The sequence below is a fragment of the Alkalihalobacillus trypoxylicola genome (assembly GCF_001590785.1).
Lineage (GTDB): Bacteria > Bacillota > Bacilli > Bacillales > Bacillaceae_D > Alkalihalobacillus > Alkalihalobacillus trypoxylicola.
The window spans coordinates 1-41,697 of record NZ_LTAO01000017.1; the positions used below are offsets into that span (position 1 = coordinate 1).

The window sequence follows — 41,697 nt, forward strand, 5'->3', positions numbered from 1 at the left end:
TTTGTATGACTACGCCCAATACAGGTTCGACTTAAAAACAGCCTAACAAAGTCAGCAACTCATTGTGAATTCTTTTACACATAAATATAGACTTGACTCTTCTTTTCGACAGATTTCCCGGCTGATATCACTTTTCGGGTGGATAGCACCCTTCCTTTTAACACTTTTGCTTACACTCAACCTTTTTCCTTCAAATAGAATCCTTCCCTCTTTGAGGCTTCCAGCTCTTTTACTTCTACTGCAGTTAATCAGTTCTTTCCTTTTCGACCCTTTTCCCTGTTGCGGTCACTTTTTGAGTGATTATTTTTTCTCTCTTTTAACCCTTCTATTGGATTCGCACACTTTTTGGGTGAATAGACTTTCCCTATTCGACCGTTTTCTTTGGTGAGAGCTCTTTTCAGGTAAATAGGCAGCTCCCTTTTGACCATTTTTTTGATACGTCTCCCTTTTCCGGTGAATAGAGCTTCCCCTTTCGACCGTTTTCACTAATTCAGTTGCTTTTCCTTCCAATAAAGTTCTCCCTTTTGTCCGTACTATTGCTCCTGATTCGAGTGAATAGACGGCTTCCTCTTCTGACTATTTCTCTAATCCTGAGCTTTCCCGACCTATAGCTCGCTCCTTTTTATGCTCTCCTCCATCACTCCCTTCTCGTTTTCACAAAAAAATAACCACTCGAAATATCGAGTCGTTATTTTTATTATGAGGCATCCATATGCTCTTCACATTTTTCCATCATTTCTTGTAAGTAATCAGCTGTCATTAATTTAGTCCAAGGAACTTCTATTCCTTTACCTGGAGCGCTTGCTCTGCCTATATACTCATTATTATCAGTAGCTGTAATATAAATATCCCAGCTCCATCTTTCTGTTGAGTTGCTATATGCTGTTTGTGTTTTGTAATCAATTTCCGCTAAGTAATAGTTTTTATTTGAGACTTCTTTTCTCATCCTATCCACATCCTTTTTGTTTATTATTGAAGATAATCATTCACTTTATATATTATGGTCCTTTATTTAAATCATGACTAATACTTAATTATTATAATAGTCTGAAAATATATTTTCGGGTAGTTTTTCGGTAGATTACCTTACAATTATTTTAATTAGTCTACACTTGAATCCATTTCATCATGCATATCTTATAATGAAAACCAAGTGGTTATGTGTTTGATTTTCACTTTAAGGTAGATGCTTTCCTAAGGGCTTGTCTTCAGCTAACTCCGACTACACAGAGCTTCGTCAGAGTGGATCTTCAGACTGCGCTCATCCTTTGGGAGTCACTACCTACCGTTACAATTAAAGAGTTAATTCACAAAGGTTCTTCTTTTAATGAAAACCGAACAATTTGTTTTTTTGATTTCCACTTTAGGTAGATGCTTTCCCAAGGGCTTGTCTTCAGCTAACTCTGACTATGCAAAGCATCGTCAGAGTGGATTTTCAAACGGCGCTGATCCTTTAGGAGTCACAACAACCGTTACAATCAACAATTAAATTTAATAAACGTTTGGGTTCATTCAATTATAGAGCCATTAGGAAATTCACTCATTTCCTTAATATATCTTGTAAATAATGGCTTAATTTTGTTTACCCCTTCAATAAAAATATAAACATCTTCCAATACACTACAAACCAATATAAAATACTATAGGTGTTTATTAGTAATCCAGCAGTGATTCGTCTATACTTATGGATGAAACTATTTTTAGGAGGAATGACCATGAGCGTACATATTGGAGCTAAGCAAGGTGAAATAGCTGAAACTATTTTGTTACCTGGAGATCCTTTACGAGCAAAATATATTGCTGAAAACTATTTAGAAAATCCTGTTTGTTATAATGAAGTAAGAGGAATGCTAGGATTTACTGGTACCTATAAAGGTCAAAGAATATCTGTGCAAGGTACAGGTATGGGTGTCCCGTCTATTTCAATTTATGTGACAGAGCTAATGAGAGAATACAATGTTCAAAACTTAATTCGTGTTGGAACATGCGGAGCGATACAAGAGGATGTTAAAGTCCGTGACGTTATACTAGCTATGAGCGCATCGACTGATTCTCAAATGAACCGAAACACATTTGGAGTCGTCGATTATGCACCAACTGCTAATTTTGATTTGCTAAAGAATGCGTTTGAAGAAGGAGTAGCAAAGGGACTTAGCTTAAAGGTTGGGAATGTATTTACAGCAGATATTTTCTATAATGATAATGCGGAGCATAAAAAATGGGCCGAGCACGGAATCTTAGCAGTTGAAATGGAATCCTCTGCTCTTTATACTCTAGCTGCGAAATATAAGCGCAAGGCTTTATCAATTTTAACGGTAAGTGACCATATTCTTACAGGTGAGGAAACGAGTTCAGAGGAAAGACAAAATACCTTCAACGATATGATGGAGGTTGCATTGGATTCTGTAACCAAATAATCATCATTAAGCTTTAAGAAGATGTCGATGAAGATATTTTTCTTAGAGCTTTTCTTTTGTAAAATCACCAATAATATAAATTTATGCTAATATTCCTATTATAAAAGTAAATGAATAAATTTCATCATTCATTTCTTATAATGAAAACCTAGCGATTAGGTTTTTGATTTCCACTTTAGGTAGATGCTTTCCCAAGGGCTTGTTCTCAGCTAACTCTGACTATTCAGAGCTTCGTCAGAGTGGATCTTCAAACTGCGCTGATCCTTCGGGAGTCACTACCTATTCGTTACAATCAACGAGTTAATGAACAAACATTCAAGACATATTTTTTAATAAAAGTTCGATTCATTCACTTAAACCCACTTCGTCATTTCTATCTTTTAAAGAAAACCGATCGATTAGGTTTTTGATTTCCACTTTAGGTAGATGCTTTCCCAAGGGCTTGTCTTCAGCTAACTCTGACTACGCAGAGCTTCGTCAGAGTGGATCTTCAAACGGAGTCACTACCTACCGTTACAATCATCGAGTGAATCCACAAACATTCAAAACATATTTTATAATTAATGTTCAGTTTCGTTCACTTAAAGAGCCATTATGAAACTCACTCAAATAATCAAAAAGTACTAAAAAATAAAAATATTTAAATAATATATTGACAAACATTTATCTTGATAGTAAATTAGTTATAGTTAATTATTACCTTTTTTTAAAGAAGAAAGGAGATGTTCTATGATTATCCATTAAAAAGACCTACACTTCAACTTGGTTACTTTGAGTCGTTACATTTAATATTTTTAGAGGAGTGATTACAATGGGAATTTTAGAAACTTATATCATTTCACCTAAGACATTATATTTAGTCAATCATTTTACTGATGGATATGGAACCATTGTTTACGAATTTGACAACGTTTACAAAGTGAAGCAAACACCACTACAAATTATCGAATTTAATATGATTAGACTTGGTGGCTCTAACCTTTTAGGTAGAAATTTAGCGATTCGAAAATCCGTTGATTACCATCAAAAAGTACCGATTATCGTCGATCAAAGAGGTTTATATTTTATTCCTACCCGCTCCGTTCAATCACCAGAATGCATGATGGTAAACTTTAACCAAATCTTAACTTTTCATCAAAATCAAGAAAATCTTTCTCAAACGATTATTACCTTTAAAAATGGAGAAAAACTGACCATTAATCTTTCCAAAAGAGCTTTTTCACAGCAATACTTAAGAACATTACACCTTATTTCATTATACGGAAGAGATTGCATTTAATTTACAGTAAAAAGACCGTATTCAGGGCTTATTACATATTTTAATTAAACGCTTGATTACCTTTAATTCAGGCGTGGAAGTTTTAGAATATACTCTTATGTTTACCCTTTACCCCTTCAAACCTCTACGCCTCTTTCTACAGCTTAACCGTTTAATCTTAGCGCTTTATAAAATATTTAACTACTTTCAATGCAAGCATATAACTGATTATTCCACACAAAGCACCAAGACTATCAATCATCACATCTGTTACGGCGGCGACTCTACCAGGAATAAAATATTGGTGGAACTCATCGGTTATTGCATAAATGGTCGCCATTAAGAATGCAACTAATCCATTGTATGATAATTTTTTCATCTTATTTAAAGCAAAGAAATACAAAATGGCTAAAACAAAATAACTAAAAAAATGGGCTCCTTTTCTAATGATAAAATGCAAGGTCTCTAAAGGTACTTCTACTTTCGGTACTATATACTGAATAGCGTCAATGATTGTTTTCGTAATGCCCCCACTCAATGCTCCCGAATCATTTCCAGGCTGATGAGATAAGAAGAATATAAGTCCCATCCAAAGTAGAGCAGGTATCCATACAAACCATTTTTTCATGTTTTTCTCCTAAAATTTCATTCAAGAATTGTTTCAGTAGCAAGTATAAAAGAAAGCTCAAACTGACTCATATCATCAATTTGAGCTTTGAAAATAATCAGTTTTGTTCAAAACGCCAGGAATCTCGACACATTTCAATGATTCCTTTTTGCGCTTTCCAATTTAATTTTTTTTCTGCTTTCGTAACATCTGCATAACACTCTGCAATATCTCCTGCTCTTCTATCTACTATCTCGTAAGGAATCGTTAAATCATTGGCTACTTCAAAAGCCTTTACGAGCTCTAATACACTCGTGCCTGCTCCTGTGCCTAAATTAAACGTATGAACTCCTTCTTTTAAGTGATTAAGAGCGGCCACATGACCTTCTGCTAAATCGACGACATGAATGTAATCTCTAACACCAGTACCATCAGCTGTCTGATAGTCATTACCGAATACATACAACTTTTCTCTTATACCTTTGGCTACCTGTGTAATATAAGGCATTAAATTATTCGGTATACCATTTGGTAGTTCACCAATTAATCCACTTTTATGAGCGCCTACAGGATTAAAGTACCTTAAAATAGATACAGCAAATTGTGGATTCGCAGCTGCAATATCTGTTAGGATTCGCTCAATCATCGCCTTTGTTTCACCGTACGGGTTCGTTGTTGGTAATAATTCCATGCTTTCTTCAAAAGGAACCGCATTATCGCCATACACCGTTGCTGAAGAGCTGAATACAAAGCGATTCACTTGATATTTTAAGCAAAGATTCGTCACATTCATCGTACTCACTAAATTGGTAAAATAATAATTTAAAGGCTTTTTTACCGATTCTCCTACCGCTTTCAATCCAGCAAAATGAATGACTCCATCAAAGCTATGAGCATTAAATAATTTTTCTAAATCCTCTTCTATCGTTATATCTACTTTATAAAAGGTAATCTTTTTTCCAGAAATTCTCTCTATTTTTTCAATGACATCCTCTTTACTATTAGATAGATTGTCAGCCACAACCACTGAATGTCCGTCCTCTAATAGAGAAATGACCGTATGAGAACCTATATAACCAGTACCACCTGTAACTAGAATATTCATATAGACTAACCCTTCTCTCTGAAATATTAATATAATTCTTATTTTACCTTATTAAGAGAATAGATTTAAAGCTCTTTGTATGAGTTACTATACTTTTACATGATATCAATGAAACAACAAAAGGAACGAAGCAACCTGCTCGTCCCTTTTGTTCTATTGTAATTAATAAGCTCTTCTTCTTTGTTTCATAGCAAGAACGATAAGTCCCGCTATTAACAACAATCCACCAATTAATAAAGCTTGATAGCTATTCGTAGCTGTATTAGGTAATGAGTTTGTTTGATCTTTCTGATCAGCTGAAGTATTCACAGGAGCTACAGTTGATTCTTCAACATCTGAATCACTTTCTTTTTCGTCGTCTGAGCCTTGGCCCTCACTCGGAGCTGTACCTGTGTTTCCACCCGGAGTTGTTCCCGTATTCCCATTACTTCCAGCATTTCCACCAGGTGTATTTCCTGTTCCTCCACCCGGTGTTCCTGAACCTCCACCTGGTGTATTTCCTGAACCTCCACCTGGTGTATTTCCTGAACCTCCACCTGGTGTATTTCCTGTTCCTCCGCCTGGTGTTCCTGAACCTTCACCTGGAGTTGGTAATTGCTCATCAACATCTACAATTTCATCAGAGATTCCATCTTCATCTGCTGCTTCCATAACGGTAAAGATACTAAAATGATAAGTAACAGCGGTTACTCGACCATTTTGGTAAGTTCCACCTATATTTTCCCACTTTTTCGTTTCTTCATTAAAATAAAACACTTTTAAATTTTTAGGATTCTTAGCTAAACCTGCATTTACGTTAAACGTTAATGTGACACCCTCATCAAATGCACTAATATTTCTAGAACCTTGCTTAACTGTAAAGTCATAAGTACTACTCAAACTATTTGGCGTGCGTTCTAATTCCTTTACTTCAATCGTTACAGGCTCATCATAGTTATCGAAGCTTGATGCTGGAATAGACGTTGTTACACCACCGTTATCAAGCACTAAAGATTGTTTCGTTTCAATTAACATTCTGGTTTGTTCAGTTGTTAATTCCATTTTTTCTTTATTACTTTGCTTTGTTAAATCTAAAGTAATATCGCCTTTATCACTAACGACAAAGCCTTTATCTGCTGGGAATGTTTTTTTCAATTCTTCTACTACTTCAGGATCCAATTCTTCATCTTCAAAGTCATCATCTGGATCCCAATCATTCCAGTCATCATCATCATTATAATAACGAACTTCTACTCCTCGATTGCGTAAAAATTGTACCGTTTCCTGGTCGATATCTTCAACTCCGTAAAGAGAAACTTCTTGTAAGTTCGGAAGCTCTTTAAGGACAGAAATATCAGTAATTGGGTTATCACTTAAGTATAGATATTGAAGATTTGTTAATGATTTTAAAGCAGAAATATCGGTAATCTGATTATCATCTAAATCAAGATATTCTAAATTAGTCAAGCTTGCTAAGCTAGAGATGTCCGTTATATTGTTTGAATAAATAACTAAATCATTTAATAGATTTAAGTTCTTCAATCCTGATATATCTTTAATTTGGTTGTTTCCTAATTGAAGATTCTTTAATCCTGTTAGATTTGCTAGAGCGTCAACAGTAGTAATTTGATTATCTCTTAAATGTAATGATTCTAATTGATTCAACTCTTTTAGTGGCTCAATATCAGAAATTTCATTATGATTTAAGTGAAGATTTCTTAATTGTGTCAATTCAGATAAAGCATTTAAGCTAGAAACTTGATTTCTCGTTAAATCGAGCCATACAAGCTGTTTCAAATCCTTTAATGCTGAAATATTTTCGATTTGATTATAGCTTAACGATAATTCTACCAAATTGGTTAGTCCTTTTAGTGGGTCTACATTTGATATCTGATTTTCTCGAAGATTAATATATTCTAGCAGTTCCAGTTCTGCTAGAACTGAGATATCTTCAATTTTATTATAGTCTAAGTCTAAATTCGTAAGATTTTTTAAACCTTTTAATAGACTAATATCATCAAATTCATTATCATAGGCATACAAATATTCTAGATTTGGAGCATATTGAAGACCTTCTAACGTTTTTAGCTCAGAGCGTTCAATGCTAATATATTCTAAGCTCTTCATATCAGCTTCTGTGACATTTCTATTGAAAACACCAAGCTGTTTAGCCGCTGCATCATGAAATTTTTCATTTTCAAAGTTTACTTTAGGTGCTTTCGCATCTTCTCCTGAGGTTTTTAATTTAAAGTAATATTCTTTATTTAAATCATGAACATACTCTGTATAGAAATCAACCCAATAGGTCATATTTGCTTGAAGACCATTTAACGTAAACTCATTTTTATCATTCTTGAACATACCAGAATCTACTTGATGATAATCTTCATTATCATTTGAATAGGCATATAACTTAAACCCTGTAATTTTAGAAACAGAATTCCATATTAAAGTAAAGGAAGTTTCGGTCACCTTGGAAACCTCATATTCAAATGGCTCTGCTGCCTCGTTCATTTCTTTTAATCTGAACTGGATTTGAATTGGATTATTCAAATAATCCTTTCCTTCTTCTATAGTAATTGTAGTAACAGCTGCAATACTAGGATCATTATGGTTGTATAAGGTTACCTCAAATTTACCTAAAGGCAACTTTAGCTCTCCACTAGCATCTATCCATTCATCACTATTGAAACCTTTATTACTTTGATCTAAGCCGCGAATTCGAATTTTTTCATCATACGATAATTCATCATTTAATACAGTTATAATCGAAACAGGAATTAACTCTTCATCCGACCAACTAGGACTGGCCGAAATATGGTCCGATACATATTCATAAAAATCATATTCCGCGTTATAATATTTCGTTTCAATGGTAATTGAATATCTTTCATTTGGAATTAAATCAGTAAATGTGTAGCTTGTTGAGTTACTAGGAACAGTAAAATGCTCTCCGTCTAAATATAACTCGATATCTTCTGTAGGTTCATGACTCACCGTCCAAGAAACGGTAATAGAGTCACTTGTAGTAGTTACTTCATCAAACCCTACAGAATATGGAGAATAATCACTACTACTAATTTCTTTATCCGTATTTTCTTCTTCTGATTCTATGTTACTCTCTAGATTTTCTTCTACTGTTTCTTCTTGTTGAGCACTACTTTCCACTTGCTCTTCAGAAAAAACTTCTTCAACCTCTTTATCTAATTCTTCAAGATTAGAAATCTCTTGTTCTTCTTCAGCTGTCTCTGCTGAAATGCTTTCATTCTCTAACTCTAGCTCTTCAAGCTCAGTTGCACTAGCTACTGATTGAAACGGTGCTGCAATTAATGAAAAAATAAGTACGAAAATAAGCAATTGATGACTGACTGGCTTCTTTTTTGACACTTTCATTAAACCCCCTAAAAAAATATAAAAATAAATAAATCTATCATTTCATATAATACTTTTATACTATACATTATGTACCTATTTATGTAAATATCTTCTGATTAGTTAGTTAAATAGAACTAAATAAAAACAGCCTCAAACTTTAGTATTCAACTAAAATTTGAGGCTGTTAACATTCGTATTGATTAATCCCGACTGAACAAATCTCGTGTATAAACTTTTTCAGAGACATCTATTAACTCTTCAGATTGACGATTAGCTACGATAACATCACATAGGTTTTTAAATTGCTCAAAGTCATTCAGTACTTTAGAGCCAAAAAATTCATCGTCCTCTAACGCTGGCTCGTAAACAACGACCTCTACCCCTTTTGCCTTTATACGCTTCATAACTCCTTGAATAGAGGATTGTCTAAAGTTATCCGAATCCATCTTCATCGTTAATCTAAAAATCCCAACTGTTTTTGGATTTTTAGCTAAAATACTATCAGCCACATGATCCTTTCTCGTACGATTCGAATCAACAATCGCTGCCATAATATTATTAGGAACATCACTATAATTGGCTAGAAGTTGCTTAGTATCCTTCGGCAAACAATAACCACCATAACCAAAGGAAGGATTGTTATAATGACTACCAATTCTCGGGTCTAAACTAACCCCTTCAATAATATGCTTCGTATCTAAGTCTCGCAGCTCCGCATATGTATCGAGTTCATTAAAGAAAGCTACTCTCATGGCTAAATAGGTATTAGCGAATAATTTAATCGCTTCTGCTTCTGTAGAATTGGTAAATAAAATATCGATGTTCTCTTTAAGTGCACCCTTAGCTAACAAATCAGCAAAAATTTTCGCCCTTTCAGATTGTTCTCCAACCACAATCCTTGATGGATATAAATTATCATGGAGGGCTTTTCCTTCACGGAGAAACTCTGGCGAAAAGATAATATTTTGTGTGTCAAACTTCTCACGCATCTGTTCAGTGTATCCAACAGGTACAGTGGACTTAATAACCATAACTGCCTCAGAATTTATGGATAAAACTGATTCTATAACAGCTTCAACCGTTTCCGTATTAAAATAGTTTTTGACTGGATCATAGTTTGTCGGAGTTGAAATAATCACATAATCTGCATTTTTAAATGCCTTATAATGATCCGTTGTTGCAGTAAGCTTTAAATTCTTAGTTGCTAAAAATTCTTCAATTTCGGGATCAATGATAGGAGATTTTTTGTCGTTAATCATGTCTACCTTTTCTTGGATAATATCAAGAGCTATGACATCATTGTGTTGGGCTAATAAGACAGCGTTTGATAGACCGACATAGCCAGTTCCAGCAATGGTAATTTTCATCATTATATTCTCCTTAAATAAAATAAGTTAAGGTAATCGTTGTAGCTAATCATATTCATACCCACAATATTTATTCCATATTAAGCTATTGAAGAAAATTTAGTATTTTATTTATTCTTTTTATTTAATTTGATAATACTCGACATACCACTTGGCAAATTTATATAAACCGTCTTCTATTGAAGTTTGTGGTTTAAAGCCAATAGCATTATGTAGCTTATCTGTTGATGCATAAGTAGCCGGTACATCGCCTGGTTTTATTGGTTCAAATTGCTTATCAAACTCAATTTTTTTACCAAGGGATTTACTGAATGAACTCTCAAGTGTTGTAATAAAATGCATCAGTTTTTCCGGATTATTATTACCAATATTAAAGACCGAATGAGGTACTTTACTAGTCGGTGGTACGGTAATAAGCCTTTCAATGCCTTCCACAATATCATCAATATACGTAAAATCACGGTATAAATCGTTGTCGAAGTCTCCATTGTTATAGATTTGAATCGGTTCATTTTTAAAATATTTATTAGCAAAACCAAAGTATGCCATATCAGGTCTACCCATCGGACCATAAACCGTAAAGAACCGTAGCCCAGTTGCTGGAATACCATATAGATGGCTATAAGTATGAGCCATTAATTCATTTGACTTTTTTGTCGAAGCATATAAAGAAACTGGATGGTCTACAAAATCCGTTTCTTCAAATGGAACTTTTTTGTTTGTCCCATAAACAGAGCTTGATGATGCATATACTAAATGATCAACAGGATAATGACGACAAGCCTCAAGAACGTTTGCAAATCCTACGATATTACTTTGAATATACGCATCAGGATTTTCAAGAGAATAACGTACCCCTGCCTGTGCCGCTAAATTAACCACAACATTAGGTTTATACTGTTCAAAAAGAGAAAAGAGTGCCTCTTTATTTGAAAGGTCTTCTTTTATGAATGTAAATTTTTCAAATGGCTTTAGATTCTCTAGTCTAGCATCTTTCAATTTGACATCATAATAGTCGTTGAAATTGTCTAAGCCAATAACGGTACAGCCATTATCAAGAAGCTTTTTTGATAAATAGAAACCGACAAAACCAGCAGCACCAGTTATTAAATATGTTTTATCTTTATCGAGAGGTTTGTAAGTCATTTTTTAAACTCTCCTTTTTTACTCGTTGAGTTGCTTTCCTACCAATAGAGTGATATTCGACTGCCGCTTCCTCCATATTCAGGACAGAATAAATGTTTCGCCCATCAAAAACAAGTGGTGTTCTCATTAAATTCTTATAATCACTTGGACTTAAAGCTTTCACTTCTCCCCACTCAGTAAAGATAAAACAGACGTTGGCATTATCAAGTGCTTTTTGTGGTGAGTCAACATATGTAATAGAGCCAGTACCATGCTGTCCCTCAGGATAAACTTTTTCAAAATTATCTCTACCTACAGGATCAAATGCGTAAATATTAGCCCCTTGTTCTAGCAATAGTGGCACGTTCTCTAAAGAAGCCGCTTCTCTTAAATCATCAGTACCAGGCTTAAAGGTTAAGCCTAAAACCGCTACTTTTAAACCACTCAGTGTAATTAGACGATTTCTAGCTTTTTTAAATAAAACAGTTTTCTGATCCGTATTGACATCAATCGCTGCTTTGACTGTTTTTAAATCATATCCTTGTTGTTTTGCAATGTAATCTAAGGCTTTAGTATCCTTAGGGAAACATGAGCCTCCATAGCCTATACCAGCATTTAAAAATTTATTTCCAATACGATCATCAAAGCTCATGCCTTTAGCAACATCTTGTATATCAGCACCTACCAACTCACATAAATTTGCAATATCATTCATATAAGAGATCTTCAGTGCTAAAAAGTCATTAGAAGCATATTTAATCATCTCCGCAGAGCGACGATTAACCGGAACAATTGGTAGATTAAAAGGCTTATAAATTTCCATTAAAATATTCTCTGCCCATTTACTCTCAGTCCCAATAATAATTCTATCAGCGTATAACGTATCATGAACAGCAGAACCTTGTGCCAAAAATTCTGGGTTAGAAGCCACTTCCACTCGCACATCTTTTAATAGAAAATCCTGAATAAATTGTTCTACCTTATCATTGGTGCCAACCGGGACAGTGGATTTAACAACCACTAAACAATCCTTTTCAACAGATTCAGCTATTTGTCTTGCAACGGTTGCAATATAGGATAGGTTTGCAGAGCCATCCGCTAATTCAGGAGTTCCAACTCCAATAAAAATAGCATCAGCATCTTGATAAGCAGCTACATAATCAGTGGTATACTCCAAACGATCTGCAGCATAATTCTTCCGCATTAACTCTTCTAGACCTTCTTCATAAATAGGAGATTTCCCTGATTTCATCAATTCTACTTTTCTCTCATCAATATCGACACAGGTCACTTGATGACCTTTTTCAGCAAAACAAACGCCGGCTACTAAGCCAACGTAGCCTGTGCCTGCTACAGCTATTTTATTCATGTTATCTCCTACCTTTATCTATATTATTTAAATTTTATTCCTAATTTAATACCAGTTATTTACCTTCTAATATCTATAACCAAACACTACTATGAACTTCTGCTATAAAGTTCTAAGTGGTCTTCTTTATTCTCCTTTTTAAAAATATAGATAATAATTCTTTTACATTATTTTTATCAATTATATATTGCAAACCTACATATACTAGTATTCCAATAATTATAGAAAGCACTAATTGTATAAACTCATTAATTTCAGAAAATAAAATTTGTGATATTACTACTACAAATGCCATAGTTACGGTAGAGAATATGACCTTTTTAAACTGAAACACATATTTTAAAAATTTAAAATTTAGACCTTTACTAACAAAGAATTGCAAAGTAACGGTTTTTAAGATTATTTGTAAAGAGTACAATGTTAATATTATCTGTAAGCCTTTATTTCCAAACACATACAAAGTGAATATATATACGAAGGCAGATACTATATCAATATACAATACTAACATAGGTTTATTTAATGAATATAACAAGGAAGTGGCTATATTAGCTGTAAGGACTAAGAATATCATTACAATTGACAATACTTGAATAACCTCGATACTACCAATCCATTGATCCCCAAAAAATGTAGGAATTATCAAATGCGCAGTGAGTGAAATACCAACAAATACAGGAAATGATACCATTGCTATTAAATATGAAACTTTATTATAAACTCTTTTCAGTTTTACCAAATCACTTTTCATTTTAGAAAAGACAGGCAATAAGATTTGTCCAAATGCATTAGTAATAAGGGCACGTAAATGTAAAATTAAATTCTTCCCGAAGAAGTAGACTCCCAATATTTCAGGTGCAAGCATTCCTCCTATAATAACTTCATCTATCCGATGGGTTATTTCAGTTAATATTTTTTTTAAAGAAATAGAAAACCCAAAATTTAAAAAGGGTATAATATCTTTCATGTTAAAATGAATCAAAATCTTCATTTCTGTTTTTCTCAGTGCGACGGTTATAAGTAAGATTGCATAAATGAGTGTAGCTCCAATAGTACCATATACATATCCAAATATACCAAATCCTGAAATTATTAAGGTAAGAGTTAATACCATATCTAACAATATTTTAATCATTAGGATAATAGAATACTCTTTAAATAATAAGTTTTTCTGTAAAATCACTCTGAAAATGCTTGTCGAACCATTAATTATAATCGTAATTATGATTAACTTAACTATGATTTCTAAATTCTGAAGTTCATAATAATTTGATATATAGGGTGCAGTTACAAATAAAATGCTTGAAATTATAATTGAAATTAATGCACTAAAGAAAAATAATGATGATAATTGTTGTGTATTTACTTTATCTTTTTGTATAACCGCTTCTCCAATTCCTAAATTATTTATCATTACAGATAATGAAATAAACAAACTGATTATCGCAATATAAGCAAAATCTTGAGGAAGCAATAAAGTAGCTAATATAATCTGATATATAGGATAACTAACCGAATTAAATATAGTATTTAAACTTGTCCACTTTACTCCCTTGATTGTTTTGTTTTTTATATTACTCTCCATAAAATTTTCATCACTTCTTATCTTTTATAAATTGTTTAAAACTTTAGTAATTTAAAATTTACAAAACAAAAGGCAATTGAATTTTTACTTCAATTACCTTTAAACGAATGTTCTCATTTTATAATAATTGTTTGTCTCAATTACTATTGCTTCACTCGTTAAATATTTTAACATAACAATAATAATTGAGTTACACTTCTACTATATGTAAATAGTAGTATAATTGAGTTATTTATTGAATTATTGATTTAATACATCAAAAACATTATGATTTTGCACCTTACTTAATTGCTCACTAATATTCTTTGATTCTTTTTGATATTGGTATAACATTGTTTCAACTGCTGATTCTACTTTTTTAGTATCTAAGTTATTTCTTACGTCAAATATATAGTTTTCTTGGTTAAATATCTCTAACAATTCATGATATTTTGTTGCCCAGCCTAACGCAATACATGGTATTGAATTCTTATAAGCATGGACAATTGAATGAAATCTAGATCCTATAATAAAGTCAAATTTCTTTACAAGTTCATCGAATTCAAAACTACTCATATCGTCAGTTATCATTATTACATTTTCATTTTCATAGAATTTTTCCTTTATCATTTCACATGCCTTAATATCTTCAAATGAGTGGCGAATCAGATATACTTTTTTTCCTGACTTTAATAAACTCTTAATCACCGAACTATATAATGATATTATTTGTTTAACATTACCATGTTTAAGATTTTTCATATTCGGAACAATCGCAACCCCACCAATATTTTGAAAATCTGGTATTTCAGGCATTTCCTTAAATACATTTGATAAGTTAATTCCTTTATTCATTAGAACTAAATCATATGATTTTTTAACATTTTTAAGTTTATAGTCAATAGCAAGAAAATTATAACCTTCATTTTCCCTTGCATAGATTACTTTAGGATATTTTATAGCATCTTTCATAAGAAATTTAATTATAGGTTTCCCTAATCCTTTATAAGAAAAAGGACCAAAGGATTGTGGCATCAAATAAACATCTATTCCGTATTTCTTTGCAAGCTTAATTCTTAAAAGGTAACCTAAGGAACTACCCGTACCAAACTGAGATGATAAAGCATAACCGCTCACATCAATAATTGCTTCCGTATTTAGCAATACTTTTTTTATTTTCGGTAACACTGATGAATATTTTTTGTCGACTTTCTTTGCCTTTGCTTCCCATAAAATCCTTAATGGTCCTCCCAAAATTTCGAGCACTATACTTGTATTAATTGGTAATATGTCAAATTTATAATTTTCTTTTTCCTTTTTTTCCCTATCGTAATCTCTACTAGAGAGAAGTATAATTTTTCTCCCTGGGAACCTTTCTTTAATTTCATCTACAGCAACAAATGTCATAGATTCTGCGCCTTTATTAAACAATTCTCCACCTGTAATTAAAATATATTTATCCAATTTATATTCCTTTCATTATTAAATAATAATAAGTTTGATTATTATATTATATACTTTTTTTGTTATTATAATAAAAAATTTTCGCAAAATGGATTAAACTTTCTCTGTGGAATGGGTAAATCTTTACAGCATAGAACCACTTTTTTAAAGCTTGTTTATAACCACTCTTCATAGCATAATAAGGAATTAATTTTAACTTTCTTATAGAATTAACTCTAGGTTTTAATTTTAAGTATTCTAAATTAAGCTCATTTATTTTTTCTAACCCCTGAATCTTATTATCAACATTGGCCGAAATTCTTTCTCCCTCATGGATATAGTAATTAACTAAGGGAATGTCAACATAGTCTACTTTATAGTATTTAGATATTCGCAGCCACAATTCGAAATCTTGTGAAGCCTTTAGTTCATTATTAAAACCTCCACAAAATTCCAAAGATTCCTTTTTCAACATTACAAAAGAAGTTGATCCGATAAAATTCCATAATATTAATTTATCGTAAACCATACCAGACACTCTGTTAGCCCTTAAAACTTTTCTTTCTTTCTCATTTCCCCTTAAAATTATAGTAAATGAGTCACAGTAAACTAGACCGACTTGCTTATCTACAAACTTCTCCAACTGTAACTCGATTTTATTAAATATCCATTCATCATCATCATCTAAGAAAGCAACATATTCACCTTTAGAAGCCTCAATTCCAGTATTTCTAGCTTTACATGCTCCTTGATTAGACTTATGTTGTATATACTTGACTCGACTATCATTCAGATTTCTTATATTCATTTCTACTTCTTTTCTATTAGGGTCATCGTTAGGAGAATCATCTATAATAATTATTTCCAAATTCTCATAGCTTTGATTTAATACACTTTGTACCGCCCTTAGTAATACTCCATATGGTCTTTTATATGTTGTAATTATTACGCTCACTAAATTACTCACAAAGCACCTCTCTATATAATTCCATTATTTTAAATTCACTTTTTTAATCCCTAATGTATTTTTAACCAACTTCCTAATACTAGATCATAAGAGTTAGGAGTAAACTCTTCATAACCAGATCCTGGATAAAAAGTAATCTCACCAAAATACAATTCACCTTTGAATTCATAAAAATCAACTCTAACAAATGGAATATACTCTGAAATTTTATGGGCTAAGTCTTTCATTTCATGATATTTTTGTGGTACTGTTGTTAAGCTTCCACTGTTTGTTCTATGTTTCCTCCCAAATGGCATAAGGTTCCAGTTCTGGTCGTATATATCAATATTAACACCCTTTTTAGTCTCTCTATTTAAGCAAACAAAAGTGCACTTCACCTTCCCATTAAAGCACATAAGTTTAAAATCATTTAAACCTAATCCTGTTTCATCTACCATATATTTTTCACAAATAATTCTTGGTTTAATGTTTTTATATGGCCACTCACGATGCACCCAAAAATACTCACGTTTTAACCATTTATTGATATCACGTCTTAATTTAGAATGATTTATTTTAGATTTATCCTTACAAATATATACATCACCTGATGTATGATTTGGTTTTAAAACAAATTGGTCTGGCAATTCATCAAAATTAATTTCATCATAACAATTATAAACTCCTAATAAAGGGATTAAGTATTTCTCTCCAATTGTTTCAGCTATATAATTCCTCACCTCAAATTTATCAACTAGTAATGAATATTCTCTTTTTCTATTGTACAATTTTAACCATTGTAACTTTTCGTTAAATGATTGAGGGTTTGATAAGTTAAGTTTTTGTCTTAAACGCAGTTTATAATTTATCTTTATATAAGTCTCATCCGACAATAACCTAAATATTTTTGCTTTTTTTATAAGTAAATGTAATAAGAGTTGTGGTTGTTTTAGAACTTTCTTAAGTTTACTAGTCATTAACCTGTCCTTTCTTTTTATAGATAATATCTTTAAATACAATTTATCTATCTAATAAGTAGAGGTATGGAATCACAGTTATCTTTACATTAAATCAATTATTAAATATCCATTGATATGGGAATGACCCATGACTACCTATATAAATATATATATAGTACCAATGTAATATTACATAACATAGAAGTAACCAACTTAAAAATGTCTCACCTCTATTATTTAACACTCTAATGTAATATGGTATTAATACAATGAGTACTACTTCAAAATTCCAAGATAATCTGTTTATATAGTCTGCACCTACAAATGCTGTGAACTTAAACAGTAAACTTATTATAAAGATTGAAGAATAAAAAATTAAGAATCTATCTCTTATTTTTAAAAATTTAAATAAGTAAAATCCTATTATAAGAAAAGGTAGACTCCTTATCAAAAAACCTAACCCTGTATCTAAAGTTTTATCATTTTCAAGGTATTTAACATAATAATCAAGTTCGGGATTCAAACTTAAAACTGGTAATAGAATTTTATCCATACTAAATATTGCTGCTAAAATTAAAAAGTATAGAAAGAATTTATAAACACCTCTATTTTTTTTGCCTATTAATTCATAAATAAAATAAACAGGAAAAAATAGCAATGCAGAATTATGAAATCCTGATGCAAAAATAATGAGTATAGTAAATTTAATTAATTGTCTTTCTTTTATAAATTTCATACTATATAAAACAATTGACATTGTCACTACTTGTCGAACCGTATTAAATGACATTTGATAATATAATAGCATAAACATAAACATCCCTATTCCTGGACTTAATATATTTCTATAATTCTTAAGTGCCAAGAATATAAAAGAAAACATTATAATACCCGTTATAAAAAAAACAAGCTCAACTTCGCCACCAAGAAAAGCTACTATTTTATTTAACCCCTCATATCCCCATTCTAATCTTATGCTATTTCCATTCCGTACTTGCTCAAAACTATTTAAATAACTATAATAATCAGTTCCGATTCCATATCTAACCGCAAAAAGAAATGATGGGAGTGTAATCATAATGATGAAACACAAAACCTTCATTATCTTCGATTTTACTTTCAAAGATAATTCGGCAAATACTGCAACTATTATTGCTAAAAACAAATAAAAGAACATCATTCCACTTCCAAAATTATTTATTTTAACTAAATATTAATTTAATAAAATTTTTAACATTTATACAAGTCTCATCAACTATATTATATTTAATTCGAATTGATATGATTTAGAAATTCATTCCAAAAGTTATTTCGCTTCTTATCTAAAATATTTTTTTGATATCTTCTTGATTCTATATGATTTTTTACAGCTATTTCTTTTGCGAAATTTCGATTTGTTATAATATTCAATAAACTATCAGCTAATCCTTCAAAGTCACCAACTCTGTGGATACAACTATTATCAATGAGTTCAGGTATACCTCCTGCAGCTGAGCCAACCACAGGACACCCCCTACTCATTGCTTCAATTACTGCTCTTGGTAATCCTTCTTGAAAACTTGGCTGTATATATACATCAATTTTATCAAGCCAATTAAAAACCGGTTCCCCGCTTGGTAAGACACCTGTAAAAGTCAACTTGTCGTCAACCCCTAAGCTTCTAGCCATATCATTCCATTTCTCCTTATTACCATCACCCAGAATATGAAACTGAAAGTCTATACCCTTCTTATTTAATATTCCAATTGCTTTTAAAGCAATATCCCAGCCTTTTATTCGATTATTTAAGTTCCCTATCATACCTATATTATACTTTTCTTTTGGTAAATTTAAACTTTCGAGCCTTTTTTCCAGACTAGCTTCCATCACATCTTTTATTTCTACATTAGATACATTTTCTATCTTACCAGAGCATGGATATCTTTCTTGAAGAAAGTCGTTTGTGACATAAATTGCATAAGGGGCATTATAAATTGCTCGTTTCATTTTATTAAAAGCTATTGGAGCATAAATTTTAGCCTGCAATTTACCATAATTCCATAATGCATCCCATACACAAGCAACCACTTCCACAGCAAAAGGTTTCCCCATTTCTTGTGCAATACCAATGGATAAATTTCCAATTTCGCTTGGTAGTCTTGCTATTAAGGCATCTGATTCAATTAAAGCTTTTTTAATTTTTTCAATCGCTTCAGATTTATTTTTAAACTGTGCAATAGGACCACTTAAAGATGGGATTGGTAAAAAAGATGTTTGATGTAGATCAAAATTATTGTACTTGTTTATAGCCTCCACCTTTTTACTGTCTAATCTTGCTGCCACGATTATTTCATCAAAATGATTTAGATATCTTTTCCATACTTCATTATTAAAACTACCTGCAGTATATAAGTTCCCGTCTAAACTCTCTTTAAAGACATGGTCATGCGCAAATACAACTTTCATTTTATTCTCCCCAGACTAAATAACTACTATTATTATAATCTTCTAATTCAATTTTATATTAACCCTAATTATTATAATGATTGTAAAGTTTCAAATGTTTTTCTATATTATTAATTAGTGAATATTTTTCTTTAACTCTCAGTAAATTCTCTTCTTTTTCATAATCCATAATATGCGGATGTGCTAATAAATTTAATATCCTTTCAGAAAAACCTTCTACTGTGTTATAGACATTTTTTTTATTCCCAACAACCTCCACAGCTCCCCCCGCATTTGTAGTTAAAACAATTGTCTTTCTACTCATTGCTTCTACTAGAGTTCTACCAAAAGATTCAGTATTGTAATCGGAAGTCAATATAAACACATCTAGTTCATAATAATATTTATTCATAGCTTCAATATCAATATTAACCAAACCTTGAAATCGTTCTCCCAATATACTTTTTAAGTTATCGAACATATTTTGTGTATCATGTTTCGCCTTATCGTCTAAACAACCTACTGCCATTTTAACATGCAATTTATTTCCTAATTCATCATTTAATTTTTTACATATCTCTACCGCTAGTGGCCAGTTTTTCCAATCACAATAACGCCCTGCAAAACCAATTACAATTGATTTATCAGGCTTTAAGTTTTCTAGTTGATTATCATATGATTCAAAGATTTCCCCTGCAGTATTTTCTATAACTTTATACTCCACAAATTGATTTCTTTGTTCCATTGCCTCTTTCCAATAATTCATATTAAATTTAGTTGTTGTCACTAAAACATCAAGTTCTTTCATAAAGAAGTGGAAAACTCGCTTAAAGAAGCTATTATATTTCGTATATAATCCTCTTTCTGTGTGTATTAACTTTATGTTTTTTGGTATTAATTTAAATTTACTCAATAAAGCAACAATAAAAAAGCTCACCTGTGCTTGAGTATGTATCATTTTAGGACTTTTATAAATTATTAACCTTCTTACTCTAATAATATAGCTTAAGAATACAAAAGGATTTCTAACTAGATGTTTAATTCTCTTTTTAGAATTAACATGATAATATTCAACACCTTTTACAGGATTCGATACATCACCTGGTTGAATTACCCCGACTTTATAGTAATCTTTTATTCCTTTGATAATTATTTTAGTAGATTCTTGTTCTCCCCCTACTGTTTCCAAACTATTATCGCTCATTAATAATATATCAATGGTTTCTTTATCTTCTTTATTTTTTTCCGACGCTATTATTGACTCTCTTAAGTCTCGAATTTGATATTTCTCTTCACTTTCACTTAGATTTTTTTCATAAACTAAATTTCCGAAAACTTTATTAATAAATTCTATTTTTAGACTTAATAATCTTAGTACAGGATTAAAAAAACTTGTTAGCCGTAATTTTTTATTATTCACTTCTGCAATCATACTCACTAGTTCACTTGTCCTAACATATTCTCTATTTTGTGGAAAGAAAGTACCTCGCTCTTTATTATCTAAGATTAGACGTAAAAACTCACACAAATTATCAATATATAGCATACTTCTCTGATTATCTATGCTGGGGAAAATCGGAGTTACCCTAGCTAATTTTGCCAATTTAGCATAATTCCCTTTTGAACCTTTTCCATAAATCATTGGAGGTCTAATAATTACGATACGAAACCTTTCATCGTTTAAACCTTCTATCCCTTCTTCAGCCTGCAATTTACTGTTACCATAAAAGTTAGTAGGCTTCGGAATTGTATCTTTAGTAATTGGATTTTTGACTCTTGAAGCATTTCCATAAACAATTATACTACTCATAAAAATAAATTGTGTAACACCATCAGCTTTTGCTTTTTTAGCCAACTCTATAGTTAAATCACGATTCACTCGATAATACTCTTCTTCCATTTTAGGGTTTGTAGATACATGAGCAATTCCAGCTAGATGCAAGACTACATCATAATTAGCGAAATCTACTTCTTTCCAAGATTCATCTCTGACACTTATTGTATCTACCCTATATTCATTTGGGCTCTTATCTAACCATCTTATAACATTTTGACCAATGTAACTGCTCTTACCTGTAATTAGTATCCTTTTCATTTCGCTTGCTTCTCCTTAGTCAGTTCTGGTGCTCTTCCCGTTCCGCCTTCTACTACACCATCGCTTTTAACAACACTTAATAGAGTACCTAAGAAACATTTCACGTCCATTTTAAAACCGATTTGTTTAATATACTCTCCATCAAGCTTAGCTTTAATATCTATCGGCAGCTCATCACGACCATTAATTTGAGCCCATCCTGTTAAGCCCGGTAAAATGTCATTTGCTTGATACTTGTCTCTTTCTTTCATTAAATCATATTGATTCCATAAAGCTGGGCGAGGCCCAATAATACTCATATCACCTTTAAAAATATTCCAAATTTGAGGAAGCTCATCTAAGGATGTTTTTCTTAAAAATTTTCCGACTCTCGTAATAAATTGGTCTGGGTCCTTCAATAAATGTGTCGGTGTATCTTTTGGTGTATCCATTTTCATCGTTCTGAATTTGTATATGTAAAAATGTGATTTGTAAATACCTATCCTTTTTTGTTTGAAAAAAATCGGTCCCTTTGAATCTAGCTTAATTGATACAAATAACAAAAGGAAAATCGGTGATAGAATAACTAGCCCTAAAAACGATAAAATAATATCGCCCATTCTTTTAATCTTTATATACATGAGATACCACTCCAATTCTATCTTTATTTTCAATAAGTGAATAAGAGATAATCACAATTTATTACCACTTATTCACTTATCAAATAAAAAATCCACTCAATTCTCGAATGGATTTTTTATTAATGGTTTATTTTGCTTTACTTAATAAATTTAACTCTTTAACTCTGAAGTTTGAAATATCAAGTAGTCGCTCCCGCAAAACATCTCTATCTTGTTCTAAAAATTCATCAAGTAAATCATATGTGACATTGATATTTACTGGCGGTGTTTTTCCTCGATATATCATCGGATACACCTGTTCATTATGAACTTCGTCTTTGCTAAGCAATTCCTCAAACAACTTCTCACCAGGACGCATCCCTGTAAATATAATAGGTATCTCCTCTTCTGTGTAACCAGATAGTTTAATTAAATTCTTTGCTAAATCAACAATTTTAACAGGTTCTCCCATATCTAAAACAAACACTTCTCCACCTTGCGCAAGTGATCCAGCCTGTAATACAAGCCGTGACGCTTCAGGAATCGTCATAAAATAACGAACCATCTCAGGATCAGTTACGGTAACAGGTCCCCCATTTTTAATTTGCTGTTTAAATAAGGGAATAACACTACCTCGACTTCCTAGCACATTACCGAATCGTACTGCAACAAAACGAGTATCACTAATCATGTCCATATGTTGGACTATCATTTCCGCCATTCGTTTCGTTGAACCCATTACACTTGTAGGATTGACCGCTTTATCAGTTGAAATCATTACAAAAGTATTTACTCTAGCAAAATCAGCTGCTTCCGCAACATTTTTAGTTCCAATCACGTTATTTTTTACAGCTTCCTCAGGATTTCGTTCCATTAATGGCACGTGCTTATGTGCCGCTGCATGAAAGACAACATGTGGTTTTCTTTGTTCCATAATAGCAATGATTTTTTCTCGGTCCTGCACGTCAGCAATTTCTGTATCAATATTTAAATCAGGAATACTTCTTCTCATTTCCATTTCAATTGAATAAATACTATTCTCACCATGTCCTAACAGAACGAGTTGTTTAGGAGAGAAACGTGCAAGCTGACGACAAATCTCTGAACCAATTGAACCACCGGCACCGGTTACTAATATCGTTTTATCAGTAATATAATCAGCAATTCCATCAATATCTAATTTTACGGGATCTCTACCAAGTAAATCCTCTACTTCGACATCTTTAAATTGATTCACTGATACTGTACCTAACATTAAATCTTCGATTCTTGGGAGGATTTGTGTTTTAACGTCAGTCTTTGAACACTCCTGAAATATATGCTGTAAATCATGACGATTTAACGAAGGAATTGCAATGACAATATGTTCAATTCTATACTCTTGGACTAACCTTGTAATATCTTGTACATTTCCTAAAACAGGCACATCTAATATCTCTAAATGCATCTTATTATTATCATCATCAATAAACCCTACCGGATTAAGCTCTGGCTTATCACTTTGCTTTAGCTGTCTAACAATCATCGTACCCGCATTACCGGCTCCGATAATTAATGTACGTTTCCCCTTATATTTCGGTCGCATATATGTATCTCGATAAAGCCTCCAAGCAAATCGCGAGCCACCAATTAGGATAATATGCATCATCCATGTAATGACTAAGGTTCGTAAAGATACACTTCCAAATAAGATTGCTTGAGATAAAGCCGTTACAGCAATAGAGCAGCTGACTGCATAAAAAATATTGGTTAACTCATTGACACTGGCATATTGCCAAGCTTTTTTATAAAGCTTAAAAACACCAGCAAAAACATGATGACTCAATAATAAAATAATTGAACTTAATATTAATATCATTGATAAAAGATTTCCAGAAGGACTTAACAAAAAGAAGCTAATAAAAATTGAGGTCATCACAATTAATGAATCGACACCTATTAATAGCCATAATCGCTTCTTATAAGACATAACACTCGTCCCCCTTTCTTCAAACAATTCTCATTTTAAACTTTTAAGTCTTCTGATTGACTTATATAAGACTTCATGACATTCATTAAGTCTTCTCTTAATTCAGGTCGTTGTAACGCAAAATCTAAGGTGGTTAAGACAAAGCCTAGCTTTTCACCGACATCATAACGCTTTCCATCAAAATCATAAGCATATACACCTTGTTGCTCATTTAAGCGCTGTATCGCATCTGTTAATTGTATTTCACCACCAGCTCCACTTTCTTGATTTTCTAATAAATCAAAGATTTCTGGGGTTAATACGTATCTTCCCATGATCGCTAAATTAGAAGGAGCGGTTCCCTGTTTTGGTTTCTCAACAAAACTTTCTACTTCATAGGTTTTCCCAAATTTTTCAGAAGGAGCGACAATCCCATAACGGTGCGTCTCTTCATCTGGTACGGTTTGAACGCCAATGACTGAGGCACCCTTTTCTTCATAAACATTGATTAACTGTTTTGTGCAGGGAACCTCAGACTGAACAATATCATCACCCAGTAGAACAGCAAAAGGTTCATCACCAATAAATTTCCTTGCGCACCAAACCGCATGCCCTAACCCTTTAGGTTCCTTTTGACGTATATAATGAATATCTACCTTAGATGTAGCCACTACTTTATCTAATAGTTCAAGCTTTTGTTTTTCTAATAGATTTTGTTCCAATTCAAATGCGTGGTCAAAATGATCCTCAATTGCCCTTTTTCCTTTTCCTGTTACGATAATTATATCCTCAATCCCTGCCTCTACTGCTTCTTCTATAATATATTGTATCGTTGGTTTATCTACAATTGGTAACATTTCCTTTGGCATCGCCTTTGTAGCAGGTAAAAATCTTGTCCCTAATCCCGCTGCAGGTATGATTGCTTTTTTGACTGGTTTTGTCATCTCAAAACCTCCTAAATTTTCAAAATTTATATTCCTTAAAAAAAGAAATTCAAACCTGAATTTCCTTTTTCAAAAAATATATGTAGGGCATTCAACCCATCCTCACACTATACCAACGATAACATTGTATCTAAGGTGATAAACCCACAGCATAGTCGAGTGCCTCCATTGATAAAGGTAAGGAGACATCCCCTTATGATACTTTAAAATATACCTAGCAATTTCTTTCTTTTAAAAGGTATCGCTTCTTCTATTATAACGGCTTCGTTATTGATTACTTGTTCGGAATTTCCCTTTAAGATATTAGTTTGTTCATAGCCAAATTCTTCTTCTATAATAGAATAGGCAGATTTCATTCTAAATGAACGCGAGTTGACATTATGTGCATCAGAGGAAACAAAATGTGTTAATTGATGCTCTATTAACTGTTTAGAGAATTTCTGAATCTTTTTACCAAAATGACCGGTAATGCTTGATGATGTTACCTGAGTTAAAATACCACTCTTCACAAATTCATATAAAATATTAGGTGATTCTATTAGTTTACTATTCCTTTCAGGATGAACAATGACAGGCTGATATCCCTCTACCTGAAGCTGATAAAATAATGTTGTAGCATAGCTAGGTACATGGTTAGATGGAAATTCTATAAATAGATAGGTTCCTAGATTAGCTAGGCTTAAAGCCGTTCCATCCTGTAGCTCTTCTATTAAATCTCCATGAATTCGAAGTTCATGACCTGGTAAAATTTCCAAAGGGATGTTATGTCTTATTAATTCCTCATTTAAATCTGTTACTTTCTGATGAACAAGTGGCGCCTCATTTTTTTGAAAAGAAGGGTGACTATAATGAGGAGTCGCTACAATCGTGTTAATTCCTTCTGACACAGCAACTCTAGCCATTTCAATACTATCCTTTATAGAAGAAGGACCGTCATCTACACCCGACAAAATATGACAATGCAAATCAATCATACTTATTATTTCTTCCTTTCCTAATAGTATTTTTTATGAAATTCCACTTACAATACATTAGTAAAAAAGTCCCGATAAAAATAAACGCACTTTTTATATTACCATATTTTAACTAGATTATAAATCATAAATTGTAAGTTTACATATCATTTGTTGGTGTTTTTCTGAAATAATCAATCGCATTCAAAAAAGTCCTATATATTTCTATGTAATAACCGAATTCTTTATTTTTAAGATTTGATTTCTACATTACTACATATTTCTGATAATTCCTACAGAATATGATCAATTTCATGCTTTTTACTAAAAATTACATCTAAGGTCTTAACTAGAATTCTTTATAAGAAAATTTAATACTTTAAAAAGAAATAAGGGTGACTTTGGAATCAGGACAAATAGAACTCAAACAAAAGAACGAAAAATCATACATTTTTCGTCCTTTTTATCATAATTATTGAGAGGATGCTGTAGTAGAATGTTCAAGCTCTAAGTGTTCACGAAGCTCTTGACTAACTCGAACTACCTCTTCATCCGGAACCTGCAAATAGTATATTCCATTAATTGTAGCGTTATTACCCTTAATTTCCATCTGTTCAACCGTGTGACGTGCTTCTTTATAATTAGATTGAATACTCCAAATCGAATTCAAATCTAAATCAGTTCTTACTGAGCCACCTACTGCTTCCAAAATGCTGCCTACCTTTGTTATTGAGCTAAACTGAGCACCTTCCTGGATTACGGCATCGACGACCTGACGCTGACGATCATTTCGGCCGAAATCTCCTCGAGGATCTTCATATCTCATTCTTGCAAAAGCTAATGCTTCTTCACCGTTCATAAAGTTTTCACCTTCCGGAAAAGTAAACCCACCTTGCTCAAAAGTGAATGCGTTATCTACCGTCACTCCCCCTAATGCATCTACTAAACCTTTAAACCCTTCCATATTAATACTCGCATAGTGGTCAATCGGAATATTCAAGAAATTTTCAACCGTATCAATCGTCATTTGAATACCACCAAATGCGTAGGCATGGTTGATTTTATCCTGTTCTCCTCTTCCAATCAGCTCAGTTCTTGTATCACGCGGAATACTAAGCATTTTCACAGATTCTTCCTTTGGATTTACAGTCAAAACAATAATCGTATCGGATCTTCCACTATGAGTATCACCAGTTGAATCGACACCCGTTAACAAAATTGATAATGGCTCTTGGTCATCCATATTGACCTCTTTATCACGTTTATCAGAAATTGGTCGTTCTAATGGCTCATGTATCTGTTCCACTGTTTTCGTGACCGAGTTATATAAGTAAAAACCATAACCAACGACACCGATAAAGAGAACTCCTAGTATTGAGCCGAAAATGATGATAAATTTTCTCATATTATTGCTCCTTTAGTTTCTTCAAATTACATATTTTTCGCTTATTTAATTTCCTTTTACTATTATATAGGAAAAATACTCTAAACAGCAATCTGATTTTTTTCTTTTCTAGTTTACAAATTATGATATAATTCTAGGAGATTACTCATGCTTTATGGTCTGGAAGGAGATTCAATATAAAAATGGAAGAAACGATTAGCTTACAGGATATTTTTAACACATTAAAACGTAGACTAAAATTACTTTTCATTATCCCACTAATTGCCCTTGTTTTAAGCGGTGTCATCAGTTATTTTTTACTCACACCTACTTATGAAAGCACCGCTCAAATATTAATTTCACAAGAAAATAGTGAACAAGTTATTTCACAGCAGGATGTTCGGACCAACCTAGAATTAATTAATACATATAATGAAGTAATGAGAAGCGCAGCTATTCTCGACCTTGTAATTGACGAATTAAATTTAGACACTACCGTCAATTCTTTAAAAAATTCGCTTTCCATTTCTAGTGAAAATAATTCACAGGTTATGAACTTAACGGTTGAGCATGTTGACCCAGCTATAGCTGTTAATATTGCCAATACAACAGCGACGATATTCGAAGAGCAAATTGTCAACCTAATGAATATTGACAATGTGAATATCCTCGCTCCTGCAACATTAGGGGAAAATCCTTCTCCTGTTAGTCCAAACCCAACCTTAAATATGGCGATTGCTTTAGTTATCGGTTTAATGCTAGCAGTTGGCCTTGCCTTTTTGTTAGAATATTTAGACCCGACCATTAAATCAGAGGAAGAGCTTGAAAAGCTATTAGAATTACCATTATTAGGTGTAGTTCCGAATATGGATGAAGAAATGAAACTAGATAACAGGAAACCCTCTTAATAGATAAGGAGTGTATAAGTTGGCACGTCGAGAATTGAAATCACCTACCAAAAAGAGAGCGTTAATTGCAAATGAACGACCAAAATCTCCAATTACGGAGCAATATCGTACGATTCGTACAAATATTGAATTTTCTTCTGTTGATCAGGAATTAAAAACCTTACTCGTTACATCATCTGGTCCGGGAGAAGGTAAATCTACTACTGCCGCTAATTTAGCGATTGTCCTTGCTCAAAACGGAAATGATGTACTATTGGTCGATACTGATTTACGTAAGCCTACTGTTCATCATACGTTTGGTATTCTTAACACAAGGGGATTAACTAATCTCCTAATGAAAACAGAGGTAATAGAGGACGTTATTCAAACTAGTAAAGTCGAAAGATTATCCATTTTACCAAGTGGACCGATTCCTCCTAATCCCGCTGAATTATTAAATTCAAAGACAATGGAGCTAACCTTAGAAAGCTTTAAAAGCAAATATGATATTATTGTGCTAGACACCCCCCCTGTTATGGCCGTTACGGACGCGCAGGTGCTTGGAAACAAGGTAGACGGTTCTATCCTAGTTGTATCAAACGGGAAAACCGATCGTAATCAAGCTGTCAAAACAAAAGAATTATTATCACAAACAAGCTCTAAGCTACTCGGTGTTGTATTTAACAACAAAGAAGTAAAAAAAGGAAATTATTATTATTATTACGGGGAGTAAGGAAAAAAGAAGCATTTGCTTTTAAGAGCATCTGCTTTTTTTGTTCTTCTTATTTAATAACCTAAAGTTTATACAGCCATTAGGTTGGAACTAAGATAAACAATCCTCCTGCCCGCAAATAAGATTGAATCCATCATTAAATAAACGTTTAATTAATAGGTATAGCACCAGCTTTTCTAATAGCTGTTCTTTCAGTAGCCTAAAGACTTAATGATTTTAATAAGTTAAACATTATCCCATGCTAGTAATGATATTAACTTTCAAATTTCACTATAATGAAAAAAACGACCTAAAAAAAGGTCGTTTTGCTTTTAATGGAGACGCTTTGCTCCTAAGTATCTTGGTTTCCAATAGCTATTATCCATGCTAGTAATCGTTACTCCTGTAGATGAACCACTATGAATGAATTGATTATTACCGATATAAATACCGTTATGAGACGGTCCATCTGATATGGTTTGGAAGAACACTATATCCCCAACACTAGGCTTAGAAACGCTTGTGCCAGCATTCCATTGAGTTGCTACTGTTCTTGGTAAATTAATTCCTTGTTGCTTGAATACATATTGTATAAACCCACTGCAATCAAATCCAGCTGTGCTAGTTCCTCCCCATACATACGGAACTCCTATGTACAATGATGCTTCTGCAATTAAATTGGTTACGAGTGCTCCCGCTGAATTATTGGAGCCTGCTGAAGAGTTGCCACCACTAGTTTGTTCTTTATCGCCTTGATTCGTTGAAACTTCATTCAGCTTTGCAAAGGTTTTAGGTCCTGCAATTCCGTCTGCCGTTAATCCGTGTGTTCTTTGGAAGGATCGGACAGCGCTTTCTGTATCTTTTCCATAGTAGCCTGTTGGTTCTTGATTAAAGACGCCTACGGAACGTAGCTGTGATTGTAGGTTCGTAACAGCTTGTCCACTTACACCCACTCGTAAAATAGAAGAGTTGCTAGATGATGAGTTTGAATTTGAAGAAGAACCTGAATTTGAATTTGATGAACCACTATTGGAATTGGAAGAACCTGAGTTTGAAGAGTTCCCGCCTACTTTATTTGCTAAAGCATTCATGGTTTGTGGGCCAGCAATCCCATCTACCGTCAAATTATGATCCTTTTGAAAATTACGGACGGCTTGAGCTGTTCCATTTCCATATATTCCATCGATCGAGATCTTATAATAGCCTTGAGATGAAAGTTGATTTTGTAAAGTAGTAACGGCACCTCCTCTGCTTCCATTTCGCAAAATCGAATTAGAAGCAACATTACTAGAAACATTTTGACTACTGTTATTTGAAGAATTGGAGCTAGAACTAGAATTATTAGAATTGCTATTACTAGATTTTGCTCCGAGTGCAGAAAAGGTTTTTGGTCCTACAATTCCATCAGCAGTTAGATTGTTCTTTCTCTGAAAATCCTTAACAGCATCCACCGTTATTACTCCAAAATAACCAGTTGATTCTTTATAGGTAAAGAAACCTTTCTCTGTTAACACATCCTGTAATTCAACAACGTCACTATGACTCATCCCTTGTCTTAGTGTTTGGTCTCCTAAAGCAGCTTCTGTTATTAGAGGCGTTGATAAAACAATCCCAGTCGCAACTGTAGATGAAACAAACACCCTTTTCATAGATGACTGTTTTTTTACTACCATTGTCCTAAGTCCTCCTTCTTTCTGTTTCCTGTCAGTTTATAAGACTTATTGCTTAGTTCCTTTTAATTCCACATAATGTAGTATATATTTTGCTGTATATATGACGTATTTCCTAGTTTCATAACGTATATTTTACTTGATAAAACGACATTTTTCTATCTTTGTAACATAAATGTAATAATATAAGATCAAAGTGCCTATTCCTATATAACTATACCCACATAAAATTGAGATTTTTTATAGACAAAACCACAATTTCACTTATTGTTTATTATTACTTAGTTACTTTTAATAATCCTTTTGATCCATTTATCTATTACAAACATTAGGATCATTAGACCTAGTAATTAAATGTAATTTCAATATAACTAAATTAACTAGGTTTATGAGACTACTAGAGAGAGTTTCTTTGTTGAATTTATATTCAGAAATATTTAAATATTCTATATTATTCAGAAGTTTAAAAAAGGAATGTTTTATTTTAGGACGAATATATATTAGAAGAAGTTAATCGTTTTTATGTTTCTATTTATAGAATTTGTGGAAATAAATAATGAGGAAACTAAAAGATTAGAGAAAAGATGGGGTGTATTTAATGCCAATGCATCATATGAAAGAAATCTGGACTCCTTTTAAACTTTTTAGAGTGAAGTTTTTCAAATCAGATGAAGGCTCTATCTATGTAAAGGTAGGAAAACAAAAAAGAAAAAAGATTAAATCATAATTTAACGACAAGCTGAAATACACGACCCGTTATTTAAAACAAAAAAGTTCATCTACTCAATCGATAGATGAACCGTATATTTTAAGCTGTCTTTTTAGAGTGATACTATAAAAAATAGTATGACTCTTTTTTATTAGTTCGAAGTATTAATTCAGCTTCCATCTTTCAGCACGTTTATTGGCAAGAAACTCTTTAAATTTCTCCTTGCTCACATTAGATTGACTTGCCTCTGTGACAAGCTCCATCCATTTTGAATCAAGCGGCTCTGCCTTAAGGCCTTCTACTGCATACATACTATTCATCGATAGATTGGTTGATTGTAAAACTGCATATATTCGTTCCATAAGCTCTTTTTGTGGTTCATAAGGAAGCTTTCTTTCTTCAATAAACTCCAAATCGCTAGGTTGAATTCCTACTGTTTCGGCAAGCATTTTCTTTGATATCCCTTTTTCTAACCTTAATTTCTTTATATTATTAATCAATGTCCTCACCTCAGTATCTAGAATCAAACAAATGGTCATACAGTTAAACTTGAAAAGTATTTGTCGATTTTTCATACTTTTTATCAATATACATAATATTATACTACCTTTTAGTCAATTTATCCTATTAAATTTCAATTTATTGAACAAATTATCCGAGTTTATGAATCTCATGAAACCTTTTTGGCTTTCAATTCGTCTTTTATATTAGAAAATTAATCAATTGATTCGTTCGGGAACTAATCTAGTAATTGAATCAATTTCATAATTCTTATAATAAAAACCGAACAATTTGGTGTTTGATTTCCACTTTAGGTAGATGCTTTCCCAAGGGCTTGTCTTCAGCTAACTCTGACTACGCAGAGCTTCGCCAGAGTGGATCTTCAGACTGCGCTGAGCCTTTGGGAGTCACTACCTATCGTTTCAATCATCGAGTGGATTCACAAAATTTCAAAACATATTTTATAAGAAACGTTCGATTTTATTCGTTTATAGAGCAATTATGAAATTCACTCAATTATAAGTTTTTTTAAGAATTTGGCAAAAAAGCGATTACTCTTTGTTATAATGTGGGTATATTATTACATAAAAGTGATAATCCTTTTTAGTCTAAGGATACGATATAAAGGAGGATTCATATGAGTACCCAACAGTCACAAAAACAAGTGGAATCATTAGAAAATCCTTCTCTTTTTTCAAAAATCAAATCAAAAAAAGTTCTATTCCTAACACTAATCGCCGTTTTCATTACAGTCGCTATCATTGGTATTACGACTTATCAAACCAATGCTAATCAGTGGACTAAAGAAGCTATCGATCACTCCACTGCCGAAATTGATATCTCTAATAAACCAGTCGATCAACCTGCTTTTGTATACGAAGAAGAAGAGTATACTGAAAATAATGAAGAAGAGAAAGATGCTGAAGAAAGAGAAAAAGATACGGAAGAACCTAGTAATAACGATTCCGAAGAGAATCAAGAAAACGAAATGATTGAACTTGATTCAACTATAGAAAATCCAAATTCCGAATCAACCGAAGATAACGATGAGAATGAGCAGCAAAATTCTCAGGATGAAGAGAATACAGAGGAAGTAATAGAAGAAGAAACCGAAGATAACGATGAGAGTGAAGAAAATTCAGAAATTGATGAAGAATCAGCTAATCAATTAGTCAATCAATTAAAAGAAAAGGTCTATACGATCTACTCTACTAATCATCAAGGTTCTGGGTTTTTATATAATAGTAATGGGATTGTCATTACAAATGCCCATGTTGTCACAGGCGATTTATTTGTAACGGTCCAAACACAAAGTGGTTCTGAGCATGTTGCTGAAGTGATTGGCTATTCTAATGAAACAGATATTGCCGTTTTACTTGTGAATGATTTTGATGGACAAAGCCCAGCACCGATTGATAAAGGGAGTCAAGCTGCTATAGGAGACCAAGTATTAACTCTAGGAACTCCACAAGGTGCTTCTTTCACTTCTACAACAGGTAATATTACTGAAACTGGATTGTCCTTTTCTATTAATAACTTTTTATACTTAAATCTTTACGAGTCTTCTGCTCCAACGCAGCCAGGTAACAGTGGAGGTCCCTTAGTTTCTATCTCATCTGGGAAAATCATTGGAATTAATTCGGCTATGGATAAAAACAGAGAAAGTATCAGCTATAGTATACCTGTATTTGCCGTAGAATCGTTAATTCAGGATTGGGTTCAAAGCCCACTCTCTCAGGATGACTTACTAGCTATTTATGGTGATCAAGCCGTTGCCGTTGAAGATGGAAATGAAGAATCATTAGTATCTGAAGAGGAAGAAAAAGAGTCAGAGTCACTAGGTACAGGAAATAACCAGAATAAAACTATCGAGAAAAAAGAAAATCCACCGATTGAAATCAAAAAGGCTGAAAAACAGGAAGTCTTTATTGAAATGGAAGATACTATAGATGAAGTGAATGTCGAAAGTGATGAAAAAGAAAAAGAGAATCAGAAAGAGGACGTTTCTAGTATAAATAAAATCAACGATGAAGTGGACCAAGTAGATGACACAGAAATCGAAGAGAATATCGATGAAGAAGATGACTTAGCGGTTGCTTCTTAGCTTAAAGGGCATGGTTCTTAACATAAGAGCTCATGCTTTTTTATTTGTTTGTAATTTGGCAAATACCTTTTGACTTTATCTACTTCTTAATTCTATGCCCCACCTTAATATTCCTTTAAATTTCAAAATTATGCCGTAAACATTTTTCATTAGAACTCTGGCTTTTAGAATTAGTAAATAGCAAGGCTGCTACGTCAAATATATAAGCTACTGAGCTCTTCATATCCTTCTTAAAATAAGATGATGTTTCTATTGAATGGCGATAAAGTAAAGTCACCGCGGAATTTATAAGAAGAGATCTCTTCTCACTAAGGGTGACTGCATTGCTAGATCATAGCTTTGAGCAAGTATTAAAAGATTATCAACCTTTGATTAAAAATCAAATGAAGCAGCTCAATATCTACACAAATTTTGAGGAATTTTATCAAGTTGGTCAAATTGCATTATGGAAGGCTTATTGTCATTATGAGCAAGAAAAAGGTCATTTTGCCTTTTATGCGAAGCAACGAGTTCGAGGAGATTTGATTGATTTTCTTCGTAAAGAGGCAAAGTATAAAGAGCATAATGTTATAAGTGACGCAGTAAAACTCCATCAGTACAGCATCGTTACAGAACATGAGGAATCTTCTTATGAAAGGTTCGTTCCTTATCTTCATTTATTATCATGTCGAGAAAAAGCGTGGTTCACTGAAACCATTATTCATCAACTGAAATTAAGCGAAATTGCGCAGAAATATTCGGTTTCTACCCATACTGTTGCTTCATGGCGAAAATCTGTCATCAAAAAACTCTCTTATATGATGAAGCCAGAGGAAAACTGATAAGATTGTTTTTATTTTTCAAATGAATTCGGGCACTTCTTGTCTCTTATTGATTTTATTTCCCGAAAAATAATATCTAATGTTTTGACAAATTAAAAAGAGGTTCGTACAATACTATCTTCACACTTGTTAGGTGCTTTGGCTGTTCGCTCTCTCAAGGCACTCTTCAGCCAGAGGGCGACAATGCCAAACTAACTTTACAAAAACAGATTTCGGAAAGCCCACTTTATCAACCGTTAAAGCTAAATTAAGTATTTTATAGAGAAAATGCAAATTCAACAGGGCCCTCCTTCTTTTGAAAAGATAGAGAGCCCTGTTCGTAACTTATTTGTGTATACATCTCATTACATGATAGGGTGACTTAGCGCAAAATACTTTATCTGTCAAAGAAATTTCAAAAAATCCTTAATCAAAGTTCGTTACCGCTCTTTTTGATGAATAGACGGCTTCCTTTTGACCACTTTCCTAGTTCCGGCGCTTTTTCCGGTGAATAGAGCTATCCCTTTTTACCGTTTTCGTGATGCGGCTCCCTTTTCGGGTGAATAGAACGCTCCCTTTTGACTACTTTTCGAGTTCAGCGCTCTTTTTGGGTGAATAGGTGGCTCCCTTTTGACCTCTTTCCTAGGTTCGGCGCTTTTTCCGGTGAATAGGCGGCTCCCTTTTGACCGTTTTTCGTGTTCAGCGCTGTTTTCTGGTGAATAGACTGCTTCCTTTTTAACGTTTTCGTGATGCGGCTCCCTTTTCGGGTGAATAGAACGCTTCCTTCCGACCACATTTCTGGTTCTAGCGAATGTTTCAAAACAGACGAAATAACGCCTTTGAGAGTCATTTCTCAAAGACGTTACGTCTACGATATGAGTAAGGTAGTTACCTTACTTTTTTACATAATTATTATTCAGTATCTTCTTCCATATCGTCATCCATCATTGGGTCTTCAGTTTCTGCTTCATCCATTGCTGGATCATCCATTGCTGGCTCTTCGTCCATCGCTGGGTCTTCCATTGCTGGATCATCAACCGCTGGCTCATCTAATGCTGGATCTTCAATAGCTGGGTCTCCTGCTGGATCTCCCATACCAGGATCATCTGTCGTGTCATCTCCGCATGCTGCTAAAACTCCTAAAGATAAAAGTGCTGCTGCTGTTGTCATTAAATATTTTTTCATTTCAATTACCTCCAAATAATATAGATTGTCATTTAAGTATGACTAACTTTTTTAACTTATCTGTTAGTCTGTCTGTATCTTAACAACTATATACATCACCGTCTATAGAATGCGTAGTTTTTAGGCATTCTATTACTGGATGTACAATTTGTCACATAAAGTAACATAAGAAAGTGAGAGAACTTTTAAAATTGAGAGGTTTAAAATTATTAATGATTGAAATCAGTACTGTTTCAGAAGCCCTCTCGAGTAATATGTCCAAATGTCTCGATTATATACTTTTTTTGTAATTATTTTTGGAGTAACAAAAAAACACTTTCTTGATTGAAAGTGTTTTTGCTTCATTTATTGGATAGCGAATGTCATATCTGCTTCCGCAGCCACTTCACCATCAACGGTTGCAATTCCACGTGCTTTTGCAACTGGTCCCTTCATACGAGTCATTTCTACTTCTAAACGAAGCTGGTCTCCTGGTTTTACTTGCTTTTTAAAACGGCATTTATCAATTCCAGCAAAGAAACCAATTTTCCCTTTATATTCTTCTTTTTGTAGCATTGCTACCGCAGCTGTTTGCGCTAAAGCCTCTACAATCAACACTCCTGGCATAACTGGATAGTCTGGGAAATGACCGTTAAAAAACTCTTCATTGGCTGATACATTTTTTATTCCTACTGCACTTTGACCAATTTCACATTCAATAATTCGGTCTACAAGTAGAAACGGATAACGATGTGGGATAATAGCTTTAATTTCTTCAATATTATACAAGTGACACCCATCCTTTATTTATGATTGTCTACATTATATCATAATTATTGGAGCTGCCTAAGTAGTGGATATTAGAGAATGTAAAAGCTTTTTTCAAATAAAAAAAGCACTTCATCATGGTCATTTCTCATGGAAAGTGCTTTCGCTTTTAATAGGTAAGAAATGAAGGGCTTACTCCACTTCACCCCTCATTAAATCAAGAATATGGTACCAGGTTTCAGGACGGATTGCATCTAACGGTTCATGTCCACCGACTACACCAAACCCAACCATCAAACCAATGATCAGACTACCACCTAATAGCAGAATAACTAATAATAAACGAACCCAAATCGGAAACATACGAATTCTTCCTTTTCTCTCTCGCTTCCTCTCAGCTCTGCTTTCTTCTTCATCAGAATGCTTTTGCTTTTCTTTTTTTAGCTCGCTACGTTTTTTGCCCTTTGACTGATTCTCTACTTTCTCCTTCTTAGATATCTCAGTTTCTTTGGATACTTTCGGAGAATGAGTATTCTTATCAGAATGATTAGACAAGTCTTTATCAGCCTTTTTTTTCATAGCATTTTCTTTTTTGACATTCTCTGAAGTTTTATTATTAGGGATTTGGTTTTCTTTTTCGCTCATTGGTTTCTCCTCAATTACTTATCAGAATCGTTTAATTATGTTTAACCACGTATTCCATTTACTAAACCTGACATTTGGTCTGCCATGGAAATAGCCGTAGAATTAAACTGATAATGTCGTTGTGCAATGATTAAATTATTCATTTCTTTTGACATATCGACGTTTGATTGTTCTAAAGCATTTTGCATAAGGTTTGCTTCATTTCCTACTACATCAACAAACACATCTGCTTCAGCATAACCTAACGCCTCAATATCTTGCAATTCAAAAGCATTTTCACCCACTGAATTTAAAAGCTGCGGATTTAATATCTGCCTTAATCCAAGCTGTGCCACTTCTTCTACTGTACCATCATTTAATGTAGCTAATAGCTGGCCATTGCTATGTAACTGAAATGAATCAAAGTTTGCTGGAATGGTAAGACGGTTGCCTTCATTATCCAATAAAAAGTCACCATTTGCGGTTACGAGCGTAAGTGTATCTAAATTATCAGGGTTGGCGGTTAAATAGAAATTTCCCGCTCTTGTTAATCTTTCAACCGTTTCAAGACCATTCTCAGCCTCAATTCTGAAGAAATGGTGTTTTTCAAGAATCGCAAAATCCAATTCACGGTCTGTATTTTGAAGAGCACCTTGTTCCATTCTTAAGGTCGTTTGTGCGACTTTCGCTCCTGCCCCCACACTTAAGCCCATTGGAGTCAATCTTCCAATCTCATCCTGAGGTCTTGATTGGTTCTGAAGCTGCTGTGATAACAAATCATGAAAATTCGCTTCTCTTCGCTTAAACCCTGTCGTTTGACTATTAGCTAGATTATGTGAAATCGTATCTAGCTGCTTTTGAATTTGATTCATGGTGACACTTGCAGAAATCATGGAACGATTCATCTCTGACCCTCACAATACAAAATATTTTTTAAAATGAAATCCATTTTTTATCCGAGACGACCGATTTCATTAACGGCTTTTTGCAAGCTTTGGTCATAGGCTTGAAGCACTCTTTGATTCGATTCAAAGCTTCGATAGGCATTCATCATTTCTGTCATCGTTTGAGTTGGGTCTACATTAGACTTCTCCACAAAGCCTTGATGTATTTGATAAGTGACTCCATCTAACCCAACAGCTTGTGGTAGTGCATCTGCTCCTTGATAGCTAAGAAGGCCGCTACCTTCTCTGATTAAATCAAGTGAATTCTCTATATAAACGACACCTAATTGTCCAGCGATGTCACCTTGAGCATTAACAATTACTCCGTTACCATTCACAGTAAATTCTGGTCCACCTACGTTAATAGCTTGTCCATCTGTATCTAAGACTAAATGACCACCCGCAGTAGTTAGCATTCCTTCTCCATCCACGGTGAATTGTCCATTTCGAGTATAACGCGCTTCCCCATCTTCTGCTTGTACAGAATAAAACAGAGCACCTGGCTGTCCATTTTCTGTTTCTGGCATCACGCCCTGCAGTAGTGCTACATCTGTAAACAACCCGGTTTCTTCAAGATCGCCCTGACGGAAATTAGGAACTTGCTCTTGAAGATAAACACCTGTAGAGAGCTCTCCTAAAATTTGATGTTGATTAATTGGTCCTGAATTAACATTCATGGCGGCCATTAGCATATTTGGGAAAGAACGCATTGTAGAACGATCGGCTTTAAAACCAGGTGTTTGTACATTTGCTAAATTATTGGTTAGCATTTCTTGGCGTTGCTGCTGAGCGACCATTCCTGCTGCCGCACCGTATAATCCTCTTAGCATTTTATACCTCCTTTTCATCTTCAGCCTAATTAATAAACACTAGAAAACATAAAAATTAGTAGCAATTAAGAGCTTTTACCGACACAATCATGTAAAGGCTTCATTTGCAAATTCATCATTTTACAAGTATCTTTTGAATTTCTTACCCTTTATTAAATTAGACTTCTTTTTTATATCGGTATATATACTTTTTATATTTGAACTTTTTTACTAGACATTTTATCTAAATTCTCTAAAATCATACCTGTGCCTTTAGCCACGCAATGCATTGGCTCTTCAGCAACTAATACAGGTACTTTAAGTTGATCGGCTAATAATAAATCTATTCCGTGAAGTAATGCTCCCCCACCGGTTAAAATAACGCCACGATCAATAATATCTGCAGATAATTCAGGAGGTGTTTGTTCAAGTACCTGCTTTGAGGCTTGTACAATATAAGAAACAGACTCTGTTAAGGCTTCCTGTATTTCTTCAGAGTTAACCGTAATGGTTCTTGGAAGTCCGCTTACCATATCTCGTCCACGAATATCAATCTCTTCATTGCGTGCACCCGGAAATACTGTTGCCACTTCTTTTTTAATATTTTCAGCTGTTCGTTCACCAATTAATAATTTATATTTCTTTTTAATATACGTTAAAATATCTAAATCAAATCGATCTCCTGCTACTTTTATAGAGGAGGCGGTGACGATATCCCCCATGGATAATACAGCAACATCTGTTGTTCCACCGCCTATATCTACGACCATGTTACCGCTTGGCTGAAATATATCCATTCCAGCTCCAATCGCTGCAACTTTTGGCTCTTCTTCTAAGTAGACATTTTTACCGCCACTTTTTTCCGCAGCTTCTCTGATAGCTTTTTGCTCAACTGACGTAATATTCGTTGGGCAACAAATTAAGATTCTCGGTTTCGAAAAAAGATTTTTCATATTAATTTTCGTTAAAAAATGCTTTAACATGGATTCTGTTAATTCAAAGTTAGCAATGACTCCATCTCTCATGGGACGAACAGCAACAATATTTCCTGGTGTACGGCCGACCATACGGAATGCTTCATCTCCCACAGCTAGCACTCGTTTTGAAGTTGTCTCAACGGCAACAACAGACGGTTCATCTAATACAATTCCTTTACCTTTAACATAAATTAAGACATTTGCTGTTCCTAAATCAATTCCAATATCTCGACCAAACATGATTTCATTTCCTCCCTGTTTTCCGAACATCGTACATTATAGTAATACGATTTACCTAATTTAAAATTTTATCATAAAAAAGGTCGGACAGGGATACCTTTTTCGAAATTTATTGCCTTGATTTGACAATATTTTCATCATTTTCGACTTGAGACTTTTTGTACTTGACCTTTGTCGCTTCACCACCTCGTAAATGGCGAATAGACTTGTGGTACTCAAGGATCTCCTTAACCTCATTTGCTAGGTCTGGATTTATCTCCGGCAAACGCTCCGTTAAATCCTTGTGTACGGTACTTTTCGAGACCCCGAATTCTTTGGCTATCGTTCTAACCGTTTTTCGTGACTCGACTATATACCTGCCAATCTTGATGGTACGCTCTTTGATGTAATCGTGCACACGACTCGCCTCCCTAATTCTGTGTTAGTGATTGGTACAGTTTATTAGAAAGGTTGGTCAGATATACCACAATCTTCATAGGACGAGCGCTGTTTTTGTGAAATCATGTGAAAACTTTATTATCGTGCACTGAGAGAAGAGGGTTTTGTAGAATTAGGACTTTCTTTGATTAGGGCTTTTTAGGGTGAATAGGAGGCTTTCTTTTTCGGTGAATAGCTCTTTCCCTTTTGACCAGTTTTTTGGCTCAGCGCTCTTTTTAGACGGATAGCGTTTTTCCTTTTGACCAGTTTTTTGATTGTGAGCTCTTTTCGAGTGGATAGCGCTTCTCCTTTTGACCGTTTTTCTGATTCTGAGCTCTTTTTGGGTGAATAGGAAGTCTCCCTTTTGACCAGTGTCCTGGAGTCGCTCGTATTTCGGGTGAATAGCGAGTCAAGTCTATATTTATGTGTAAAAGAATTCACAATGAGTTGCTGACTTTGTTAGGCTGTTTTTAAGTCGAACCTGTATTGGGCGTAGTCATACAAACTAAA

At 33.5% G+C, this 41,697-nt stretch carries 35 protein-coding genes; 7 read left to right on the top strand and 28 right to left on the bottom strand.

The features are described from left to right. Positions 1 to 697: 697 nt before the first annotated feature. The gene (locus tag AZF04_RS11800; protein WP_061948897.1) at positions 698 to 946 is read right to left on the bottom strand and encodes a hypothetical protein; all 249 of its coding nucleotides are present in this window, start codon (positions 944 to 946) and stop codon (positions 698 to 700) included. A 381-nt stretch (positions 947 to 1,327) separates the two neighbouring features. On the opposite strand from AZF04_RS11800, the gene AZF04_RS21220 reads away from it, so the two are divergent. From AZF04_RS21220 to AZF04_RS11810, 3 genes are all read left to right on the top strand, one after another. Beyond that, complete coding sequence (locus tag AZF04_RS21220; RefSeq protein ID WP_161485264.1) at positions 1,328 to 1,489, top strand: hypothetical protein; 162 nt, start codon at positions 1,328 to 1,330, stop codon at positions 1,487 to 1,489. A gap of 226 nt (positions 1,490 to 1,715) precedes the next feature. Further along, positions 1,716 to 2,417 (top strand): purine-nucleoside phosphorylase, encoded by a 702-nt coding sequence (gene deoD / locus AZF04_RS11805; RefSeq protein ID WP_061948898.1) that lies wholly within the window; start codon positions 1,716 to 1,718, stop codon positions 2,415 to 2,417. An 811-nt stretch (positions 2,418 to 3,228) separates the two neighbouring features. Further along, positions 3,229 to 3,696, top strand: coding sequence for a competence protein ComK (locus AZF04_RS11810; RefSeq protein WP_045483185.1), 468 nt, complete (start codon positions 3,229 to 3,231; stop codon positions 3,694 to 3,696). 157 nt (positions 3,697 to 3,853) lie between these two features. Here AZF04_RS11810 and AZF04_RS11815 read toward each other — a convergent pair whose 3' ends face one another. The 18 genes from AZF04_RS11815 to AZF04_RS11905 all read right to left on the bottom strand — a co-directional run bounded on the left by AZF04_RS11815 (position 3,854) and on the right by AZF04_RS11905 (position 27,882). Continuing rightward, positions 3,854 to 4,303, bottom strand: coding sequence for a VanZ family protein (locus AZF04_RS11815; protein ID WP_061948899.1), 450 nt, complete (start codon positions 4,301 to 4,303; stop codon positions 3,854 to 3,856). A gap of 97 nt (positions 4,304 to 4,400) precedes the next feature. Then, a complete protein-coding gene (gene galE, locus AZF04_RS11820) occupies positions 4,401 to 5,387 on the bottom strand; it encodes a UDP-glucose 4-epimerase GalE (protein WP_061948900.1) in 987 nt (328 codons plus the stop codon). A 162-nt stretch (positions 5,388 to 5,549) separates the two neighbouring features. Further along, positions 5,550 to 8,753, bottom strand: coding sequence for a leucine-rich repeat domain-containing protein (locus AZF04_RS11825; protein ID WP_161485265.1), 3,204 nt, complete (start codon positions 8,751 to 8,753; stop codon positions 5,550 to 5,552). A gap of 188 nt (positions 8,754 to 8,941) precedes the next feature. Next, positions 8,942 to 10,108, bottom strand: a complete 1,167-nt coding sequence (locus AZF04_RS11830; RefSeq protein WP_061948902.1) for a nucleotide sugar dehydrogenase — start codon at positions 10,106 to 10,108, stop codon at positions 8,942 to 8,944. Positions 10,109 to 10,228: 120 nt separating this feature from the next. Beyond that, a complete protein-coding gene (locus tag AZF04_RS11835) occupies positions 10,229 to 11,254 on the bottom strand; it encodes a GDP-mannose 4,6-dehydratase (RefSeq protein ID WP_061948903.1) in 1,026 nt (341 codons plus the stop codon). Further along, on the bottom strand, positions 11,232 to 12,602 hold the full coding sequence (locus tag AZF04_RS11840; RefSeq protein WP_061948904.1) for a UDP-glucose dehydrogenase family protein: 1,371 nt from the start codon (positions 12,600 to 12,602) through the stop codon (positions 11,232 to 11,234). The genes AZF04_RS11835 and AZF04_RS11840 overlap by 23 nt, the downstream gene beginning before the upstream one ends. A 112-nt stretch (positions 12,603 to 12,714) precedes the next feature. Next, complete coding sequence (locus AZF04_RS11845) at positions 12,715 to 14,187, bottom strand: oligosaccharide flippase family protein (protein ID WP_061948905.1); 1,473 nt, start codon at positions 14,185 to 14,187, stop codon at positions 12,715 to 12,717. 240 nt (positions 14,188 to 14,427) lie between these two features. Continuing rightward, positions 14,428 to 15,630 (bottom strand): polysaccharide pyruvyl transferase family protein, encoded by a 1,203-nt coding sequence (locus tag AZF04_RS11850; RefSeq protein WP_061948906.1) that lies wholly within the window; start codon positions 15,628 to 15,630, stop codon positions 14,428 to 14,430. Between the two features lie 46 nt (positions 15,631 to 15,676). After that, on the bottom strand, positions 15,677 to 16,576 hold the full coding sequence (locus AZF04_RS11855; protein WP_061948907.1) for a glycosyltransferase family 2 protein: 900 nt from the start codon (positions 16,574 to 16,576) through the stop codon (positions 15,677 to 15,679). Positions 16,577 to 16,626: 50 nt separating this feature from the next. Further along, positions 16,627 to 17,532, bottom strand: a complete 906-nt coding sequence (locus AZF04_RS11860) for an ATP-grasp fold amidoligase family protein (protein ID WP_061948908.1) — start codon at positions 17,530 to 17,532, stop codon at positions 16,627 to 16,629. A gap of 94 nt (positions 17,533 to 17,626) precedes the next feature. Then, positions 17,627 to 18,691 carry an EpsG family protein gene (locus AZF04_RS11865; protein ID WP_061948909.1) on the bottom strand — a complete coding sequence of 355 codons (1,065 nt, stop codon included), beginning with the start codon at positions 18,689 to 18,691 and terminating at the stop codon, positions 17,627 to 17,629. 89 nt (positions 18,692 to 18,780) lie between these two features. After that, positions 18,781 to 19,959, bottom strand: coding sequence for a glycosyltransferase family 4 protein (locus AZF04_RS11870; RefSeq protein ID WP_061948910.1), 1,179 nt, complete (start codon positions 19,957 to 19,959; stop codon positions 18,781 to 18,783). Positions 19,960 to 20,023: 64 nt separating this feature from the next. Continuing rightward, on the bottom strand, positions 20,024 to 22,033 hold the full coding sequence (locus AZF04_RS21945) for an NAD-dependent epimerase/dehydratase family protein (protein ID WP_082795353.1): 2,010 nt from the start codon (positions 22,031 to 22,033) through the stop codon (positions 20,024 to 20,026). Next, a complete protein-coding gene (locus AZF04_RS11885) occupies positions 22,030 to 22,653 on the bottom strand; it encodes a sugar transferase (RefSeq protein ID WP_061948911.1) in 624 nt (207 codons plus the stop codon). The genes AZF04_RS21945 and AZF04_RS11885 overlap by 4 nt, the downstream gene beginning before the upstream one ends. A gap of 127 nt (positions 22,654 to 22,780) precedes the next feature. Next, a complete protein-coding gene (locus AZF04_RS11890; RefSeq protein ID WP_061948912.1) occupies positions 22,781 to 24,601 on the bottom strand; it encodes a polysaccharide biosynthesis protein in 1,821 nt (606 codons plus the stop codon). 35 nt (positions 24,602 to 24,636) lie between these two features. Then, on the bottom strand, positions 24,637 to 25,524 hold the full coding sequence (gene galU, locus AZF04_RS11895; RefSeq protein ID WP_061948913.1) for a UTP--glucose-1-phosphate uridylyltransferase GalU: 888 nt from the start codon (positions 25,522 to 25,524) through the stop codon (positions 24,637 to 24,639). Between the two features lie 203 nt (positions 25,525 to 25,727). Further along, on the bottom strand, positions 25,728 to 26,498 hold the full coding sequence (locus AZF04_RS11900) for a tyrosine-protein phosphatase (RefSeq protein ID WP_061948914.1): 771 nt from the start codon (positions 26,496 to 26,498) through the stop codon (positions 25,728 to 25,730). Positions 26,499 to 26,949: 451 nt separating this feature from the next. After that, positions 26,950 to 27,882, bottom strand: a complete 933-nt coding sequence (locus tag AZF04_RS11905; protein ID WP_061948915.1) for an LCP family glycopolymer transferase — start codon at positions 27,880 to 27,882, stop codon at positions 26,950 to 26,952. Positions 27,883 to 28,064: 182 nt separating this feature from the next. Here AZF04_RS11905 and AZF04_RS11910 point away from each other — a divergent pair, with 182 nt between their 5' ends. Together AZF04_RS11910 and AZF04_RS11915 are read left to right on the top strand one after the other, a co-directional pair. Beyond that, positions 28,065 to 28,769 carry a YveK family protein gene (locus AZF04_RS11910; RefSeq protein WP_061948916.1) on the top strand — a complete coding sequence of 235 codons (705 nt, stop codon included), beginning with the start codon at positions 28,065 to 28,067 and terminating at the stop codon, positions 28,767 to 28,769. Positions 28,770 to 28,788: 19 nt separating this feature from the next. After that, a complete protein-coding gene (locus AZF04_RS11915; protein WP_082795354.1) occupies positions 28,789 to 29,481 on the top strand; it encodes a CpsD/CapB family tyrosine-protein kinase in 693 nt (230 codons plus the stop codon). A 311-nt stretch (positions 29,482 to 29,792) separates the two neighbouring features. Here the strand turns inward: AZF04_RS11915 and AZF04_RS11920 are convergent, their stop codons facing one another. Further along, entirely contained in the window at positions 29,793 to 31,133 is a 1,341-nt protein-coding gene (locus AZF04_RS11920) for a C40 family peptidase (RefSeq protein ID WP_061948918.1), read from the bottom strand. 870 nt (positions 31,134 to 32,003) lie between these two features. After that, complete coding sequence (locus AZF04_RS11925; RefSeq protein ID WP_061948919.1) at positions 32,004 to 32,339, bottom strand: hypothetical protein; 336 nt, start codon at positions 32,337 to 32,339, stop codon at positions 32,004 to 32,006. A 638-nt stretch (positions 32,340 to 32,977) separates the two neighbouring features. Between AZF04_RS11925 and AZF04_RS11930 the strand changes: the two genes are divergently transcribed. Both AZF04_RS11930 and AZF04_RS11935 read left to right on the top strand, forming a co-directional pair. Continuing rightward, positions 32,978 to 34,444 carry a S1C family serine protease gene (locus tag AZF04_RS11930; protein WP_061948920.1) on the top strand — a complete coding sequence of 489 codons (1,467 nt, stop codon included), beginning with the start codon at positions 32,978 to 32,980 and terminating at the stop codon, positions 34,442 to 34,444. 323 nt (positions 34,445 to 34,767) lie between these two features. After that, positions 34,768 to 35,265, top strand: a complete 498-nt coding sequence (locus tag AZF04_RS11935) for a sigma-70 family RNA polymerase sigma factor (RefSeq protein WP_061948921.1) — start codon at positions 34,768 to 34,770, stop codon at positions 35,263 to 35,265. 891 nt (positions 35,266 to 36,156) lie between these two features. Here the strand turns inward: AZF04_RS11935 and AZF04_RS11940 are convergent. From AZF04_RS11940 to spoIIID, 7 genes are all read right to left on the bottom strand, one after another. Further along, on the bottom strand, positions 36,157 to 36,429 hold the full coding sequence (locus tag AZF04_RS11940) for a hypothetical protein (RefSeq protein WP_045483256.1): 273 nt from the start codon (positions 36,427 to 36,429) through the stop codon (positions 36,157 to 36,159). Positions 36,430 to 36,774: 345 nt separating this feature from the next. Continuing rightward, positions 36,775 to 37,197, bottom strand: coding sequence for a 3-hydroxyacyl-ACP dehydratase FabZ (gene fabZ / locus AZF04_RS11945; RefSeq protein ID WP_045483259.1), 423 nt, complete (start codon positions 37,195 to 37,197; stop codon positions 36,775 to 36,777). A 171-nt stretch (positions 37,198 to 37,368) separates the two neighbouring features. Next, positions 37,369 to 37,821, bottom strand: a complete 453-nt coding sequence (locus tag AZF04_RS11950) for a DNA-directed RNA polymerase subunit beta (protein WP_061948922.1) — start codon at positions 37,819 to 37,821, stop codon at positions 37,369 to 37,371. Positions 37,822 to 37,862: 41 nt separating this feature from the next. Next, positions 37,863 to 38,705, bottom strand: a complete 843-nt coding sequence (locus AZF04_RS11955; RefSeq protein WP_061948923.1) for a flagellar hook-basal body protein — start codon at positions 38,703 to 38,705, stop codon at positions 37,863 to 37,865. Positions 38,706 to 38,752: 47 nt separating this feature from the next. Further along, positions 38,753 to 39,574: a flagellar hook-basal body protein gene (locus AZF04_RS11960; RefSeq protein ID WP_061948924.1), complete on the bottom strand. Its 822-nt coding sequence runs from the start codon at positions 39,572 to 39,574 to the stop codon at positions 38,753 to 38,755. A 191-nt stretch (positions 39,575 to 39,765) separates the two neighbouring features. Continuing rightward, positions 39,766 to 40,770, bottom strand: coding sequence for a rod shape-determining protein (gene mreB / locus AZF04_RS11965; RefSeq protein WP_045483268.1), 1,005 nt, complete (start codon positions 40,768 to 40,770; stop codon positions 39,766 to 39,768). Between the two features lie 109 nt (positions 40,771 to 40,879). After that, complete coding sequence (gene spoIIID / locus AZF04_RS11970) at positions 40,880 to 41,167, bottom strand: sporulation transcriptional regulator SpoIIID (RefSeq protein WP_045483271.1); 288 nt, start codon at positions 41,165 to 41,167, stop codon at positions 40,880 to 40,882. Positions 41,168 to 41,697 lie beyond the last annotated feature (530 nt).

What these genes read in the sequence shown, in the direction of transcription:
- AZF04_RS11800 (WP_061948897.1), bottom strand. Translation starts at nt 946, where the DNA reads ATGAGAAAAGAAGTCTCAAATAAAAACTATTACTTAGCGGAAATTGAT.
- AZF04_RS21220 (WP_161485264.1), top strand. Translation starts at nt 1,328, where the DNA reads ATGAAAACCGAACAATTTGTTTTTTTGATTTCCACTTTAGGTAGATGC.
- deoD (WP_061948898.1), top strand. Translation starts at nt 1,716, where the DNA reads ATGAGCGTACATATTGGAGCTAAGCAAGGTGAAATAGCTGAAACTATT.
- AZF04_RS11810 (WP_045483185.1), top strand. Translation starts at nt 3,229, where the DNA reads ATGGGAATTTTAGAAACTTATATCATTTCACCTAAGACATTATATTTA.
- AZF04_RS11815 (WP_061948899.1), bottom strand. Translation starts at nt 4,303, where the DNA reads ATGAAAAAATGGTTTGTATGGATACCTGCTCTACTTTGGATGGGACTT.
- galE (WP_061948900.1), bottom strand. Translation starts at nt 5,387, where the DNA reads ATGAATATTCTAGTTACAGGTGGTACTGGTTATATAGGTTCTCATACG.
- AZF04_RS11830 (WP_061948902.1), bottom strand. Translation starts at nt 10,108, where the DNA reads ATGAAAATTACCATTGCTGGAACTGGCTATGTCGGTCTATCAAACGCT.
- AZF04_RS11835 (WP_061948903.1), bottom strand. Translation starts at nt 11,254, where the DNA reads ATGACTTACAAACCTCTCGATAAAGATAAAACATATTTAATAACTGGT.
- AZF04_RS11840 (WP_061948904.1), bottom strand. Translation starts at nt 12,602, where the DNA reads ATGAATAAAATAGCTGTAGCAGGCACAGGCTACGTTGGCTTAGTAGCC.
- AZF04_RS11845 (WP_061948905.1), bottom strand. Translation starts at nt 14,187, where the DNA reads ATGGAGAGTAATATAAAAAACAAAACAATCAAGGGAGTAAAGTGGACA.
- AZF04_RS11860 (WP_061948908.1), bottom strand. Translation starts at nt 17,532, where the DNA reads ATGACTAGTAAACTTAAGAAAGTTCTAAAACAACCACAACTCTTATTA.
- AZF04_RS11865 (WP_061948909.1), bottom strand. Translation starts at nt 18,691, where the DNA reads ATGTTCTTTTATTTGTTTTTAGCAATAATAGTTGCAGTATTTGCCGAA.
- AZF04_RS11870 (WP_061948910.1), bottom strand. Translation starts at nt 19,959, where the DNA reads ATGAAAGTTGTATTTGCGCATGACCATGTCTTTAAAGAGAGTTTAGAC.
- AZF04_RS21945 (WP_082795353.1), bottom strand. Translation starts at nt 22,033, where the DNA reads ATGAAAAGGATACTAATTACAGGTAAGAGCAGTTACATTGGTCAAAAT.
- AZF04_RS11885 (WP_061948911.1), bottom strand. Translation starts at nt 22,653, where the DNA reads ATGTATATAAAGATTAAAAGAATGGGCGATATTATTTTATCGTTTTTA.
- AZF04_RS11890 (WP_061948912.1), bottom strand. Translation starts at nt 24,601, where the DNA reads ATGTCTTATAAGAAGCGATTATGGCTATTAATAGGTGTCGATTCATTA.
- galU (WP_061948913.1), bottom strand. Translation starts at nt 25,524, where the DNA reads ATGACAAAACCAGTCAAAAAAGCAATCATACCTGCAGCGGGATTAGGG.
- AZF04_RS11900 (WP_061948914.1), bottom strand. Translation starts at nt 26,498, where the DNA reads ATGATTGATTTGCATTGTCATATTTTGTCGGGTGTAGATGACGGTCCT.
- AZF04_RS11905 (WP_061948915.1), bottom strand. Translation starts at nt 27,882, where the DNA reads ATGAGAAAATTTATCATCATTTTCGGCTCAATACTAGGAGTTCTCTTT.
- AZF04_RS11910 (WP_061948916.1), top strand. Translation starts at nt 28,065, where the DNA reads ATGGAAGAAACGATTAGCTTACAGGATATTTTTAACACATTAAAACGT.
- AZF04_RS11920 (WP_061948918.1), bottom strand. Translation starts at nt 31,133, where the DNA reads ATGGTAGTAAAAAAACAGTCATCTATGAAAAGGGTGTTTGTTTCATCT.
- AZF04_RS11930 (WP_061948920.1), top strand. Translation starts at nt 32,978, where the DNA reads ATGAGTACCCAACAGTCACAAAAACAAGTGGAATCATTAGAAAATCCT.
- AZF04_RS11940 (WP_045483256.1), bottom strand. Translation starts at nt 36,429, where the DNA reads ATGAAAAAATATTTAATGACAACAGCAGCAGCACTTTTATCTTTAGGA.
- AZF04_RS11950 (WP_061948922.1), bottom strand. Translation starts at nt 37,821, where the DNA reads ATGAGCGAAAAAGAAAACCAAATCCCTAATAATAAAACTTCAGAGAAT.
- AZF04_RS11955 (WP_061948923.1), bottom strand. Translation starts at nt 38,705, where the DNA reads ATGAATCGTTCCATGATTTCTGCAAGTGTCACCATGAATCAAATTCAA.
- AZF04_RS11960 (WP_061948924.1), bottom strand. Translation starts at nt 39,574, where the DNA reads ATGCTAAGAGGATTATACGGTGCGGCAGCAGGAATGGTCGCTCAGCAG.
- mreB (WP_045483268.1), bottom strand. Translation starts at nt 40,770, where the DNA reads ATGTTTGGTCGAGATATTGGAATTGATTTAGGAACAGCAAATGTCTTA.